The sequence below is a fragment of the Pseudomonas sp. B21128 genome, from assembly GCF_044218865.1.
Classification (GTDB): Bacteria; Pseudomonadota; Gammaproteobacteria; order Pseudomonadales; family Pseudomonadaceae; genus Aquipseudomonas; species Aquipseudomonas iridis.
This window is the reverse complement of sequence record NZ_CP162590.1, coordinates 4,084,433-4,142,103: the sequence shown is the minus strand read 5'-3', so window position 1 is coordinate 4,142,103 and position 57,671 is coordinate 4,084,433. Positions and strand designations below refer to the sequence as shown.

The window sequence follows — 57,671 nt, the reverse complement described above, 5'->3', positions numbered from 1 at the left end:
AGAATCTGTATCTGGTCACGCTGGTGCTGATCATCAGCGAAACCGCCTCGGCGCTGTTCCTGATCTGCTCCAAGGCGATCCTCAGCGAGAACCTGCCCATCGGCCAGCGGGTCAAGGCGTTTTCCCTGAACTACACGCTGACCAACATCGGTTACGCCGTCGGCCCGATGATCGGCGTGGTGATCGCAGGTATTCAGCCTGGCGCGCCGTTTATCGTCGCCGGTGCGATCGCCTGCGCCAGTGTGTTCCTGCTGCTCGGCGCCGCCAGGAAGGTGAGCCCGATAACGCCGCTCGGCCAGCCGCAAAGCTTTCTCAATACCCTGATCATCCTGAAAAACGACCGCACGATGGTCCTGTTCACCCTGGGCTGCCTGCTCAGTACGCTGGTGCACGGGCGTTTCACCTTGTACCTGTCGCAGTACCTGCTGGTGACCCACACTCAGCAACAGACGCTGGACACCATGGCCGCCCTGCTCGCCTGCAACGCGATCACAGTGATCCTGCTGCAATATCAGATCGGCCGGTTCCTCAAGCGCGAGCACCTGCGGTACTGGATTGCCGGGGGCACCGCGCTGTTCATCGTCGGGCTGATCGGCTTCAGTGTCGCCGACAGCCTCGTCGGCTGGTGCGTGGCGATGTTCATCTTCACTCTGGGCGAGATGATCATTTACCCGGCGGATTTCCTCTTCGTCGACACCCTGGCCCCGGAAGAACTGCGTGGCAGCTACTACGGCGCACAAAATCTGGCGGCACTGGGCGGTGCTTTAAGCCCGGCAATGTGCGGGTTCCTGCTGATGCACACACCGGCACCGAGCATGTTTTACGCCCTCAGTGGTCTCGCGGCGCTGGGCGGCTATCTGTGTTTTGTCAGTGGACGCAGGGCTGCTTCAGTTCAGAAATAATGCACTCAAACTGCATTAATATGAATTTGTAAGCATCGAGATTGATCGGCACACTGTGCGCGTTCCTCCCCCAATGTTGGAACACTTCGAGGGCTTTCCGGATTTGCCGGACAAGTCCTTTTTTTTGCCCGGATTTTTGCAAGGATCGGTTTTACATGCTCGCTCGCTGGTTACCCGCCGCCATCAACACCCGCCCGACTGAATGGAGCCGCGCCGCTATCGGCATGGCACTGGGCACGCTGTTCAGCGTGTGGTTGTGCGCCCAGGTATTCGGTCATGAAGTGGCCTATCACCTGATCGGCCCGTTGGGCGCGTCGGCGGTGCTGCTCTTCGCCGTATCGTCCGGCGCCCTCGCCCAGCCCTGGTCGATTCTGGGCGGTTATCTGTGCGCCGGCGTCGTCGCCTTGCTGGTCGCCCATGTGCTCGGCCGAACACTCGGCAGCGCGTGTCTGGCGGCGGGCATGGCGTTGATTCTGATGTGCTGGTTGCGTTGCCTGCACCCACCGGCCGGCGCGTTGGCGTTGACGTTGGTGCTGGCCGATCCCGCGACCATCGCCCTGGACTGGAAAGCCATCGAGCCAGTGATGCTGGGGGCTGCGTGCATGTTGGCCAGTGCCTTGGCCTACAACAACCTGACGCGCATTCGTTACCCAAAGCGCCCCGCCGAACCTGCGCCCGTGGTGGCCCCGGTCGACAGCCAGGCGATCACGGCTGAAGACCTGAAACTGGCGCTCGCCGACATGGAGGCGTTCATCGACATCACGCCTGAAGACCTGGAGCAATTGATCCACGCCAGTGAACTGCATGCCAAGCGGCGCAGCATTGGTGAAGTTTTCACCCGCCCGTCCTGAATCCCCACACTTCTGTGTAGGCGCTGCCGAAGGCTCCTACACTGTCATTGCATTCCATCACCTGATGTAAAAACGCACACAGCCCCTGCAGATATCCTCGTTGTACAGGGCAAATTTGCACTGTTACGATCCGTTAACGCTCGCGCGCGAGCTTCTCGAATAAAGACAATAAAAGCAGGGAGTTAGTGATGACTGCTCAGGCTTCATCCCCGCGGACTCTGTCCATGGATGCCACGCAAAACGAAGTGCTGGCCGAGGTTCGCAACCACATCGGTCACCTGACCCTCAACCGCCCTACCGGCCTCAACGCCATTACCCTCGACATGGTTCGCCTGCTGCAACAGCGGCTCGACGCCTGGGCGAGCGACGATGATGTGCACGCCGTTGTCCTGCGCGGTGCCGGTGACAAAGCCTTCTGCGCCGGGGGCGACATACGCTCGCTTTACGACAGTTACCAGCGCGGCGACACGCTGCACGAAGATTTTTTCGTCGAGGAATACGCCCTCGACCTGACGATTCACCATTACCGCAAACCGGTGCTGGCGCTGATGGACGGATTCGTCCTCGGTGGCGGTATGGGACTGGTGCAAGGCGCCGATCTGCGCGTGGTCACCGAGAAGAGCCGTCTGGCGATGCCGGAAGTGGCCATCGGTTATTTCCCGGACGTCGGTGGCAGCTATTTCCTGCCGCGCATTCCCGGCGAGCTGGGGATATACCTGGGCGTCAGTGGCGTGCAGATCCGCGCTGCCGACGCGCTGTATTGCGGGCTCGCCGACTGGTATCTGGACAGCAGCAAACTGGCCATCCTCGATGAAAAACTCGATCAGATGGAATGGCAGGACACACCGCTCAAGTCGCTGCAAAACCTGTTGGCCAAACACGCCGTGCAAACCCTGCCCGATGCGCCACTCGAAGCCTTGCGTCCGGCCATCGACCACTTCTTCGCGCTGCCGGACGTGCCCAGCATGGTCGAGCAACTGCGCGCCGTCACCGTTGCCAACAGCCATGAATGGGCAACCACCACCGCTGATCTGCTGGAAACCCGCTCCCCGCTGGCCATGGCCGTTACGCTGGAAATGCTCCGTCTTGGCCGGCACTTGAGCCTGGAACAGTGCTTCGCCCTCGAGCTGCATCTGGATCGTCAGTGGTTCGCCCGCGGTGACCTGATCGAAGGCGTGCGCGCCCTGCTGATCGACAAAGACAAGACACCGCGCTGGAACCCGCCGAACCTCGCCGCGCTGGACGCTGGGCATGTGGCGAGTTTCTTCCAAGGTTTTGCTGAGAGCGGGAGCTGAGCCATGCACGATCTCGAATTGACTGAAGAACAAGTGATGATCCGCGACATGGCCCGGGACTTTGCCCGCGGCGAAATCGCGCCTCATGCGCAAGCCTGGGAAAAGGCTGGCTGGATCGACGACGCCCTCGTGGCGAAAATGGGCGAGTTGGGTCTGCTGGGCATGGTCGTGCCTGAGGAATGGGGCGGCACCTACGTCGATTACGTCGCCTATGCGCTGGCCGTGGAAGAGATTTCCGCCGGTGACGGCGCGACCGGCGCGTTCATGAGCATCCACAACTCGGTGGGCTGCGGCCCGGTGATGAACTACGGCAGCGACGAGCAGAAACAGACCTGGCTGGCGGATCTGGCCAGTGGCGCGGTGATCGGCTGCTTCTGCCTGACCGAACCGCAGGCCGGTTCCGAAGCGCACAACCTGCGCACTCGCGCCGAGCTGCGCGATGGCCAGTGGGTGATCAACGGCGCCAAGCAATTTGTCAGCAACGGCAAACGGGCAAAACTGGCGATCGTGTTTGCGGTGACTGACCCGGACCTGGGCAAGAAAGGCATTTCGGCGTTTCTGGTGCCCACCGATACAACGGGGTTCATCGTCGATCGCACCGAACACAAAATGGGCATCCGCGCTTCCGACACCTGTGCGGTGACGCTGAACAACTGCAGCATTCCCGAGGCCAATCTGCTTGGCGAGCGCGGCAAAGGTCTGGCGATTGCCCTGTCCAACCTGGAAGGCGGACGCATCGGCATTGCCGCGCAAGCGTTGGGGATTGCCCGCGCGGCGTTCGAAGCGGCGTTGGCCTATTCGCGGGATCGGGTGCAGTTCGGCAAGCCGATCAACGAGCACCAGAGCATCGCCAATCTGCTGGCCGACATGCACATGCAATTGAACGCGGCGCGGCTGATGATTTTGCATGCGGCGCGTTTGCGCACGGCGGGCAAACCGTGTTTGTCAGAGGCCTCACAGGCCAAGTTGTTTGCGTCCGAGATGGCCGAGAAGGTTTGCTCGTCGGCGATTCAGATTCATGGCGGGTATGGGTATCTGGAAGACTATCCGGTCGAGAAGTATTACCGCGATGCGCGGATTACCCAGATTTATGAAGGCTCGAGCGAGATTCAGCGGATGGTGATTGCTCGGGAGTTGAAGAACTACCAGTTGTAGCGTGATGGCCCTCTTTCCCTCACCCCAGCCCTCTCCCAGAGGGAGAGGGGGCCGACCGAGGTGTCTGGCGTTATACATCGACCTGAAAGATCGGGCCGATTAGGGTTTCAACAGTGCACCTTCATCATTCTAGAAAACGATGGGTTACCAGAAGGCGATTTGCAGGCTTCTCAAACCTGAGCTCGCCTTGGTGGCTCAGGTCGATGTATCACGCACAAACAACTCGCTCAGTCCCCTCTCCCTCCGGGAGAGGGTTAGGGTGAGGGGCTCTTTCGCTCTTGACCGAATTACTGACCCTTGAACTCCGGCGCCCGCTTGGCCACAAACGCTGCCATCCCTTCCTTCTGATCCTGCGTCGCAAACGCCGCATGGAACACCCGGCGCTCAAACCGCACACCCTCCGTCAAATTGACCTCAAAGGCGCGGTTTACGCTTTCCTTGATCATCATCGCAATCGGCAATGATTTGCTGGCGATCACTGCGGCGACCTTCAACGCTTCATCGAGCAATTCATCACTCGGCACGATCCTCGCCACGATACCGCAACGCTCTGCTTCAACCGCGTCGATCAAACGCCCGCTCAGGCACATTTCCATGGCTTTGGCTTTGCCCACGGCGCGAGTCAGACGTTGCGTGCCGCCCATGCCCGGCAGCACGCCGAGGTTGATTTCCGGCTGACCGAATTTGGCGTTATCGCCGGCCAGGATAAAGTCGCACATCAACGCCAGCTCACAGCCACCGCCGAGTGCGAAGCCATTAACGGCGGCGATGATCGGCTTGCGGCGGTTGGCCACGCGATCACTGTCGCTGAACAGGTCGTCCATATAAATCTGCGGATAGGTCAGCTCGGCCATTTCCTTGATGTCGGCGCCGGCAGCGAAAGCCCTTTTCGAGCCGGTGATGACGATGCAGCCGATGTTGGCATCCGCTTCCAGCGCATCAAGCGCCTGGTTCACTTCGCTGACCAGTTGCGCGTTCAGCGCGTTCAGCGCCTGTGGCCGGTTGAGAGTGATCAGGCCAACACGGCCGTGGTTTTCCAGCAGAATCGTTTCGTAAGTCATGGATAAAATTCCTGGTCAAAGATTGCGCGAAATAACCATGCGCTGAATATCGCTGGTGCCCTCGTAGATTTGGCAGACGCGCACGTCGCGGTAGATGCGCTCCAGCGGGAAATCGTTGAGATAACCGTAACCGCCGAGCGTCTGCAAGGCCATCGAGCAGACTTTCTCGGCCATCTCCGAGGCGAACAGTTTGGCCATGGACGCTTCGACCAGTGCCGGTTGACCGCTGTCACGCAGCGCCGCTGCGTAATGCACCATTTGCCGGGCGACGGCGATTTGCGTCGCCATGTCGGCGAGGCGAAACGCAACGGCCTGGTGTTCGATGATCGGCTTGCCGAACGTGTCGCGGTCACGGGCGTAATCGCGCGCCGCTTCGAATGCTGCGCGGGCCATGCCCACCGATTGCGAGGCGATACCGACGCGGCCACCTTCGAGGTTGGCCAAGGCGATTTTGTAACCTTCGCCCTCCTCACCCAACCGGTTGGCGACCGGCACTTTGACGTCTTCGAAGAGAATCTGGCAAGTGTCCGAGGCGTGCTGGCCGAGCTTGTCTTCGACGCGGGCAACTTTGTAGCCCGGCGAATCGGTCGGCACGATAAACGCGCTGATCCCGCGTTTGCCGGCGCCTGGATCGGTCACTGCAAAGACGATCACGATCCCGGCGTTTTGCCCGGAGGTGATGAACTGTTTGCAGCCGTTCAGCACGTAATGATCGCCTTCCAGACGTGCCCGGGTCTTCAGGCTGCTGGCGTCGGAACCGGCCTGCGGTTCGGTCAGCGCAAAAGCCCCAAGCATGGCGCCGCTGGCCAATGGCTTGAGAAAACGCTCGCGCTGATCGTCGTTGCCGAACTTGAGGATCGGCACGCAACCGACCGAGTTGTGCACGCTCATGATCGTCGAGCAGGCACCGTCGCCGGCGGCGATTTCTTCCAGCGCCATGGCGTAGGCCAGGTAACCGGTGTCGCAACCGCCCCACTGCTCCGGCACGAGCATGCCGAAAAAGCCCAGCTCGGCCATCTCGCCGATGGCTTCCTTGGGGAAGCGGTGCTCGCGATCCCACTCGGCGGCGAACGGTTTCAGCCGATCCTCGGCAAACTGCCGGGCCATGTCGCGGATCTGTTGTTGGTCTTCGTTGGGGATCATGGTGAGTCCTTAAATCCGGTTTGCTCCGCAAAACCCTGTGGGAGCGGGCTTGCCCGCGATGAGGCCGTGTCAATCAAGATAGCGGCTGTCTGAGCCACCGCCATCGCGGGCAAGACCGCTCCCACAGGGTCAGGTGTCAACTTCAGTAAACGCATTCCACGGCGATGGCCGTTGCTTCACCGCCACCAATGCAGATGGCCGCGATGCCGCGTTTCAGATTGTTCTGGCGCAACGCCGAGAGCAACGTCACCAGAATCCGCGCACCCGACGCACCGATCGGATGGCCCAGCGCGCAAGCGCCGCCGTGGATATTCAGCTTCTCGTGCGGGATATCGAGATGCTTCATCGCCGCCATCGCCACGACGGCAAACGCTTCGTTGACTTCAAACAGGTCGACCTCGGCCAGCGACCAGCCGGTCTTCTTCACCAGTGTGTTGATCGCCCCGATCGGTGCTACCGGGAACAGGCCCGGGGTATCGGCGAACGCCGAGTGACCGTGAATGACCGCCAGCGGTGTCAAACCCAGTTTCTGCGCCTGCGACTGACGCATCAGCACCAGCGCCGCCGCGCCGTCCGAGATTGAACTGGAATTCGCCGCCGTCACCGTACCGCCTTCGCGGAATGCCGGTTTCAGCGAAGCGACCTTGTCCAGTTTGGCTTTCGGCGGCTGTTCGTCATTGCTGATCAGCACCTGCTCTTTGCCGACGGTCACGGTCAGCGGGACGATTTCGTCCTTGAAGCGGCCGTCCTTGATCGCCTGTTGCGCGCGCGTGGTCGAGGCGATGGCGAAGGCGTCCTGCGCTTCACGGCTGAATTCATTGGTGTCGGCGCATTCCTCGGCGAAGGTGCCCATCAGGCGCCCCTTGTCGTAGGCGTCCTCGAGACCGTCGAGGAACATCGAATCCAGCACCCGGCCGTGGCCCATGCGGTAACCGGCGCGGGCACGATCCAGCAGATACGGCGAGTTGGACATGCTTTCCATGCCGCCGGCGATCACCACATCGGCGCTGCCCGCGACCAGCATGTCGTGGGCCAGGATGGTGGTTTCCATGCCCGAGCCGCACATCTTGTTGACGGTGGTGCAACGGGTCGATTTATCCAGCCCGGCGCCCAGCGCTGCTTGCCGCGCAGGGGCCTGGCCGAGGCCCGCAGGCAACACGCAACCGAACAGTACTTCGTCGACCGCATCGCTGGCGACACCGGCGCGTTCGACCGCTGCCTTGATGGCGGCAGCGCCGAGTTGCGGCGCGGTGAGGCTTTTCAATTCGCCCTGAAAGCCGCCCATCGGGGTGCGAACGGCGCTGACGATAACAATCGGATCGTTGGAAATAGTCATGACAAATCCTCCTTACCTGGCGGCCATGCGCAAGGCGCCGTCGAGACGGATCACCTCGCCGTTGAGCATGCTGTTTTCGATGATATGCCGAACCAGCGCGGCGTACTCGGCAGGCTTGCCCAGACGCGGCGGGAACGGTACGCCGGCCGCCAGCGAGTCGCGGACTTCCGGGGTCATGCCGGCCATCATCGGCGTTTCAAAAATGCCCGGTGCGATAGTCATCACGCGGATGCCGAAGCGCGCCAGTTCACGAGCGGCCGGCAGGGTCAGGCTGGCGATGGCGCCTTTTGACGCTGCATACGCGGCCTGACCAATCTGGCCGTCGAACGCCGCTACCGAGGCGGTGTTGATGATCACGCCACGCTCGCCATCGGCATTGGCCTCGCTCTCGGCAATGGCCGCAGCGGCCAGGCGCAGCATGTTGAAGCTGCCGATCAGGTTGACGTTGATCACCTGGGCGAAACTGGACAATGCGTGCGGGCCGTTCTTGCCAAGGATCTTCTCGCCACGGACGATGCCGGCGCAGTTGACCAGACCGTTGAGGCTGCCGAATGCAGTAATGGTCGCTTGTACGGCGGCTTCGGCGGCGGCTTCGTTGCTGATGTCGGCGACAACGCTTTGCGCACCCAGGCGCTTGGCCTGCTCAGCAACCGCTTCGGCGTTCATGTCCACCAACATCACTTTGGCGCCGGCACTCACCAGCAATTCAGCGGTGGCTGCACCCAGGCCAGACGCGCCGCCAGTGACGATAAAAACCTTGTTCTCGATCTGCATGACTGTTTCCTTCGATTCAAGCTGAAACGTTGTGCGCCGCGGCCTCTTGAGCCTTGGCGATTTCCTGGTTGCGCAAGATAAAGCGCTGCAATTTGCCGCTCGGGGTCTTGGGCAATTCGCTGACAAATTCAATTTCACGCGGGTACGAATGCGCGGCCAGACGTTTGCGTACGTGCTGGCGAAGTTCTTCGGCCAGCTCGGGTGCCGCGCGGTATTGCGCACTGAGCACCACGAAGGCTTTGACCAGTTCGGTGCGCTCCGGATCGGGTTTGCCGACCACCGCAGCCTCGACGACGGCCGGATGCTCGATCAACGCGCTTTCGACGTCGAATGGGCCGACGCGGTAGCCAGACGTGGTAATCACGTCGTCGCTGCGGCCGACGAAACTGATGCTGCCATCCGGGTTCAACTCAACTGTGTCGCCACTCAGGTAGTAATCGCCGACGAAGGCCTTGGTCGGTGCGCCTTCATAGCCGCCAAACCAGCACATCGGCGAATTGGCACGGTCGATGGCGAGGATGCCTGGCTGACCGACGCCGAGTTCCTGGTGATGCTCGTCAAGCACCACAATGCGATGGCCCGGCGAAGCGAAACCGGCGGCGCCCACGTGAACGGCATGGTCGAGGCCGTGGTGGTTACACAGCACCATGCCCAGTTCGGTCTGGCCGTAATGGTCGTGGATGACCACATCAAGGTTGTCAGCGAACCAGCGGATCACTTCCGGGTTCAGCGGCTCACCCGCGCTGCTGACGATCCGAAGCTTGCCCTTGATCGACCTGGCGAACTCGTTACCGCCGGCAATCAGCAGACGATAAGCCGTCGGCGAACCGGTGAGGTTGGTGATCCCGTACTTGTTGATCACCCGGCAGGTGCTTTCGAGGGTGAACGGGCCATCGTAGAACGTGATCGGATGCCCCATTGCCAACGGGCCGGTGACGCCGAAATAGATGCCATAGGCCCAACCCGGATCGGCGACGTTCCAGAAGGCATCTTCCGGGCGCAGATCCACCGCATCACGGGTGTAACTCTGGAACGCGACGATCGCCTTGAGCGGTACCGACAACGCTTTCGCCGGGCCGGTGGTGCCCGAGGTAAACATCAGCAGGAACGGGTCTTCGCCGCTCAGCAGCACGGGTTCGCAGACGTTGGAGTAATTGGCCAGTTCCGCCCAGAAACTGAAATCGCCACGGACAATGCCCTGGCCCTTGGCGCCGCCGACGGTGACCAGCGTCGGGCAGTCGGCGACTTCAGCGAGTTTCGGGCGGTTGACGGCGTCGGTCACCACGACCTTGGCGCCGGAGCTGTTCAGTCGATGTTCGAGGGCCTTGGGCCCGAACGCGGTAAAGAGCGGCTGATAGACCGCGCCGATGCGCCAGGTGGCAAAAACGGTGATGAGCAATTCGACATTGCGTGGCAGCAGGCCGGCGACCTTGTCGCCCTTGCGCACGCCTTGGGCGAGAAGGAAATTGGCGAATCGCGCGGCTTTGTCCTGCAAGTCGCTGAAGGTGTACGTCGCGCTGCTGCCATCGCGACCTTCCCAGAACAGCGCGATGCGCCCCGGCAATGCATGGCGGTCGCAGCATTCGACGCAGGCGTTGAGCGCCTCAAGCGAGCCGCTGAGCGCGGCATCCACAGTGTGCTGATAGTTGAACTGTTCGGTGGCAGACAAGTAGTCGCGCATTGCCAGAATCCCTCTGTGTTTTTATTAGGCTGGGAACCGTAAACAACAGAGGGATAGTCGCGCTGTAAGGGGTTTGGGGCAATGGTCAAAGCCATCAAAGTGGCTGACTGGTTTGGCCAGGGTTCAAGAGATGTGCCCCCAGGGTTGCCGCCTTCGCGAGCAAGCTCGCTCCCACAGGGGGAACGCATTTTAAATGTGGGAGCGAGCCTGCTCGCGAAGGGGCCAGATTAGACGGCTTCGTTAAGGATCAACGTCCGGTAATGCCCCGGATTTGACCCCGACCACTTGCGAAACGCCTTGTAGAACGAACTCGCATCGGCGAACCCCAAGCGGCTGGCGATCTCGACAAAGCTGATCGAAGGCTCGGCCAGCCAGACAATCGCCAGTTCCTTGCGCACGCTGTCCTTGAGGCCCTGGTACGTCTGCCCTTCCTCGGCCAGGCGACGGCGCAACGTCGAGGCCGACATGCACAGTTGCTGGGCCAACGCGTCGGTTTCCGGCCACTGCTCGGCAGGCAACTGACGCAAGTCGTGTTTGATCCGGCTGGCCAGGCTCTGCGGGTCGCGATACTTGACCAGAATGTTGGCCGGCGCGTGAGCCAGAAAGCGCTTGAGCTCCTCGGCGGAACGTTTGATCGGCAGATCGAGGCAATCGGCGGAAAAGATCATCCGCGTGCGTGGCCGATCAAAGCGCAGGTTGTCCGAGAACATCACCCGGTAGTCATCGATGAAGTCTGGTGCCGGGCAGCGCAGTTCGATGGCCAGGATCGGAATCCGTCGCCCCGCCAGCCAGCAGGCCACGCCGTGGACGATCATCCAATAGGTGAAGTAGGTAAACGCGCGGCGCGGTTCCGGATCGTCTTCAAGCAGGACAATTTCCGCAAGACTCTGCTGATGCACCAGTTGCGCCGGCAGGCGCTCAAGCATCAACGACAGAAAACTCAGGCCCGTGCTCAAACCGGCCGCCAGCGTCGGTTGTGCCATGGCGCTGCGGCAAAGGAACGCCAGACTGCCGGACTTAAGCTTGCGCGGGTCCATGCCGAAGAACTCGTCATCCCCCCGCCGAGCCAACAGACGCCAGAGCTTTGCATATTGCGATGCCGGCACCCGACCCTCGCCGGTTTCCAGCAAGGCCGGGGCAATGCCGACCTTGCTCAACAGCTCTTCCCTGGCCACGCCCGGGGCACAACTTTGCAGCAGCGCTTCACGCACCAATTGCACGGCGATGGTGTCTTTTTCCGACATGGAACGCGGCAGGCCTTGTTGGTTTTGAGTGACGGGCATCTTACCGCAGCCACCCGCGCGTTGCTGGCCCGAGAACAATGCAGAACCCTGTGGGAGCGAGCTTGCCCGCGATTGCAATGGCACAGCTGGCATTTCTGTTGACTGACAGGACGCCATCGCGGGCAAGCCCGCTCCCACAGGGTTATGTGCTGCACAGAACGTCATTTGTTCAGCTCAGGTTCAGGTTCTTGTCAATGATTGTCATATGGGAATGAGTGTCATTATGTTACAACTTAGCTTCCTATCTAAATCACCGCGGATACCGAATGCTCGTTCCCTTTCTGATCATGCTGCGCGAAGGCATTGAAGCCGCGTTGATCGTTGGCATTATCGCCAGCTACCTGCAACAGACCGGCCGGGGCCAATGGATGCCCGCCGTGTGGATCGGTGTTTTTCTCGCGGCAGCCCTGGCATTGCTGGTCGGCGGTGGCCTGGAACTGGTCAGCGCCGAATTCCCGCAAAAGCAGCAGGAACTGTTCGAAGGCGTGGTCGGGTTGGCAGCCGTGGCGATTCTCAGCTCGATGGTGTTCTGGATGCGCAAGGTCGCGCGGTCGATCAAGCATTCGCTGCACGCCTCGCTGGATCAGGCGCTGACCTCGTCCAGACATCAGGTGATTGCGCTGATCGCCATGGTCTTCTTTGCCGTGGCACGAGAGGGTCTGGAAACCGTGTTCTTCTTGCTCGCGGTGTTCCAGCAGAGCGAAGGCCCGGGCGCGCCCATTGGCGCCCTGCTCGGCCTGATTCTGGCGATTATCGTTGGCTTCCTCATCTACAGCGGCAGCATGCGCCTCAACCTCTCGGCATTTTTCAAGTGGACCGGGTTGTTCATTCTGGTCGTGGCCGCGGGGATTCTCGCCAATTCGGTGCAAGCCCTGCATGAAGCCGGCGTGTGGAATCACCTGCAAACCGTGCTCTTCGATTTCAGCGCGACGCTGCCCATGGATGGCCCGCTGGGCTCGGTGCTGGCCGGCATGTTCGGTTATCAGGATGCGCCGACGGTCAGCACCCTTGGCGCGTACCTGATCTATCTGCTGCTGGCGCTGGTGATGTTCTTCCTGCCCGCGCCCAAGCCTGTCGCGCAATCGTCTTCCGTTTCCAGCCAATAAGGGCACTCATGTCACAGCCTAATACTCCTCAGGCCTCGCCTCCCCGTGCCTTGCGTTGGGCGCTGGCCGGTTCGGTGGTCGTGATGATCGCCGCCGGTGGCCTGTTCTGGTACGCCTCGAAAATGGCCGCGGCCAAGCGTCAGCACAACCACGATGAAGTGGTGGTCAACATTCATCCGGGCAATTGCCAGCCGAACGCCCTGACAGTCCCGGCCGGTCGCGCGAGTTTCCGCATCGTCAACCGTTCCGAACGAGCGGTGGAATGGGAAATCCTCGACGGCGTGCTGGTGGTTGAAGAGCGTGAAAACATCGCCCCGGGCCTGAGTCAGGTGATCAATGCCAACCTGCAACCCGGCGACTACGCCATCACCTGCGGCCTGCTGAGCAACCCGCGCGGCACTCTGCATGTGACCCCGACCGCCGCTTCTGACGCCGCCGCGAAAGCCAAGCCGTCGATGGTGGCCTTTATCGGGCCGCTCTCGGAATTCCGTGTGTATCTGGCCAGTCAGGGCAGCGCGTTGATCAAAACCACCACCGCACTCAATCAGGCGATTGCCAGCGGTGACTTGAGTCAGGCGCAGGCGTTGTACCTGCCGGCGCGGGCGGCGTATCAACGCCTGGCCCCGGCGGCTCAGCGACTGGCGGAACTGGACAACCGCATCAACGCGCGCGCCGATTACTTCGAGAAGCGCGAGCAGGATCCGGCGTTCGTCGGTTTCCACCGCATCGAATACGCCCTGTTCCAGCAACGCCAACTCGATGATCTCGCCGCCGTCGCCCAGCGTCTGATGAGCGACGTCACCACGCTGAAACAGCAACTGCTCGCACAATCGTTGCCGCCGGAGCAACTGGTCAACATCGTCGTGCGCAACCTCAACACTCTCGCCGATGTGCGTGCCGCCAGCGGTGAAGAAGAGCGCTACAGCCACAGCGACCTCAACGGTTTCGCCGCCAATCTGCAAACCGCACACAAAGTCGTCGATTTGCTGCGGCCGATGCTGAGCAAGTCGGCGGCGGATCTGTTGCCGACAATCGAGCAGACGCTGGCCGACTTCGACAACGAAATGAACAGCCACAAGGTCAGGGACGGCTACGCCCGCTACGACGCCATCAGCGGCGCGCAACGCAAGCAGATCGCCGACAAGGCTCAGGCTTTGGCCGACGCACTTGATGGCATCGATCCAGCCCTTGGCCTCTCCGGCCTGTAAGCAGAAGACCCGTACCGATGAAAGATTCAGAACCCCTCAACCTGCAACGCCGCCGTGTACTGATGGGCATGGGCGCTGCCGGTGTCGCACTGGCCGGATCGGCCCTCAGCTGCCCGGCCATGGCTGCCGTACCTGCACAAGTCACCGAAGCACCGAGCAGCGACAAGACCGAAGACCATCACGCTTTCCACGGTGTGCATCAAACCGGCATCGTTACCCCGCGCCCGGCATCGGGCATGTTGGTGGCGTTCGATGTGTTGGCCAGCGATCGCGAAGATCTCGAGCGACTGTTCCGCACGCTCAACGAGCGCATCGCCTTCCTGATGAAGGGCGGAGCGGTCGCGCAGATCGATCCGAAGCTACCGCCGCCAGACTCCGGCATCCTCGGCCCGGTCGTCACCCCGGACAACCTGACCATCACCGTGTCGGTGGGCGAATCGCTGTTCGATGAGCGCTTCGGCCTGGCAGACGCCAAACCCAAGCGTCTGCAACGCATGGTCGGTTTTCCCAACGATGCGCTGGAGGCCGATGGCTGCCACGGCGACTTGAGTCTGCAGTTCTGCGCCAACACCGCCGACACCAACATCCACGCCCTGCGCGACATCGTCAAGAACCTGCCGGACCTGTTGCTGGTGCGCTGGAAGCAGGAAGGCAGCGTGCCGCCGCAAGCCCCGGCCAAGCCCGGTGTGCCGGCGCAATCGGCGCGTAACTTCCTGGGTTTCCGTGACGGCTCGGCCAACCCCGATTCCAACGACGACAAAGCCATGGATCGCCTGGTATGGGTGCAACCGGGCAGCGACGAACCGGCCTGGGCGGCGCACGGCAGTTACCAAGCGGTACGGATCATCCGCAACTTCGTCGAACGCTGGGATCGCACACCGTTGCAGGAGCAGGAAAGCATTTTCGGTCGGACCAAGAACACCGGCGCGCCAATGGGAGGGCACCACGAAAGCGAGGTCCCGGATTACAGCAAAGACCCGGAAGGCAAGCTGACCAGGCTCGACGCGCACATTCGCCTGGCCAACCCGCGCACCGCCGCCAGCCAGGCCAACCTGATCCTGCGTCGACCGTTCAACTATTCCAATGGCGTCAACAGGAACGGCCAGCTCGACATGGGCCTGCTGTTCATCTGTTACCAGGCCGATCTGGAAAAAGGCTTCATTACCGTGCAGACCCGCCTCAACGGCGAACCGCTGGAGGAATACCTCAAACCGGTCGGCGGCGGTTACTTCTTCACCCTGCCGGGTGTGACGGGCGACAAGGACTTTATCGGTCGCTCGTTGCTCAACGCCACACAACCCAAAACAGCTGCATAAAACAACTTCAACACTGGAGCCGCCCCCATGAAAAAGACGCCACTCGCGTTATTGCTGACCCTCGGATTGCTCAACACCCCGCTGTCGGCATTCGCCGCGACAGCACCGCTGGATCTGGTCGGGCCGGTGTCGGACTACAAGATCTACGTCACCGAACAACTCGAAGAACTGGCCAGCCACACCCAGCAATTCACCGATGCCGTGAAGAAAGGCGACCTGGCAGCCGCGCAAAAACTCTACGCACCGACCCGCGTCTTCTACGAGAAGATCGAGCCGATTGCCGAGCTGTTCAGTGACCTCGATGCGTCCATCGATTCTCGCGTCGATGATCACGAGAACGGCGTGAAGGCTGAGGATTTCACCGGTTTCCACCGCATCGAATATTCGCTGTTTTCGGAAAAGAGCACCCAGGGCCTCGATGCACTGGCGGATGGCTTGAACAAAGACGTGCAAGACCTGCAAACCCGCGTGGCCGGCCTGACCTTCCCGCCGGAAAAAGTGCTGGGCGGTGCGGCTGCGCTGCTGGAAGAAGTGGCCGCAACGAAGATCTCTGGCGAGGAAGATCGCTACAGCCACACCGACCTGTATGACTTTCAGGGCAACATCGACGGCGCGAAGAAAATCGTCGATTTGTTCCGTCCGCAGATCGAGCAGCAGGACCAGGCTTTCATAGCGAAAGTCGACAAGAACTTCGCCACCGTCAACAAGGTGCTGGCCCGGTACAAGACCCAGGATGGCGGGTTTGAGACGTATGACAAGGTCAAGGATAACGACCGCAAGGCGCTGGTCGGGCCGGTGAATACCTTGGCGGAAGATCTTTCCACGTTGCGTGGGAAGTTGGGTATTAACTGAGCCATGGAAAGTTGCCCGCGTCTGACGACAGCAAATGAGCCGATGCGGGCACTGTAGGGTTTACGCCATAATTCGCTTCGAAAGGTTTCGAGAGTGGCTCGCGGCTAACAAAATGGACTTTAAACCGCTTTGAAAAAGAAACTCGTCAGCCTGATCGAATTCGTAATCAGTTGGATCGAAGCACCGCTGAGCATCAAGCTCTACAGCCTTGCGATGATGTTCGGGATCATCTTCGTTATTTATGCCTTTGTCGAACCCCTGGAGTCGCTCAATAGCCTCCCCAACCTGATACTTTTAGGGCTGGCAAAGTTCTTTTCCGGGCTGGCGCTGCTGCTCGAAATGTACGCCTGGGCTACTCGCATAAAAACCTGGCAAGACTCGTCATGGGCTTTACGGGGTGTGCTTGCGGGGGTTCTGGCGATGTCGTTAGCTTTTTCGGCGGCTTACGCGTCGACAATAGTCAACGAGGTCACTGGAGCTCCTCCTTCACTTTTTCCTTACACAATCGCATTTCTTACGCCACTTTCAGCATTGGCAATCTTGCTGATGGTCTTGATGCTGGTTTACGTCGTTGTCATCGCCCAGGCCCTTCTGGTCGGGCTTCAATCAATGGTCAAAAGTGTGCTACCGACAGTCATGCCCCGCTTTAAAGGCGGGTCCGCGCTGTGGCTCCACTTAGTGATCTATATGCGCATTCTGGGGGTCGTGACGTTGGTCTCGGGGATTCTTCAGCTCATCCCGTGGTATGAGTCTGGCCTGAAATCGGTAGGTTGGGTATTTGCGGCCAGGTACGAAATGTACGCTCATGACCCTTGCGTAATACCTGGCGCCGAGGAACACATTATCCGCAGGGATGATGATTCCGTACTGGTGGTCAGCAACCGGCAAGCCTTCATGACGCCTTTTGAACGTCGACGTTGCGCGAAAGACCACGGGCTGCCATCGACTGCGGCCAAGTAGATACGCGGGCCGAAGATCCTTCCACGTTGCGTGGGAAGTAAGGTTTGAATTTAGTTTTGCAGGGTTTTCCAGGGACTCATCGCTGGCAAGCCAGCTCCCACAGGGCTTGCAGTGCACACAGATTCTGTGAACACCGGCCAGACCTGTGGAAGCTGGCTTGCCGGCGATGGCGTCAGCAGGCTCGCCGCATCATCCGGTCAGCTTACAAAATCCGGTAAAGCAACCGCTCGATTCTGACCCGGCTCACGCGCTTGAGAAACTTCGCCACCCCGGCCGGGTATTCCGGCAAGGTCTCCAGGTCGTGGAAGCTGGAAATCCGCGAAGTGTGGCGGAAGATCGCCTCCAGCTCCTGCGCTCGCGGGTCCACCCACTCGCCTTTCGGATCATCGATCAACAACGCATTTTCCAGGTCCAGGCGGAACGCCCGTGGATTAAGGTTGTTGCCGGTCAGCAGCGTATAGCGCTGGTCGATCCACATGCCCTTGAGGTGATAGGTGTTGTCGCCGTCACGCCACAGGTGCAGGTTCAACTGACCACTGTCGATGCTGCGCTGATGGCGTTTGGCGAACCGGCGCAGGCTGATCTCGTATAGGTACGGCAGCGCCGAGATCACCCTGAACGGCTCGCTCGGCGGGATGTAGAAGTCGTTGGCGGTCTTGTCGCCAACCACGATGTCGATCTTCACGCCCCGTGCCAGCGCGCGGTTGATCTCACGGATCACCCCCAGCGGCAGGTTGAAGTAAGGCGTGCAAATGGTCAGCTGCTTTTGCGCACTGGCGATCAATTCGAGAATCGCCCGGTTGAGCGGGTTGTTCTTGCCCACGCCCAGCAATGGACTGACCGATAAACCTTCTCTGGCGGTGCTGCCGGCACTGGTGTCGTACGCTGCGTGCTTGAGGCGGCTGCGCAGATCGCCGATGTCGTTACGCAGGCTGCGGGTGGTCGGCAGATTCGGCAGGTCGAGGCGATGCACCGCTTTGGATTCGATCAGGCCGTGCTTGACCAGGTGATGCATCGAGTCCGCCAGCTCAGGGCTCTGCAGAACGTGATAGCGGTCGAAACGGTACTTGTCGAACTTGTGCAGGTAAACGTTGTTTAGGCTGGCGCCGCTGTAGACCACGCAATCGTCGATCACGAAGCCCTTCAAATGCAGCACGCCGAACAGTTCGCGGGTCTGCACCGGTACACCGTAGACCGGCACTTCGCTCTGGTGGGTGCGGGTCATTTCCTGATACCACGCCGAATTGCCCGGTTGCTTGCCGGCACCGATCAGCCCGCGCTGGGCGCGCAGCCAGTCGACCACCACGGCGATTTCCAGCTCGGGACGCGCAAGTTTGGCGGCGTGCAAGGCATCAAGGATTTCCTGACCGGCTTCGTCTTGCTGCAAATACAGCGCGACGACATAGATGCGCTGGGTCGCCGCAGCGATTTTCTCCAGCAGGCAACGGCGGAACTCGGCGGCGCCGGACAAAATGGTCACGGCCTCGGCGGTCAGCGGAAAGCTGCGCAGTTTAGGCAGCAGAGAGCGTTTGAAGAGCAACGGCATAGGGCTCGCAATGGGTCGAATCCGAAGAACCCGAGAGCTTACACCATCAATCCCTGCGGGTCTTGTTAGTGTCTGTAATGGCCTCTTCGCGAGCAAGCTCGCTCCCACAGTGTCTTGGACAATGGCCACCCTCTCCAATACACCGCCAATCCCCTGTGGGAGCGAGCTTGCTCGCGAAAGCTTTTCAACCCGTAAAGAAAATATCAGCTTGACCATGAAGAACGTCCGTTCTACTGTTCGCAACATGAACAAAATCACTGACACTTCAACCCGCGACATCATTCTGGATGTCACCGAAAAGCTGATCTATAAAAGTGGCATCGCCTCCACGGGCATGGATCTCCTGGTGAAAACCGCTGGTGTCTCCAGAAAAAGCATCTACCGCTACTTCACCAATAAAGACGAGTTGGTGACCGCCGCCCTGCAGCGCCGCGACGTGCGCTGGATGCACTGGTACCGGAGCGCTGTCGATCAGGCCGAAACCCCGGCCGATCGCCTGCTCAACCTGTTTACCGTGCTCAAGGGCTGGTTTACCTCGGAAGGTTTCCGCGGCTGCGCTTTTATCAACACCAGTGGGGAGACCGGCGACGCGCAAGATCCGGTGCGTCTGGTCGCCAGGGAACACAAACAGAAGCTGCTCGACTACGTGTGCGAGCTGTGTACCGAACATGGCGCCAAGGACCCGCAGTTGCTGGCCAAACAGCTGCTGATCCTGATTGACGGCGCCATTACCGTAGCGCTTGTGATGGGTGATCACAGTGCCGCCGATAATGCGCAATGCATGGCGCGTAAGTTATTGGACCTGTAACGCCTTAATAAGCCTGACAAGTTGTTAAACGTTGAATCTATCGGGAGACTGATTATGTCTACTGCCGCTCAGGTACGTCCGCCATTGCCACCCTTCAACCTTGAATCGGCCATCGAGAAAGTTCGCCTGGCCGAAGACGGCTGGAATTCCCGTGATCCCGAGAGGGTCTCACTGGCCTACACCCTCGAGACGAAATGGCGCAACCGCGCCGAGTTCGCCAACAACCGGGAAGAGGCCAAAGCCTTTCTCACCCGTAAATGGGCGAAAGAGCTGGATTACCGGCTGATCAAGGAACTCTGGGCCTACTCGGACACGCGCATTGCGGTGCGCTATGCCTATGAGTGGCATGACGATTCGGGCAACTGGTTCCGCTCCTACGGAAACGAGAACTGGGAGTTCGACGACAACGGTCTGATGTTCCAGCGCTATGCCTGCATCAACGACATGCCGATTCAGGAAAGCGAGCGCAAGTTCCACTGGCCGCTGGGCCGCCGGCCGGATGATCATCCGGGGCTGTCGGCGCTTGGTCTGTAATTCAACACCGTTCTACATGCGGGAGTGGGCCTGCTCACTCCTTCAGGTTTTTATTCTCATAAAATCGTCAGCACAAATCCGATCGAACTCATGGCAAACCTGCCGGGTCAACCAGCCATACCCGCCATGAGACTCGGAGACCTACGATGACCGATTATCCAAAACCACCCTTCCCTGCGCAGGCCCAATCCGTCCCCGGTTCGCAACGCAAAATGGAGCCGTACCCTGATTGTGGCGAGCAAAGCTACGTCGGCTCGGGCCGCCTGGCCGGCAAGATCGCCCTGATCACTGGCGGCGACAGCGGCATCGGCCGCGCTGTGGCCATTGCCTTTGCCCGTGAAGGCGCTGACGTTGTCGTCGCTTACCTCGATGAACACGAAGACGCGAAGGAAACCGCACGCTGGGTCGAACAGGCCGGTCGCCAATGCCTGTTGCTGTCGGGTGACCTCGCGCAAAAGTCACATTGCCAGGACCTGGTCGATCAAACCATTGAACGCTTCGGCCGTATCGACGTGCTGGTCAACAATGCCGCGTTCCAGATGACCCACGAAAACTTCGAAGACATCCCCGACGACGAATGGGTGATGACCTTCGACGTCAACATCACGGCGATTTTCCGCCTGTGTCAGGCGGCGATCAAACACATGCGCCCCGGCGCGTCGATCATCAATACCAGCTCAGTCAATTCGGACATGCCGAAGCCGAGCCTGCTGGCTTACGCCACCACCAAAGGGGCGATCGCCAACTTCACCGGAGGTCTGGCGCAGATGCTCGGGCCCAAGGAAATTCGCGTGAACTGCGTGGCGCCGGGGCCGATCTGGACGCCGCTGATCGTCTCGACCATGCCTGATGAAGAAGTGCAGAACTTCGGTGGTAACACCCCGCTGGGGCGCCCCGGACAGCCTGTGGAAGTTGCCCCGATCTACGTTTTGCTGGCATCCGACGAAGCGAGCTACATCACCGGCCAACGCTATGGCGTGACCGGCGGTAAACCGATGCTCTGACCGCTGACCCTGTGGGAGTTCGGCTCCCACAGGGCGGATTAAAAAAAATGAACCCGGCCACTTGCCGCCTCTCAATATTTTTAGGGCCTCGTCGGCTCGCGAGAGATCAGGAGGTCATCATGTCCGCACCTATCATCAAACTGTTCACCCAGCCCAACTTCGCCTGGACCGACATTCGCCGCGAAGAAGAGGCCCACCCCCGCCATTATCTTGCGCATCTGCTTTTACTCGCGCTGATTTCTCCGGTATGCCTGTTCATTGGCACGACCTATGTCGGCTGGAGCCTGGCGGTGGGCGAAACGGTCAAGCTCAGCGCCGCCAGTGCCCTGCAGCTTTGTGTCCTGCTGTACCTGACAATAATCGTTGGCGTGGTACTGATTGGCGCGTTCATCCGCTGGATGTCGCGCACATTTGATGCCCGGCCGACGCTCAATCAATGCATCGGTTTTGCCGCTTACACCGTGACGCCGTTTTTCATCGCCGGTTTTGCCGGGCTCTACCCCAGCCGCTGGCTGGCGATTCTGGTCCTGGGCGCTGCGGGTGTTTATTCGACCTTTTTGCTGTTCGTCGGCCTCCCCACCTTCATGCATGAGCGTAAAGAGCAAGGGTTGTTGTACTCCGCTTGTGTCTGGGCTGTCGGCTTGCTGGTTCTGGTGACGATACTGGTAGAAATGATTCTGGTCTGGTTCAACGTCCTTAGCCCTGAATACCTGCGCGCTCCCGTTGGTTAACGCCGGGCGCGTCGGCGCGATGAATCCGGCCCTTTCGGGTGGGCAATCATGAGTTTTACCGTGTGGGTCGCCGTGCTCGGTGCCGTATTGCTGACCCTGGCACTGACGTCCTCGTACCTGCGCTGGATGCCGGTCACCACCTCCGCCGTGTGTTTGCTGCTGGGCGTATGCATCGGCCCGAGCGGGCTCGACTTGCTGAAACTGTCGCTGGAAGACGCGTCACTGTGGATGGAACACCTGACGGAAGTGGCAGTGCTCTTTTCGTTATTCGTCTGCGGACTGAAGCTGCGACTGCCGTTACGCGATAAACGTTGGCGGATCGCGTTTGGCTTGGCGGGGCCCGTTATGGTGCTCACCATCGCCGGCGTCTGCGCTCTGTTGCACTGGGGTTTGCAGTTGCCGTGGGGGCCTTCTTTGCTGATCGGTGCGATATTGGCGCCGACTGACCCGGTGCTTGCCGCGTTGGTCCAGGTTAACGATGCGCGCGATGTCGACAGTGTGCGCTTCGGTCTGTCCGGCGAGGCTGGACTCAATGATGGTATCGCGTTCCCCTTCGTTATCCTCGGGTTGCTGTTGTTGCAGGGCGATAGCAGTACCGGACTATGGCAGAGCTGGGTTTTGCGCAGTGTGCTATGGGCGGTGCCCGCCGGGTTGCTGACCGGTTATTGGATGGGCCGAGGCATTGGACGCGTAACGCTGTCATTACGTATCCACAACGAAGACAGCACGCTGAGCCCCAACGACTATCTGGCGCTGGCGTTGATCGCGCTGGCCTATGTCGTGGCCGAAACCATCGGTGGCTATGGCTTTCTTTCGGTTTTTGCCGCAGGTCTGGGCCTGCGCCAGGTGGAAGTCAAATCCACCGGTGCCAGCCAGCCGCCTGCCGAGCACCTGGTGCAACCGGTTGTGGGCCATCTGAACGCGGATCCGCAGCACGCGGTGCATGGCGACACCGAACGACTGGAGGACAGCCAGGTGGCTGCCGGAATCATGATGGGCGACATGTTGTCGTTCGGCGGTCTGGTCGAACGTGCGCTGGAAGTGTTTCTGGTCACGCTGCTGGGCGTAGTGCTGGTGACGCATTGGGACTGGCGGGCCTTACTGGTGGGCGCTGTGTTGTTCTGCCTGATTCGCCCGCTTTGTGTTGCGCTGATGCCGTGGGGTTCTTTGTTGGAGAAACGCCAGCGTTTGCTGATCGGCTGGTTCGGCATACGCGGGATCGGCAGCCTGTTCTATCTGTTTTACGCCTTGAATCATGGGCTGAGCGATTCAGTGGCCACGCTGTGTACGGACCTGACACTGTCAGTGGTGGCCCTGAGTATTTTGCTGCACGGATTCAGTACGCAGCCGATCCTTGCGCGATATGAACAGCGCAAAAAGCGTTCCCCGCAATAACCGTCTTGGGACCTTGAAATTCTTGCGAAAAAAATGGATCGCTCAGCAATTGTCAGCGGTCACAACTTTAACCCCCGCCGCACCTTGCGACGGGGCACGGCAGGTTAGGTTCCCCTGCGGCATTGCGCCCCTTGAAAAGGAATCCCGACATACAAGGTTATGGTCATGAAAGAATGCTCGACTCCCGCGCAGATCAAGGCTTGCAGGGCTGTGGCCCTGGAACGCAATCGTCAATTGTTCGAAGAAGCGCAGGCGCTTAATCGAGCGGCGCATCAGTTACTCGAGTCCGGGCAACTGGACGCTGAACTGTTTGAGCACTATCGGGCCTTACGCCGAAAAGCCGATGTGAAGTTTGCCGATGCGATTGAGCATCTGTGCTTGCTGAACGAGGATTTCCCGCCGATTCCGATGTCGGTGCAGAATTCGCAGGGGTTGCGTCGGGAGTTGGAGACGGCGGAGTAGCTGAAAAGCCCCTCACCCTAACCCTCTCCCCGAGGGAGAGGGGACTGACCGCGTTGTTTTTCAGCGTTACGCCGACGTGCAATACCGAGTCGAACTCAGGTGCTGAAAAGCCGGTGCGCAACTTGAATGTCATTTCGAACTCAACTTCTGAACACGACCAAGATCCGCTCCCTCTCCCTCTGGGAGAGAACTGGGGTGAGGGGCTGTTGATCTTCGGCTCTGGTAGCTAAAACCTAGCCTCCAGGATTCGTTACCTGGATAAACACCGCATAACTGCCCAACATCACCCAGAACGTGGCAAAAATCCACGGGGTGCGCACCGAGAACAACAGCGATTTACGGTAGCCCTTGTGGCTCGACTCCATCTCGCTGAACAAGGGTGATTCGTCATACGCCAGGCCCATCAAAGGCTCGCTCTGCAGCAGGTTGCTCTGCTTGAAGTGCCAGTGGTCGATGATGTCGTACGCCGCACGAATCCCGGGCCAGGCGTTGAGCGAGCTGAGCAGCCCCAACAGCGCCAGGAACGGTGGTACTACCAAGGTAAACAACTTGCCCCATTCCGGGTTGAGGTTGGACATGCACGAAGCAAAAGCAATCACCAGGAACGATTGCGCCGCCAGATAGGCATCGGTGCGATTGGCGAGGATGCTGGTTTCGTACTGGATTTCGCGCCGATAGAAGTCCAGACGTTCCTTGGGTGAACCGAACATCTTGGCATCATGTTCGGTCTGGATTTCTTCAGCGGACGGGTGGGTCAATATGCGAGACACGAGACGCGGGCTCCGGGGCAGGTAAAAAACTTAGAAACCCCCTGCCCCACACTAGTTCAGCCGAATATCTGCGAAGCTCATTTCATCGACAGGGCAATGATCTCCACCAGATTCAACTGCGTGAACGGTTTTGGCAGGCGCGGCAACTGCGCGGCAAAGCCTTCAAGGCGCTCGGCGTAACCGGTGGCCAGAACGATCGGCAGATCAGGTTTGAGCACCCGCACCGCGTGGGCCAGTTGCGCGCCGCTCATGTGCGGCATGGCCATGTCGGTAATCATCAGGTCGATGACCTCGCCGCGGTCGAACAACGCCAGCGCCTCAGTGCCGGAGGTTGCGCTGACCACGCGGTGGCCGAGGTCTTCGAGCAACAGACTGGTGCTGGTCAGCACCAACGAGTCGTCGTCCACCACCAACACGCTTAGCCGCGGTACAACAATCGGAGCGGCCGGCGGGAACAATGGCTTCACCGTCGTGCCCTCGCCGGCCACCGGAATCCACAGTTCGGCGGTAGTACCGGTGGCCTTTTCACTTTTGAGGATAAAGCGGCCACCGAGCTGTTCAAGGAAGCCATGCACCATCGACAAACCCAGGCCAGTGCCTTTGCCTACGCCTTTGGTGGTGAAAAACGGGTCGCGGGCCGAAGCGAGCGTCTGTGCGTCCATGCCTTCGCCGGTGTCAGTCATGCTCAGGCAAATGTAACGCCCCGCCGCCAATTCCGCATGACCGAGTTCAAGCACGACTTCGCGTCGCGCGGCAATGGTCACGCTCCCGCCCTCGGGCATGGCGTCGCGCGCGTTGGTAGCCAGGTTGAGCAGCGCCAGTTCGAGTTGGTTGACGTCCGCCAACACCGGTTCCAGCACTTCGGGAAAATCCGTATCGATGCGAATGCCCGGCCCCAGCGAGCTGCGAAGCAAGCCAGTAATGCCTTGCACCAGTTGCGGTATGTCCACCGACTCGGTCTTGAGTTCCTGACGCCGGGCGAATGCGAGCATGCGCTGGGTCAGTGACACGCCGCGCAGAGCGCCTTGAGTGGCGTTCTCCAACAGGCGGATGATTTTCGGGTCGTCGCCAATGCGTTTCTGGACGATCTCCAGATTGCCGAGAATCACCGTCAGCAGGTTGTTGAAGTCATGCGCTATGCCGCCACTGAGCTGACCGATCGCTTGCATCTTCTGCGCCTGGGCCAGCGCCTCGCGGGTCTTTTCCAGCGACTGCTGGGCCTGATGGGCTTCGGTCACGTCGCGGGTGATCTTGGCAAAACCGAGCAACGTGCCGGTTTCACCGCGAATCGCATCGACCACCACGTGCGCCAGAAATTGCGTGCCGTCCTTGCGCACACGCCAGCTGCGATTCTCGAAGCGGCCTGTTTCGGTGGCTATCGCCAGCGCCCGCTGCGGCTCGCCGCGCTCGCGGTCCTCGGGGGTATAGAAAATCGAAAAATGCTGACCGATGATTTCTTCCGGCAGATAACCTTTGATCCGTTGGGCGCCCTGGTTCCAGTTGCTCACCCGACCTTCGGGGCTGAGCATGTAGATCGCATAGTCGGTGACGCCCTGCACCAGCAGACGAAACTGCTGTTCGCTTTGCTTGAGGGTTTCCTCGGCCATCTTGCGGTCGGTGAGGTCACGAGTGATCTTGGCGAAACCCAGCAGCTTGCCATTGGGGTCGATGATCGGGTCGATGACCACATGAGACCAGAAGTTGGTGCCGTCCTTGCGCACGCGCCAGCCTTCGCCTTCGAAGCGCCCTTCGCCGATCGCCGTATCGAGTGCCCGTTGCGGCAAGCCGGCTGCGCGATCATCGGCGGTATAAAAACGCGAAAAGTGCTCACCGATAATTTCCGCTTCTTCATACCCCTTGAAGCGTTTGGCGCCGGAGTTCCAACTGGTGATGATGCCGTCGGGGTCGATCATGTAGATCGCATAGTCGACGACCGCATCGATCAGAAGCCTGAAACGCATCTCCTCAATCGCTGCGGTCCTGTTGTTTTCGCTCATCACACTCACCAGCCGTTGTCATGAACGGAAGTATGCGGCAATCCTGCGAATTGGGAAGCCGGCGCCTCATTTTTGATTGCCCACCAGCGCGGCAACAGTTGTTGAATGCGGCTTTCGGCAAAGCGGTCGTCGATCAGCATCACCACCCCGCGATCTTCGCGGGTGCGAATCACCCGGCCGGCGGCCTGCACCACTTTCTGCACGCCGGGGTAAAGATAGGTGTAGTCGTAGCCGGCGCCAAAGATCGCTGCCATGCGCCGCTTCAGTTGTTCATTGACAGGGTTGAGCTGGGCCAGCCCAAGGGTGGCGATGAATGCGCCGATCAAGCGTGCGCCCGGCAAATCGATGCCTTCACCAAACGCACCGCCCAGCACCGCAAAGCCGACGCCCCGGCTGTCGGCGGTGAACTGATCGAGAAACGCCTGTCGCGCCCCTTCGACCATGCCCCGCGATTGCTGCCACAGGGGAATGTGCGGGTGCCGTTCGGCCAGCAACGTCGCCACTTGTTGCAGGTAATCGAAACTGCTGAAGAACGCCAGGTAGTTGCCCGGCCGTTCGCTGAACTGGCGGGCGATCAGCTCGACGATCGGTTCTAGCGATGCCTGGCGATGGTTGAAGCGCGTCGAGATACGACTGACGATCTGCACCTGCAACTGCTCGGCGCTGAACGGCGATTCGACGTCGATCCACACGGTGTCGGCGGGCGTACCGAGCAAGTCGGCGTAATAGTTGCGGGGGCTCAGGGTCGCGGAAAACAGCACGCTGCTGCGCGCCGCCTTCAGGCGTGGGCCGATGAACGCCGCCGGTACCACATTGCGCAAACACAGCTGCGACAGCGGACGTTTGCGGTCGAGGTCGCGCTTGCTGATGTCGAACAGGTAATGCGCGTCGTACAGCTCCGCCACCCGGCCAAATTGCAGCAAGTCGAAATAGAAGTTTTGCAAACCGCTGTCGAGACCCTGCGGATGGTCATTGAGGTAATCGCCAATCGCTGCGCAACACAGGGAAATCGCCTGCAAGAGCTTTTCCGGGGCTTTGTCGTAGGCCTGATAAGCCGCCAGTTGCGGCGCATGCAGCGCGTTCCATTCGCGATTGACCCGTTGCAGCGAATTTTTCAGTGGTGCGGGCGCGGTTTTGCGCACGCTGCCCAGCGTCGCCTGATCGAGACTGGCGCTGTACATCTGCCGGCCGCGCTCGACCAGGTTGTGCGCCTCGTCTGCCAGCACGGCGACTTTCCACTGATTGAGCTGCGCCAGGCCGAACAGCAATGCGCTGAAATCGAAGTAATAGTTGTAGTCGGCGATCACCACATCCGCCCAGCGCGCCATCTCCTGACTCAGGTAATAGGGACAGACCGTATGCTGCGCGGCGACTTCCCGCATCGCGGCTTGATCGAGCAGGTTGATGCGACTGGCCGCTTCACGGGCAGCGGGCAAGCGGTCATAAAAGCCTTGGGCCAATGGGCAGGATTCGCCGTGGCACGCCTTGTCCGGGTGTTCGCAGGCTTTGTCCCGCGCGACCATCTCCAACACGCGCAACGGCAAGGTTGCCGATTGGTCGAACAACACCTGGCTGGCATCCAGCGCCAGTTTGCGCCCGGGTGTCTTGGCGGTGAGAAAGAACACCTTGTCCAGTTGCTGCGGCGCCAGAGCCTTGAGCATCGGAAACAGCGTGCCGAGGGTTTTGCCGATCCCGGTCGGGGCCTGCGCCATCAGACAGCGACCGGTGCTGATCGCCTTGAACACCGATTCGGCCAGATGGCGCTGACCGGGACGAAAGTCTGCATGGGGAAAGGCCAGTTGCTGCGCGGCCAGATTGCGCGCCTCGCGGTGGGCCATTTCCTGTTCGGCCCAGTACAGAAACAGGCTGCATTGCTGCTCGAAAAAAACCTGCAAGGCCTCGACGCTGAACGCTTCGACCAGACAGGTTTCCTTCTCGCTGACGATGTCGAAATACACCAGCGCGACGTTGATCTGCGCAAGATCAAGCTTGCGGCACATCAGCCAGCCGTAAACCTTCGCCTGCGCCCAGTGCAACTGCCGATGATTGGCCGGTTGCTTGCTCAGGTCGCCCCGGTAGGTTTTGACTTCCTCCAGGCAATTCTGCGCCGGATCGTAGCCATCCGCCCTGCCCTTGACCTTCAATTGGCGGAACGTGCCTTCCAGCGCCACTTCGCTCTGGTAATTGTCACTGCGCCGCGAGGCCACGGTGCGATGGCCGGCAATGCCTTCCAGTGCCGTCGGTGAGGGCGTGAAGCGCAAGTCGAGATCGCCAGTCTTGGCGGTGAACTCGCACAGCGCCCGCACCGCAATGCTGTAGCTCAAGCGCTCTGCTCCGCCCATTGCACGTAACACACGGCCACTGGCATCTGGTGCTCATGGCAGAACTCCAGCCAACGCAGCTGGTTGTCCTGCAAGCGGTCACCCGGGCCTTTGACTTCGATCATCCGGTAGGTTTTGTGCTGCGGCCAGAACTGGATCAGGTCGGGCATCCCGGCGCGGTTGGCCTTGATGTCCAGCAGCAAGCGGCTGAACCAGTGTTTGAGGTGGGCCGCAGGCAAACAGGCCAGCGCTTGCTCCAGCAGCGTTTCATTCAACGCGCCCCAGAACACGAACGGCGACTGCACGCCCCACTTGGCGACGAATCGCTGGCGGATGGTATCGGCATATCGGCCGTCGTCCAGTTCGGTGAGGCAGGCGTGGAACAACTCGGCGCGGCGTTGCTGAAAATCTTCATTGAGCAGATCAACCGGGCCGCGCTGGAATGGGTGAAAGAACGCCCCCGGCAGCGGCGCGAAAATCGCCGGCCAGCACAACAGACCGAACAACGAGTTGATCAGGCTGTTTTCCACATAGTGCACCGGGCCCTCGTCGTCGTGCAGATGCGCCTGCACATGAAACTCCACAGACCGCGCCGGATCGGTGCGCGGCAAATGCAGATCCAGACGCTCCACCGGTCGCGGTGCCAGCCGTTTGAGCGGCGGGCCGCCGAGTTTGCGCCGCAGTCGGGGCAGGATGCGTTGCAGGCCTTGCTGTTCGGTGGCGCTTTGCGGCGCCTGTTCGGCCAGCGTGCCGAGTTCCAGCGCCAAGTCGTATTCGCCACAACGCTCCAAGACCCGGATCATGCGCAATCGCGCACCGGGATAGGCGCACGTCCGGTAAATGTCCAGCGCCAGGGCAAACTCGCTGATGCGCTCGCAATATTGGCCGATCTGAAACAACACCTTGGCGCGTCGGCGCTCCAGCCACGGGTTGGCGAAATGCAAAGCGCTGACCTGCTCAACAATGGCTTCCAGCGGTTCACCCGCCTCGAAGCGCAATTGGCATTGGTGCAGAAACAGGCAGGCATCGACGTCTTCACGGCTGCGCAAACCACGGGAATCGGCGCAGAACTCGACTTTTTCATAGGTGAAGATGCCAAGGTCGGCCAGCACGAACTCCGACCAGTCCTGATACAGGTTGCCAAAGAACAGCAACCGCAAACGGTCGCACAGGTCCATGATGGTCAGGCTGAACAGGCGATCTTGTATGGCCGGCGCCCAGTCACGCAGCGTGCGCGCATCAGTGAACTGCTCGGCCAATGCCGGCAGCCAATCGTCCTTGCGCCCTTTGGGTTGCTCGATGAAAGCGCTGAAGGCTTGCAGGATTTCGGCTTTGAGCAGCACGTCAAACAGCTCTGTGATCTCCAGCGCTGCATGCTCGTCGATCCAGCCCTGCTCCAGCAGCGGATGCGCCGCTTGGCCGATGTCACCGATTTCCGGGTAGTTGAGTTTGCCGGCACGAAAATGCGCACCCTTGCGCATGACCAACCGCACCAGCAAGCCCTGCGAAGCGCGCGGCAACGCCTTGAAGTCACGCATGAATGCATGCTCTGCCTCGCCCATCACATCGGCGTAGCGAAGCTCAAGCCATTCAAGCACTTGCCGGAAGTTGTTGAGGTAATAGAACGGATCGTCGAGTGGATTGGCAGTCACGGAAATTCTGGGCCACGGGGAGCGAATACTGGTTATGCGTACAGATACCAGCTCTGCCCCATCCGGCGCAAACGGAAAAGGATCAATGGCATTTTTTCACCGGTCTATCGAACTTTTTCTGGTTGAATGGCACCAACCGCGTTAGAACACCGACATCGCTCGGAATCACATGGATTAAGGAATTAGAAATGGGTATGAATATCAAGACGCTGGGCATTCCCCTCGCGGTAGCGACCTTGCTGACACTGGCCGGTTGCGCAAGCCCGACCGTGGTCACCCTGCAGAACGGCACCCAGTATTTGACCAAGGACATGCCGAAGACCGAAACCGAGGACGGCTTCTATGAGTTCGAGGATATTTCCGGCGCCAAGGTGAAAGTACGAGCGGCTGAAGTGGCGACCGTGCGCGAAGAAGACTGACTAAACACGACCCGTGCAGGATCTGCCGAAAGCTGCTCCTGCACGGGATTAGCGGTGTTAGTGATCCAGGGTCATGCCGGGGATCGTGTTGTCGCAACGCAAATATTGCCCACCACGCCGGGCCAGTTCGCCCTGTAAACGCTGGCAACGTTCCTGATCCTGCTGCGCCATGCGGTCGATGCTCAGGTTGCCGGTGGTCTGCGGCTGCTTGCCGTCACCCAGGCGAATGGTCACGAAGGGCTGTTCGGGCTGGATCTGAAAGCGGCTTTTCTCTTCGACCGGCTCAACCACTGCGGTTTTCGCCGGGCCCGGCAATTCATCGGTGGTGATGCCGTAACGGCTCAGAATCGAGCTTTGAGGCAGATCGGCCCAGGCATTGGCCGATAACAGCGCCGATCCCACGATCCCGACATACCCTTTGAAACCTTTCACGTTTGAATCTCCTGTGCTCAATGGCGGCTAGCTAAAGAACGTGCGCGCACGTGCTGGCTTTAGGCCGCTTTTGCTGTTTTGCACAGGTTGAGAGTCAGATGATGGCCATCGAGTCACTTCTGATACCGCGTTATCGTTCTTCGCGAGCCAGCTCGCTCCCACCCGGTTGCTGGTCGGCCACATGGTTTGTGTTCAGCGCATATCCACTGCGGGAGCGAGCCTGCTCGCGAAAGCGTCTTTACCGAAGCCCCATCAACATCAGGCGATCACAATGCCATCGCCACTCAGGCTGTTCAGTGACACCCCCACCAACGTCACCGAATCATTACCGAATGACAGCACCGTGTCCTGCCCAACCGCCGAAGCATGAGCACGGAAGTCATCGCTGGGCAAAACACCCTGCACCCCAAGAAACACCAGTTTGTCGTTGGCGGTAAACCCCACCACCCGATCCTGTCCGAACGCGCCGTTGAACAGGAACGTGTCCGCCCCGCCACCCGACGTCATCAGGTCATTGCCCGCGCCCCCGACAAACACATCGTTGCCCGCGCCGCCAATCAGATGATCGTTGCCATCAAGCCCGAATAACCAGTCACCGCTGGCATGCGCCTTTAGCGTATCCGCGCCGTGAGTGCCCTTCACGCTGGATTCGTACGCCGTCACATTGCTGCCAGCCTTCAACCCGCTGGCCGTGACGCTGTGGGTCACATCGTCCTTGAACAGACCCCAGAGAAAGCCGGGCTCCTTGCTGACGATGCTGCCGATGTCGCGGGTGATGCTGATCCCGCCATTGCCATCGCGCAGGTACAGATTGCCCGCGCCGTCATTGGCGAAATCGAAGGTGTTTACCGATTTCTGCAAGTCGAGGGTGTTACTGCCTTGGCCGCCGAGGATGACGTTATAGCCGCCGCCATCACGAAAGGTGTCGTTACCGGCGCGACCTTCGAGATAGTCATGGCCGCTGCCGCCCTGGATCAGGTCGTTGCCGTCGCTGCCGATGATGAACGTGCTGGCCTTGTGGGTTTCGGCGTTGCGGTTGAGGTCCTGCACCCAGGTGTTGGCCCGCGCCGGGTCCGACAGGTTGGCGACGATGATCGTCGAGTCCTTGCTGGTCAGGTCGTAGAACTTCGACTCGATCACCCGGTTCATGCCGTCGCCATACGCCGTCGGCAAGTGCGAGATCCAGGCTGGAATATTCAGGATCGAGTACGGCAGCACATTCCAGGCGTTAGAGGCGTAGTGATCGTTGAAGCTGACGATGTTGTCGGTGGCTGATTCCTTGGGCGCATCGTGTACGCCAATCGACGCGCCGGTGAAGGTCGAGCCGTCGAGCGCGCGGAACACCGGGTCATTTTCGTAGCCAACGTTGAGCACCTTGTCGGTGCTGCTCTGGGTTGGCGAGGCGTAGGCGATGTAGTTGGAGTCACTGAAGAATCCACCCCACTTGCTGCCGCTCAAGTCCGCCATGCTGTTGACGGCCAATCCACCGAGGCTGTGGCCGCTGACCAGCACGTCTTTGCCGCTGAGGCCGTTTGCCGTGGCGAACGCGACCACGTCATTGAGCAGATTGCCGAAGGCTTCACCGACGTAATTCTTCGCGTAGTCCTTGGGACCGAAGGCCGCGAGCAGGTCGTTGATGACGTCGCCGATGGCGTCGAGGATCAGGTTTTCTCGCGGGCCGCTGGTGCCGCGAAAGGCAATGCCCAGTTCAGTGAGATGGCCTTGGGCGTCGTACTTTCCGAGGATTTCCACCTGGGCGCTGGTGTAACCGGCCTTCTCGCCAAAGAAGGTTCCGCGCGCGTCAGTCTTGCCGTCGTAGCCCAATTGCGACGCGGTGATCGGCGTCCAACCGGCCTTTTGCACTGCTTCGAGGGCGAGTTTTTCTGAATCGGGATTCCACGGGATACCGGGGACGACCCCTTGCGAATCGGTGCCGCCAATCAGCGCGGTAACCAGTGTGGCCGGCAGACCGAGGCCGAAACCGTTGTGCTGATAACCGCTGGCAAAGCCGTTATCGAGGTTGTGATAGGAATACAGCGTGATGGCCATGGCGTCACTGAACAACGCCTTGGAATCGGCTGTACCGAAGTTTTTGTAGTCATACACACCCATTGCCATTGCCTCTCTTTTTGTTGGAATTGTCAGAGATAGCTCACAGCCGGGGCGCCCCTCGCGGAACGCCGCGGAGTATTTCAAAACTACTTACTGCTCTCACAGTTGGATCTAGGCGAACACGAAACTTGCGTCCGACAGATTAGCCACTCCCACACCGATCAGCGTCACGGCAAACTCGCCAATCTTCAGCACGGTATCGCCGCCTGCCTGCGACGCATGCTGCTTGTAGTCGTAGCCCTGCCCTGCGCCCTCGACACCCATGAACAGCAGTGTGTCGCTGCCCTGATAGCCATTGATGGCATCGAAACCGAACGCGCCGCTGAACAGGAAGGTATTGTTGCCACCCACCGCGTTCATCACATCGTTACCGCCGCCACCGACGAAGGTCACATGGCCCTTGTCGCTGATCAGCGTGTCGTCGCCACCCAGGCCAAACAACCAGTCACCGTCGGCCGTGGCGTGCAGCGCGTTGCCGTAGCCATCACCGCTAAGGGAATGGTTGTACTGGGTCAGCTCGCTGCCATTGGTCAAACCCTTGGCTGTAACGCCCCAGGTAATCTCCTTGCTGCCCCACCACGACCCCGACTCCTTGCTCACCAGCGCACCCATGTCGCGGGTCATGCTGATGCCGCCGTAGGCATCGCGCACATACAGCGTGCCGTCACCGTCGTTGGCGAAGCTGAAGTTCTGCAACGGCTTCTGCAGCTCGAAGGTGTTGTGGCCCTGGCCGCCGAGCAGGATGTTGAAGCCGCCATCATCGCGAAAACGATCATCACCGCCCAGGCCCTCAAGGAAGTCGTTACCCGCCCCGCCCTTGAGCCAGTCGTTACTCTGTGTGCCGATGATGAAGGTGCTGCCGGTGTGCGCCTCGCCGCTGCGGCCCAGATCCTCGACCCAGGTTTTACCCCGGGACGATGCCTCAAGGTTGGAGACGATGATCGTCGAGTCCTTGTGGGTCAGGCCGTAGAACGTCGAATCCATTACTCGATTCAACCCATCGGCATACCCCAGGGAACCGTGGGCCGACCAGTTCATCGGATTGACGATGCTGAACGGCACCAGGTTCTGCGCGGTCGACGCATAGTTGTCGGTGAAGTTGACGAGGTTGTCGGTGGTCGAATCGTGCGGCTTGTCGTGCTTGCCCATCGATGCGCTGCTGAACGTGGTGCCGTCGAGCACGCGGAACACCGGATCGTTCTCGTACCCGATGTTCAGTACGTTGTTGCCGGTGCTGCTTTGGGTCGGCGAGGCGAAGGCAATGTAGTTGGCGTCCTGGAAGAACCCGCCCCAGTTGCCGGCGCTCAATTCAGCCACGCTGTTGACCCCGAGCCCGCCGAGGCTGTGGCCGCTGATCAACACGTCCTTGGCGCCAATGCCATGGGCGATGGAGAACGCCGCAACAGCCTTGAGCAGATTGTCGAAGGCATTTTTCGCGTATTGACTGGCGTAGTCCGAAGGCCCGACGGCGGCCAGCAGATTGTTTTTCATGTCGCCGAAGGTGTCGCTGTAACCCAGCCCCCCGGTGCCACGAAACGCAATGCCGATGCCGATCAGTTTGCCGGCCGCGTCGTACTTGCCGAGCACTTCGGCCTCGGCGCTGGTGAAGCCATCCTTCTCGCCGAAAAACGTACCTTGCGGCCCGACCTTGCCTTGATAGCCCAGCGCCGTCGCTGTCACCGGTGCCCAGCCCCCGACCGGCAATGGCTTGCCGGTCGGGGTGTAGGCATACAGCGTCAGAGCGATGGCCTCGCTGTACAACGCTTTGCCATCGGCATTTCTGTAATCAAACAGTCCCATGTGTTGTGCTCTCTCTTCCTTGAAATCAGAACTGCCAGTCGAGCGTCAGACCTACGCCGTGGTCCTTCTCGTTCGAGCCGATCAGCCCGTTGTAATCCAGGTTGACCCGCACATCGCGGTTGAGCGCCAGACCGGCGCGCACCCCGACCACCGCCGCATCACGATCCAGCGACACGCTCTGCACGTTGAACGCGCTGTTGCCATTGGCAAACGCCAAATGGTTTTCAGCATCGACGCTGCTCAGGTTGTGCTGCCAGCCCAGGGTTGCGCCCAGTTCCAGCTGATGCTTGTCCGACAGGGCAAACGTGCGTTTGGCACGAACGCCGAGGGTCGACAGCACCGCTTCGCGATTGTCTTCACCGCCCTTCAGCGCGGCGGCGTCACCCTTCTCGGTGAAGCTGTCGCTGTTGAGGTGCACGTAAGCCAGGTTGGCGAACGGCTCCAGGTTCATCGGTTGCAGGCCCAGGTCATACGCCGCTTCGGTGAACAACTGCGCGGTGCTCGCATCGCGTTTGACCTTCTGCTTGCCGCTGACATCAGCGAATTGCAGATCACGTTTCACGTCGATACGGTGCCAGCTATAGGCGCCGCCCACGGTCAGACGCAGTGCGTCGATTTCATGCCCCAGGTACGCGCCCAAGTGGTAGCTGTCGACGGATGCCGACGAATGCGTGCCGCTGCCCATGCTCAGTGAACTGTCGCTATAACCGGTAACGAAACCCAGGCGAGTATCTTCAGCAATCAAGCCGTCGACGCCGGCCAGCAAGCCACCGATGGAGCTGTTGGAATCGGCATTTTCATGCCCGCCATCGCTCTTGCCCCACGCGCCCAGCACCTTGACCCAGGCGTTGCTGCGATCGTCGGTCGGCGCGGCGGCGTCGAACAGATCACGCTCGCGCAGACGTTCACCAACAGCATCGCGCAGGTAACGGCTGTCGTTGATCAGCATCGTGCCGATGGCCGGGTGAATTTCTCCGGACAACTGTTGGAACGCTTGCTGCGCCACGGCGGCAGTCGGTGACACCAGCAGGGTTTCGAACAGCGCATTGCCCGCGCCCAGGCGCTCGGCAGCGGCACCCACGGCGCGCTGGTTCGGCGTCAGACCTACGCTGGCGAACGAAGCGTCGTTACGCCCTACCGCCAGTTGAATGCCGTTCGGCGAGTAAGCGAGCGTCCCGCCAAGAAACGCGTAATCCGGCAACACCTGGCCGAAGCGTCCTTCGATACCGCCCGCCGCTTGCAGGATGTTGTACTGCGTGCCGAGCAGGCTTTGCACTTCGCCAGTGGTCAGCAGTGTCGGGCTGTTTTCCAGCGCCATGGTCACAGTGGCGCCTTCAATCACGGCTTTACCGGTGGCGATGATCTGGTCACTGCGGGTCGGCGACAGTTCCACCGCGTAGGTCGAACCCGACGCGAAGGTCACGTCACCGGCGACATTCATCGTGCCGATCGAATTGCCCGGCGCCACGGTACCGCCACTGTTCACCGCCAACGCGCCGATCCGGCCATTGCCGCCGAGGATGCCGCCGTCATTCACCGTGACCGCCGAGGCCAGCGAGCCGTTGATAGAGAGTCGGCCCTGATTGACCAGGGTCGGGCCGCTGTAGCTGTTGTTGCCGGTCAGCACCAGTGTGCCGATACCCTGCTTAGTCAGGCCGCCATGGCCGGAAATGTCGTTGCGCCAGGTATCGAGGCCACAGGTGATGTCGTTGCACACGCGCTCGGTGGGTTTGCCCTGATCGATGATCGCGCCGATGCCCGGCAAATCCGCGACAAACTGGCCGGAGCCGTAAGCGCCGTCGATGCGGAACTCGCTCGGAATGTCCTGCTCGGTGACGAACATCGCGGGGCCATCAATGCCTTTGCGCAGGTTGATCATGCCCCAGCCATACAACGCGTCGATGCCCGGCGCGCCGAGGTCGGTCGCGGTTGTGCGCAACACGCTGGCGACCTGATCGCCGGACATGTACGGGAAGCGCTCCATCAGCACGGCCATCGAGCCGGCCACATGCGGAGCGGCCATCGAGGTGCCGTTGTAGTTTTTGTAGCTGGTGGTCAGGTTGTCGGCGTTGGTGCCCTCGATGATCGCACTGAAGATCTTCGTGCCGGGCGCCGAAACGCAGAAGCTCGCGGTATAGCCGCAACGCGATGAGAACGTACTCATGATGTACGGATTGGCGCTGGTCACGTCCGGATTCTGCTGTAACGCGGCGACAGTGATCCAGTTCGGCGCGATGTCCGGGACGAAGTAACCGAGGCCGGCGATGGCGTCCGGGTTGTTCAGGTTGTAGTCGTTACCGGCGGCGAAAATCGTCACGATGCCGCTGCGTGCCGCCGCAATTGCACCGTCATAGGCGCCGCCGGGTTTGGTGCCGAGCAGCGTGCGGATTTCGTTGAATTGCACCTGTGCGTCGTTGACGGTGAAGTGGGGATACGCCGGATCGCGGCCGCCGAGGTCGAAGCGATCGGTGATGCCAATGCCCCAGCTGTTGTTGATGATCCGCGCGCCACTGGCGATCAGCGCATCCCAACCAGCCTTGTACACGGCGCCGTCGTTACCGCGGACGATGCCGTCTTCAGGGCCTGGGTCGCCGTTGTCGGCACTGATGATTTGTGCGCCGAACGCGACGCCATGCATCGGCCCGCCGTCACGACTGCCCGCCGCAATGCCGCCGACGTGGGTGCCGTGCGCACCGAGTTTGCCGTCGGAGCCGACTGAGGGCGAACCGTCATAACGGAACGCATCCCCGGCTTTGACAGGGATGTACGGGTCGGTGTATTCGCGGATGCCGCTGGTGACCAGGGTGACGACTTTATTACTGCCGGAAAACTCCGGATGCGCGGCGTACACCGGCTGATCGAAGATCCCCAGTTTTACCCCTTTACCGGTGTAACCAGCGGCGTAGGCATGCTCGGCCCCGATTGCGCCCAGGCCCCAGTCAGCCTTGAATTCGGCACTGCGCCAACTGGCGACATCGCCCGTGCGACCGTTTTCCACATAGGGCGCGGCGTGTGCCGTGCCCCAGGTGGCGAGTGCGCACAATACGGCGCCAGTCAGCGTTTTCAGGGCAAAGCAGCCACCCGTTTGCGCGGGGGTTTTATTGTTTTTCATCCTGCGACCTTCCTTAGTTGTGTTACGAAAAATCCGTCTATGTTCAGCTAGCGCCCCCTGTTTTTGAGGGGCTCGGTCAGAACTGCCAGTCAAGGCTCAGGCCAACGCCATGGCTCTTCTCGCGGCTAGCCAACTGCCCGTTGTAATCAAGGTTCACGCGCACGTCTTTACTCAACGCCAGACTGGCCTGCACACCGACCAACGCGGCGTCGCGCACCAACGCCGAACTCTCGACGCTGTAAGGCGCGCCACCGCTGGCAAAGCGCAGATGCTGTTCGGATTCGATGTCGGTGAGGCTGTGCTGCCAGCCCAGATGGCCGCTCACATCCAGTGTTTGCCGAGTCGACAGATTGAATGTTTTGAGCGCCCGCACGCCGAGGGTGCTCAGCACTGCATCACGCTGATCGCCCGAGCTTTTCAGCGCCGCAGCGTCGCCCTTCTCGGTGAAACCTTCGCTGTCCAGATGCACGTAAGCCAGATTGGCGAACGGCTCCAGCGCCAGCGGTTGCAGGTGCAGTCGATAAGCCGCCTCACCGAACACCTGAGTCGTCGCCGCATCAACCTTGGTTTTCTGTTTGGCGCTGACGTTGCCGTATTGCAGATCGCGTTTCACATCGGCGCGATGCCAGCTGTAAGCCGCGCCGGTGCTCAGACGCCAGGCGCCGATTTCATGCCCGGCGTAAGCACCGAGGTGATAGCTGTCGACCTTGGCCGACGAGTGCGTGCCCGAGCCCATGCTCAGCGAGCTGTCGGTGTAGCCGGTGACCAGACCGATGCGGGTCTGCTCGTCCAGCGCGCCGTCGACACCGGCCAGCAGACCGCCAATCGACGTGTTGTAGCCCGCCGTGTCATGGCTCGAATCGGTGCTGCCCCACGCGCCGAGGGCCTTGATCCAGCCGTTGTTTTGCGTCGCGGAGGCATCGTGCAGGCGCTCACCGACGGCATCGCGCAATTGGCGGCTGTCGTTGATCAGCATCGAACCGAGGGCCGGGTAGATTTCGCCGCTCAGTTGCTGGAAGGCCTGTTGCGCAGACGCGGTGTCTGCCGACAACAGCACGCTTTCGTAAACCGAATTGCCTGCGCCCAGGCCTTCGACAGCCGTGGCCACCGAACGCTGATTCGGGGTTTGGCCGACGCTCGAGAACGCGGTCGCGTTGCGTTCAATATTGAGTTGGATCGTGCTGGCGGCGTAATCGAGGCTGCCGCCAATGAACAAGTAGTTCGGCACCACGGCGCCGAACTGGCCCTGAACACCACCCGCCGCTTGCAGGATGTTGTACTGGCGACCGAGCAGGCTTTGCGCCTCGGAGGCACTGAGCAGGGTCGGGCTGTTTTCCAGTGACAGGCTGACGGTTGCGCCGCTGACCGTGGCCGTGCCGCCAGCAACAATCTGGTCGCTGCGGGTCGGTGACAGTTCCACCGCGTAGGTCGAACCTGGCGCGAAGGTCACGTCACTCGCCACATTCAGCGTGCCGATGGAGTTGCCCGGCGCTACGCGGCCGCCGCTGTTGGCGATCAGCGAGCCGATTCGCCCGGAGCCGCCAAGGGTGCCGCCATCGTTGACGTTCACTGCCGAAGCCAGCGAACCATTGACGCTCAGCAGGCCGCCATTGACGGTGGTCGGGCCGCGATAGGTATTGTCCCCGGTGAGAAACAGGCGTCCGTCTCCGGACTTGATCAGGCTGCCCTGATAAACCCGCGCCGCGGCGGCGGCATCACGGGCCATGCCCACCGCGTAGTCGGTCTGATCCTGCGGGCTGGCACCCGGCGCCACGCCGTTCTGCCAACCCTTGTCTTGCAGGGTTTGCTGCCAGGCACGGTGTTCAGCGAGGTCTTCGCCCTGACGCTGAATCAGCGCCTTGTCGGAGATGTCGTTACTCCAGACATCGCTCTGCCCGGCCGCCAGATTGGCGTCGAACGCCCCGAGTAACTGTCCGGGGCCGCGCATCGCCCGGTCCAGGTTGGCCACGCCCCAGCCGAGCCGCTCGGTCGGCGCATCCGTCACCGAACCATCGAGCTGTGTGGCGGTGGTCAGCAGCACTTCGAGCGCCTGCTGGTTGTTCATGTACGGGTAGCGTTCCATCACCAGCGCCAAGGCGCCGGTGGCGTGCGGTGCTGACATCGACGTTCCGGACTTGATCGCGTAACCACCACCGGGAATGGTGCTGTCGATCTTCGCGCCCGGCGTGGTGATGCACCAGTATTTGGCGATGCCGCACTGGTTGTACTTCTGCTGATTGCTCTGATCGAGACCGGAGACCGCCAGCCAGTGACCTTCGAGATCCGGCTGAAAGTACGGCAGCGCCGAACGCACGCTGGCATTCGGATAACCGCTGTTGCCGGCGCTGAACACGTTGATCACCCCGCGTCGCGAAACGTCGGCAGCGGCGTCGAGCCAAGTGCCTTTGTTCCAATGCTGAGCGTAGGCGGCGTGCAGATCAGCCAGGGTCCGGTAGCTGACATCCGGCGGCTGACTGCCCCAACTGTTGTTGATGGCGCGCACGCCGGCATCGGCCAGGGAGTCGTATACCGCTTTGAAATAACGCGGATCGGGATTCGGGCCGAACAGGAAACTGTCGTTCTTGTTGGTGTTGCCGACGTAGATTTGTGCGTTGTACGCCACACCGTGCATGCCGGTGCCGTCCCGCGAGGCGCCCATGGTGCCGACCACATGGGTGCCGTGGGAATCGTTGTTGGGGTTGAGGGCGCCGTCGACGTTGAACGGCGCGCCGTCGACATAGCTGCCGTTGGCCAGCACCGGGTGGTAACGCTCAGTGGCGAATTCGGGATGGGCGGCGTCGAAACCGGAATCGAGCGCGCCGATCTTCACGCCTTTGCCGGTAATGCCGGCAGCGTAGGCTTGATCGGCTTGCATGCGCGCAAGGCCCCAATCGCGCAAAAACTCGGCGCTGCGCCAACTGGCGGGATCACCGGGTTTGCCGGCCTCCACGTATTGGGCGTGGGCCTGGGAAATAGAAACTGCGAGCAACAGCGTGCCGACCGAAATTGGCTTGATGCGTACGTCCATGTTCACTACTCACTTTTATTGTTGTATGCAGGTTTATTTGCGGTGTTGCCCGCCTCCCCTCACCCCAGCCCTCTCCCAGAGGGAGAGGGGGCTGACCGAGGTGTCTTGCGTTTTACATCGACCTGTAAAAACCAGTCGATTATGGATTCAGCACAGCGCGTTCAATTTGGTATTTCCTGAGCATCCAAAATCGTTGCCCTCACCCCAGCCCTCTCCCCGAGGGAGAGGGGGTTGACCGAGGTGTCTTGCGTTTTATATCGACCTGTAAAAACCAGTCGATTATGGATTCAGCACAGCGCGTTCAAATTTGGTATTTCCTGGGCATCCAAAATCGTTGCCCTCACCCCAGCCCTCTCCCCGAGGGAGAGGGGGCTGACCGAGGTGTCTTGCGTTTTACATCGACCTGAGAAAAACAGTCGATTATGGATTCAGCACAGCGCGTTCACGTCGGTGTACCTCTGAAGCATCCCCCGATCAGTCCCCTCTCCCTGCGGGAGAGGGTTAGGGTGAGGGGCCGCTCTCACGTCATGCACATCAACGTCGGGCCACACCAAACGCCTCATCCACCCGCGCCAGATCCTGCTCGTTCAACGTGCCGGCGTAGTAATGCAATTTGGTCCACGCCATCAAATAGTCATACCGCGCCTGCGCCAGATCGCGGCGGGTGGTGAACAGTTGCTGCTCGGCGTTCAACGCGTCGAGGTTGGTGCGTTCACCGCCGAGGATGCTTTGCTTGGTCGACACCACCAACGCTTCCGCCGAACTCAGCGCCTTTTGATAGGCGCGCAATTTATTCACCCCCGACAGGCAGGCGCTGAACTGGCGACGCAGTTCGATCAGTGTCTCGCGGGTCTTGCCGTCCAGTTCGTACTCGGCCTGTTCCATGGTGCGGCTGGCCTGACGGGTGGAGGCCGACACGCCGCCACCTGCGTACAACGGCACGCTCACTTCGAGACCAATCGTGTTGGTTTCGTAACGCTGGTTGTAGGTGTTGCCGCTTTCCGATTCATTCTGGCGCATCGAGGCGTACGCATTGATTTTCGGCAAGTGCCCGGCGCGGTTGCGTTCGACCTCGTAGCGCGCCACTTCCACAGCCTGGCGTTGCGAGGCCAGGTTCGGGTTATTACTGACCGCCATTTCATGCCAGGTATCGAAATTGGCTGGCTGCAGTACGAAGGTCTGGAAGTTCTGATCCAGCGGCGCCAGATCACCGATATCCACGGCCGGCACGCCGACCAGTGCGCCCAGTTCGCGCAGCGCCGCGTCCTGTTCGTTGCGTGCCTCGATCTCCTCGGCGGTCGCCAGCTCATAACGCGACTCGGCTTCAAGAATGTCGGTGCGCGTGCCTTCACCCTGCTTGAACATGTGTTCGTTTTGCTGGAACTGCTGCTCGTAAGCCTTCTTCTTCGCCTGCGCAATATCGATCTGGTCTTGGGCAAACAAGGCTTTGGTGTAGTTATCCAGCACGCGCACCAGCAATTCCTGGCTCTTGCCGCGAAAGCTTTCGTCGGCAAACAGCGACTGCGCCACGCCCTTGCGATACGCCGCATAGGCTTCGTAATCGAGCAAAGGTTGTTGCAGGGTCAGGGCCGAGCCGTAACTGCTGTAATTGCGGTCATCGGTTTTATTGCGCGCCCGCTCATCAAGGGACGTGGCCTTCGACGAGTTGCGGCCCTTGTTGTAGGTGTAACCGATACGCGGCAGCAGCCCGGCACGGCCAATGGCGCGATTTTCCAGGCCTGCATCTCGCTCCTTGATCGCGCCGAGGAACACCGGGTCATTGCGCAACGCCTGTTCGTAGATCTCAAACGGCCCCATGGCCGCTACGACTGAGTGACTCGCGAACAGCGTCAGTGCAGCCGCGAGCATGCAAATCTTATTCATACAGCTGAACATCCTTATTCTTCGGTCAACGCAGAGTTGGCCCGGTCGAGCAGCGGTTTGAACAGGTAGTTGAGGAGCGAACGCTCCCCGGTGCGCACAAACATTTCTGCCGGCATGCCCGGTTTGATCACCAGGCCGTGAAGTTTTTCCATGGCCTGATCGCTGACGCTGCTGCGCAACACGTAGTACGGCACGCCGGTTTTTTCATCGACCATCTGGTCGGCGGAAATCAGGCTGACTTCACCCGGCACACGCGGGGTTTTGCTCTGGTTGAACGCGGTAAACAGGATATCCACCGGCAGATGCGGCCCGACCTTGTCGATCAGATTGATCGGCAGGTGCCCTTCCACTTCTAGGGTGGTGCCTTGCGGAACGATCTCCAGCAGGGTTTCGCCCTGACGCACCACGGCGCCCTCGGTGTGAACGCCTAGATTGACCGCCACGCCATCGGCGGTGGCGACAATCTCGCTGTGTTGCAGGTCGAAACCGGCGGAGGTCAGTTGCTCCGACAGCGTGACGCTTTTGAGCTGCGCCTCGGCCAGTTGCGTACGGACTTCCTTCTGATATTCCTCGCTGTGCTGCTGCAGTTTCAGGCGCGACTCAAGAATGCCCTGCTCGACACGCCCGCTTTCACCGGTGTTTTCCGCCAGTTGCTGCTGGACCTGCGAGAGTTGGCGCTGATATTCCATCAAGCGGTTGCGCGGGATGTAGCCGTTGTCGGCCAGCGGTTGCAGGTTGCTCAACTGTTGTTGCAGCGAGTCGGCCTGGGCATTGAGGTCGGTGCGCGCGCGGCGCATGCCGGCCAGTTGTGCGGTGGCGCCTTCGATGCTGGCGCGCAAGCCGGCCTGCTCGCGATAGAACGCTTCGCGGCGGCTGCTGAACAACTGGCGCTGACCTTCCAGCACCAACGCCAGGCGCGGGTCCGGGTCATTGCTCAACTCAGCGGGAAAGGTCACTTGCTTGAGGTTGTCGCGCTCGGCCTGCCAACGCGCCAGACTCGCCCATGCCATGCGGTATTGCGCCTGCAACGATTGCACATCGGCAGCGACTTGCGTCTGGTCGAGGCGGAACAGTGGCTGGCCCTGCTTAACGATCTCGCCTTCGCGTACCAGAATCCGGCTGACCACCCCGCTGCTCATCGACTGCACGGCTTTGCGTTTACCCGACACGACCACCGTGCCTTGCACCGGAATGCCTTGATCCAGCGGCGCCAATGCCGCCCAGGTGAAGAAGCTGCCCGCGCCGACAATCGCCAGAATCCAGCCCATGCGTGCGAAGAATTTCGCGTCACGTTCCGGACGTTCAGCGATGTACGCGTGCTCCATGCTCGCTTCGTTTTCAGTGTTCATGTTTGCGCTGCTCATACACCCGAATTCCTTGTCGTGGGCTGATACTGCCGGCTCATGCTGAGCCCGCCCGGTGCTTGTGCAGGTTTCTCGCGTGGTTGTTCATTGGCAGCGCCGGACAGCGCCTTGAGCACGTCCTGACTCGGGCCGAAGGCCTGCAGACGACCTTCGTTGAGCACCAGCAGTTTGTCAGCCTGAACCAGCACCGAAGAGCGGTGTGTCACCAGCACCACTGTGGTGCCCTGGGCCTTGAGTTGCGCAATCGCGCTGGCCAACGCCGCTTCGCCCACGGTGTCGAGGTTGGAGTTGGGCTCATCCAGCACCACCAGGCTTGGTGTCCCGTACATGGCGCGGGCCAAGGCCACGCGCTGTTTCTGGCCGCCAGACAAACCACTGCCGTCCTCACCCAATTGCGTGTCGTAACCTTGCGGCAGGCGCAGGATCATTTCGTGGACGCCAGCCTGCTGCGCGGCTGCCACGACTTTCTGCGCATCAGCCTCGCTGAAGCGCGCAATGTTTTCCGCGATGCTGCCGCTGAACAGTTCGATGTCTTGCGGCAGGTAGCCGATGTAAGGGCCGAGTTGATCGCGATTCCAGCGATGGATGTCCGCACCGTCCAGTCGCACCGTGCCACCGAGGGTCGGCCAGACACCGACCAGCACTCGGGCCAGGGTCGATTTGCCGGAACCGGACGCGCCGAGCACACCCAGCACTTCACCTGCGCCCAGATTGAAATTGACCATGTGCAAGGTCGCAGCGCGTTGCCCCGGTGGGCCGGCACTGACTTGCTCGAAGGTGATCTGGCCTTTCGGCGCTGGCAGGGCCATCGCGTCATCACTTGGCGGGAAGGCTTGCAGCAACGCATCGAGACGACGGTAAGCCAGCTTCGCCCCGCTCCACTGCTTCCAGACGGCGATCAACTGGTCGATCGGACTGAGTACGCGGCCCATCAGAATGGAGCCGGCGATCATCATGCCGGCCGTCATGTCACCTTTGATCACCAGTAACGCGCCGAGCCCCAGCACCAGCGATTGCAGGCACAGACGCAGGGTTTTGCTCAGAGAGCTGATCACCGCGCCGGTGTCGCTGGCCTGATTCTGCAAACCAAGAAAGCGCGAATGCACATGGAACCAGCGTTTACGCAAGGAACCGAGCATGCCCATCGCCTGAATGGTTTCGGCGTTGTGCAGGTGGCTGGTGGCCAACTGGCTGGATTGCTGCGAGAAACCGGCGGCTTCGCCCAGCGGCTTTTTGGTCATGTATTCGTTGAGGCACGCCAAGGCGATCAGCAACAGCGCACCGGCGGTGGCCAGTACGCCGAGCCAGACGTTGAACAGGTAAATCACGAACAGATACACCGGAAACCACGGCGCATCGAAAAAAGCGAACAGCGCCGGGCCAGTGACGAATTGACGAATGTGGGTCAAGTCGCCCAGCGACTGCCCGGCATTGCCCTCGCCCTTGAACAGGTTGCGTTCGAACGCCGCCTGGTACACCCGCAGGTTGAAGCGGCGCTCCAGTTGGCTGCCGATACGGATCACGATGAAACTGCGCACCACTTCCAGCAGGCCGATAAAGACAAAGAAGCCGACAACCATCAGGGACAGCATCGCCAGGGTGGTTTCGTTCTGTGAAGACAGCACCCGGTCATAGACCTGAAGCATATAAATGGAGGGCACCAGCATCAGCACGTTAATCAGTGCCGTAAAGCAACCGACGCTGATCAGGATGCTTTTATAGTCACCCAATGCCTTGAACAAGGGAGCGGTGGCTGGGGCCTTCGCCATCTTCATTGATTATTCCTGAGGTCTAACTCTCGCCAGTCTTTCGGCGAGACTTCAAATTGATTATCCGCGCAACGCGGGAACATATTTCAAGCGGTGCGCTTACAAATTCATAACAACTAACGCTATTTAATACAGTGCAGTTGTCATTCAACATACCGCTTATAACCTGACAGTGACGCCTTATATCAACACTTTGTCTTTCAATAGATCTTTACGACTGTTGCGCTACGCGCTCCAGGGTAATTTTCAATCCTGACTTCAAAGTCGCCAGATAAAGCCCGTCACGTTGTCGGCTAAAAAACTGGATTCTTGAACCCTCCTTGCCCGTGATCGAAATACCGTCCGGTTCGGGAAACCAGCCAATCGGTGCCTCTTCGAGCCATGCCCCCAGGCAGTCGGCGCCTTTACCAATCGTCTGGTTGGATTGCAAGTCGACGGCGCAGGTATTCGACGGTTTGTCCTGCAGTTTTTGCGCTTCAGCGCTGTCATCGCGGGCGCTCAGCGTCGCTTGCCACTGCCCGGCAAATACCGAGGGTTCTTCGAGCCTGAGGCTGCTTGCCATGCTTGTTGCTCCTGAAATCATCATCAGCGTCGCCATCAGCCACGCCACCGTCATGTAGGTAAAAACGTTTCGACTCATAGGAAATTTCACCCCGGTGCGTAGCCTTGCCTACAGGGCAAGACGATGCAAGCGAAGAAAGCGGCGCATCACGCGCCGCCCTCTTGTTTCACATCAAGCCACGATGTCGCTGATGGCCGCCTGGCCAACGGTGCTGACCTGGAAGTCGGCCGCGCCGAACCCGGAGAAGTCCACCGAGAGCAGGCTGTTACCGCCCGACGAGGTCAATACCGCATCGCCCGCCGCACCGGTGAAGGCGCTGACGAAATGCAGGCCCGCGCCCTTGGTGATGCCGGTCAGGTCGATTTTGTCCAGACCACTGACGAAATCGAGGATCTGATCGATCGCACCCGGTTTGGAATCCGAACTGGCCGCGAACACAAACGTGTCCGAACCCGCGCCACCCCACAGCTTGTCGGCACCGCCAGCCCCGTAGAGGATGTCGTTGCCGGCACCGCCCTTGAGCTCGTTGGCCACACTGTTGCCAATCAGCAGGTCGCTGCCCGAACCGCCGATGGCGTTCTCGATGATCGCGCCCTTGGCGATGGACACGTTGCCAACCATACCGCCAACGTCGGAGAACGAGGCACTATTGAGGTTGATCTTCTGGTTTTGGGTGAACCCCGAGAAGTCCAGCGTATCTTTGCCGCCCGCATCCCAGACCGAGAACACCACTTTGTCACTCGACGACGAAGCGCTGAGGAAATCACGACCGGTGTTGGAGTTGAAACCGTAGGTGGTGTCACCGGTACGCGTGGTGGTGTTGGCGCCGTAGAGTTTCTGGATCGCTGCGATGTCATCCATCAGCGGGCCGGAGGCATAGGCTTCCACGCCACCCTTGCTGAAGTTCTGGCTGGTGTTGCTCTCGCTCCAGTAACTCATGATGCTGTAGCCGCGGGTGTCTTGCCCGTAGGAAGCATCGTTATAGGTCGGGTTGCCATTACCGGCGTTGTAGTCGCCAGGGTGGGCCAGACCGAGGCTATGACCGATCTCGTGAGTCAGGGTCTGACGACCGTAGTTGTTCAGATCCGGATTCTTGTTTTGCGTGTAGCCACTGTTGATCAGGTACCACGAAGTGCCGTCGTAACCGGCGCCGGTGCCTGGCAGATAAGCGAACGCTGCAGCGCCATCCTGGCCACCGCTGTAGTTACCGAAGGTCATGTGACCGTCACCACCCGTCGCTTTTTCGGTGAAGGTGACATTGGCCACATCGGCCCAGGATTGCATGGCGAGCTTGGCCTGGTTTTGTTGTTGTGCACTGAACTGACTGAACCCGGAGATCCCGTGCTTGTTCATCGTGCTCGATGAAGCCGAAGTCAGGAACGTGTAGGTGAGTTCGATCTTGCCGCTGCCGTCCTTGTCCTGGTAGGCAGCGCCGTCGCGCAGCAACTGGGTGGCGGCCTGGTCGACGGAGAAGGAGGGTTTGCCGTTGACCGTGAGGTTGCCGCCGCGATCGTATTGATGGCTGAAACTATTGATCTGATTCCAGGCAGAGCTGGATGCTGCGAGTGACTGCACAGCCCCTACAGGTTGGAAAGCCTGTTCGGCGGTATCAATAGCGTTCTTTTTAACTTTCGACATAAACACACTTCCTTGTTAAGCAATGGAACAGTTTTTGTCCGATAGCGACAATCTCTGGCGAGATCGTCCTATCACTCGCCCAATGATGGCGAAAGAAAACTGACACAATTTGAAATCTGACGTAAAGCATTTTTTTGAATTCAAATCGAGCTATTCCGGGAAGCTCCCGTAAACAAAGCATGTGCGGTCGAAAGAATGTTTCAGATGGCTGGTTTCAGCCTAATTGTCTGACGATTTTCTATTTAATTATTAAATAAGGCTAAGTTGTTTTTTGTCGAAGGCGTCTCACTTTTTCCTTGTATTAGTGCAAGTGCCAGTGCATTGATATCACCCAACTTATATCCGCAGAAATCCCTGTGGGAGCGAGCTTGCTCGCGAAGGCGCCGGATCATTCAGCCCATTACTGTCTGAAAGGACGCTTTCGCGAGCAAGCTCGCTCCCACAGGGGTTGTGTGTAAGAAAGTGCCTTAGCTACCGGTTCGAATCTTGTTCCAGATCCGAGTACGAATCCGGTCGATGTTCATCGGCATGGCCTCCAGCGCGAACAACCTGCCCAACATCTCCGGGGTCGGATACACCTTGGTGTCGTTCTTGATTGCCGGGTCGATCAGGCTGTCGGCCTGCTCATTGCCGTTGGCGTAGTGCACCGAGTTGCTGATGTCAGCCATCACGTCCGGGCGCAACAGGTAGTTCATGAAGGCGTAGCCGGCCTTCTCGTCCGGTGCGTCTTTGGGCATCGAGACCATGTCGAACCAGATGGGCGAACCTTCCTTGGGAACCGAATAGCCGATCTCGATGCCGTTCTTCGCCTCTTTGGCGCGGCTCTCGGCTTGCAGGATGTCGCCGGAGAAACCAACCGCCACGCAAATATCACCGTTGGCCAGGTCGCTGGTGTACTTCGAGGAATGGAAATAGCTGACGTACGGCCGCACTTTCATCAGCAGCGCTTCGGCTTTCTTGTAGTCCTCGGGGTTCTTGCTGTGATGCGGCAAGCCCAGGTAATTGAGGGCCGCCGGGAGCAATTCCGGGCCGTTGTCGAGAATCGCGACGCCGCACTTCTGCAGTTTTTCCATGTACTCGGGCTTGAAGATCAGGTCCCAGGAATCGACCGGTGCGTCGTCACCCAACACCGCTTTGATCTTGGCAACGTTGTAACCGATGCCGGTGCTGCCCCACAGATACGGAAAGCCGTGCTCGTTGCCCGGATCGTTGGTCTGCAGGGCCTTGAGCAACACCGGATTGAGGTTTTTCCAGTTCGGCAACTGGCTCTTGTCGAGCTTCTTCAACGCGCCGCCTTGAATCTGTCGGGCCATGAAGTGGTTGGACGGAAACACCACGTCGTAACCGGAGTTGCCGGTCATCAATTTGCCATCGAGGGTTTCGTTGCTGTCGTAGACGTCATAAATGACGTCAATGCCGGTCTCTTTCTGGAAGTTTTTCGTGGTATCCGGCGCGATGTAGCTGGACCAGTTGTAAACCTTGACCGTCTCGGCGGCGTGACTGATGGAGGCAACCAGCAACAGCGGCGCCAGAGTGAGGGTTTTCCGGATCATGGGTCGATTCCTGTAGAGGCTATTGTTGTTTGGCAGGCAATCTCAAGCAATCAGAAAATCAGCACGTAGGTCTTGCGCACGGTTTCCTGGATATCCCAGATACCGAGCGTGTTGGCCGGCAACATCAATGCGTCGCCACCTTGTATGTGCAGGGTTTCGCCACCGTCGTCCGGGGTGAACGTGCAACGCCCGGAAATGAAATGGCAGAACTCCTGCGCGGTGATCTGCCGGCGCCAACGGCCGGGGGTGCACTCCCAAACGCCGGTTTCGACACCATCGTCGCGCTCGACGCTGGTGGTTGAGGCAATGGCTATCGGCTCGCCAAGCGGCACAGCGACCGGGTTGGATTCATCGAGTTGTAACGTGGCGGTGTTTTTGAACTGGGTGATGCTCATGGCGTTACCTGTCTTGTGAATAAACATCTGTCAGTGCATGAAACCTTCCATGAACCCGGCCACCTGGCTGGCGAGTTTGCGCCGCCATGGCGCCGTCGCCGGGTTGGCGAGGGTCTGGTCTTCGTGGACGAAGCTTTTGATGATCGCGTTGTAGCCAAGCCAGCGGCACGGCTCCGGCTCCCAGGCCCGCAGCGCATGAATCCCGCCATCCGGCAGCACCCACGGCTGGTGAACCAGTTCGCTGTCGCGCTCAAGGATCAGATCGGCCAGAGTGCGGCCGCCGAGGTTGCTGGCACCGACGCCCTCCCCGCCATAACCACCGGCCAACGCAATGCCGTTGGCCCGATCGCACAGCATGTGCGGCTTGAAGTGGCGGGACATGCCGAGGTTGCCGCCCCAGGCGTGGGTGATCTGGACATTTTTCAGTTGCGGGAACAGCTCTCCGAACAGATAACGACGCAGCTCGACTTCATCGCGGGTCAGGTCAAAGTTGTGGCGCAGCTTGCCGGCGAATTGATAACCACCGCGGGCGCCGAAAATCAGACGGTTGTCGGCACTGCGCTGGCCATAGGTGACCTGGCGACTGAATTCGCTGAACGCCTGACCGCGACTGAGGCCGATCTCGTCCCACGTAGCGGCGGACAGCGGTTCAGTGGCGACGATCATGCTTTGCACCGGCAATTGGTAGCGACCCAGCGGTGGCAATGTCACCGAATAACCTTCCACCGCCGGCACGGTCCAGCGACTGCGCACACTGGCTTTGGCTGTGCGCAAACTGCCCGACTGCCAATGCGTAACGGGACTGTTCTCGTAAATCTTCACGCCCATGCCTTGCACGGTGCGCGCCAGGCTGCGCACCAGTTTGGCCGGGTGAATGGTCGCGACATGCGGGGCGTAGATGCCACCGTAAGGTTTGGCGACACGAATCTGCTGCGCCAGTTGCTCAGGGCTGAGCCAGCGGTAATTGTCGTCGGTCAGGCCCTGGGCGTGGAGTTTGGCCAGGTAGTCGCGCAGCGTCGCTTCCTGCTCCGGGTAGCGCGCCGCGCAGTACAGCACGCCGCCCTTGCGGTAATCGCAGTCGATCCCTTCACGTTCGAGGACGACTTCGACTTCGTCGGGGATGCTGTGCAGCAGATCAAACGACGCGCGACGCTGCTCGGGGGACAGACCGGCGAGCAAACGCTCCTCCCCCAGCAGATTTCCCATCAGCCAGCCGCCGTTGCGCCCGGATGCGCCAAACCCGGCGGTTTGCGCCTCGATAATCGCGATGTCCAGGCCCGGTGCGTGCTGCTTCAGGTAGTACGCCGTCCACAGCCCCGTGTAACCGGCGCCGATAATCGCGACGTCGACGTCCAGATCCCGCTCAAGCTCGGGCCGCGCGATCAGCGGCTCGTCGAGTTGATCCATCCACAAACTGATAGTGCGCCACGCCGGCATGCAAGACTCCGCCACTGAAAACCTTCGATGGCGTTGATCCTAGTGCGCGACCTCAGGGAATGTCTTGCGCGCGTGTCCGCAAAGAAATTTGTTTAACGTAAGCCTTGGGCGACACACCGGTGTGTTGCCGGAAACAGCTATAAAACGCCGACAACGAATTGAAACCCGCGGCGAACGCCAACTCATCGATGCGCACTGGCGGCACGGCATCGTCCAGTGACTTGAGCAGATGTTGCAGTCGCGCGTGGTTGACGTAGCGATAGAAACTTTGCCCAAGCACCTGATTAAGCAGGTAGGAAATCTGATTGCGGCTGTACCCGCACTCCTTCGCGACCCGTTGCAGGTCGAGCTCTGGATCCAGGTACGGTTGCTGGCGTTCGAAGTATTGCTGCAGATCGTCGGCCATAAAACTCAATTGACGCGGCGACAGGCCCAGGCGACTGACCGCCGGGCGCTGGCTCTGCGCCGTCGTATTGCCAACCTGTGCACGCACCAACGAAGCGTATTCATTGACACGCCAGATCAGCCCGTCCTTGACCGTGATCGCCTCGCTGGAGCGGAACGACACGAGTCCCTCGCCACCGCGCAGAGTCACTTCGTACTGAATGAACGCAGTATTGCCATCAACGCGAATACGGTCGCAATGCTCAAGGGCTTCGTCAGATTCGCGCGGCATGCTCACACGCACGTATTCGCGCAACTCGTCGAGGCCGAGCACGCGGTTCTGGAAAAAATCGCTGTACTGAATGTCCGGGTGATACAGCGCCATGACGCTGTCCAGGTCGCGGTGTTTCCAGCTCAAGTGATAGCGCATGACCGTGGCGGTCGTGGCTTGGGTTTGTGCGGGGCCGTCGTCGTCGGCGTGCATAAAGAACTCGGCGAAAAAAGAACCGAGCTTGCCCAAGTTAGGCACAGGCATCAATGACTAATCGGTAGTGGCATTTTGGCGATGATCGCGTAGGCCGTGACCTACATCAAAAAAAACGAATCAATCGCAAAATGAACTGAAAATTCTCACAGGAATTTCACATTGAGATGCTACTTTTAATGTCAGTCACTGGTTGAGCCAATGAAGGCTCTTCCCACCTAACATGAGCTAAAGGAAGCGCTCGATGAAGAAGGCGGGCAACACATGAATAATGGGTCTAGCAAAGTCACGTTTCCCAACGCCTGCCAGCTGATGCGCTGGCATTTTCATCCCATGGGTTTCGAGGCAACGATGGATGCGCCGGGCAGCATGATTGCCCGATTGTTCGATCGAGCCAGTGGTGAAACGATGATCGCTATCGCTGGCATCCCGTGCGCAACGGTGATGAACGCGGCAGACGTCGAGCGAATTATCGAGGCTGTGGAGGATGAGCTGGACGCTTTCATACCTCCAGAGTCTCTCAGGAATTACGCATAACCTTCTGATTTACAACAAAAAAGCCCGCATTTAAGCGGGCTTTTTTGTGGGTCAAGCGGTGTGCTTTTCTGCTCGATGATCAGCGAAGAATGGCTTGCCCCTCGCCACTCGGTCAGACGCCTTGGGCATGTTAACCGCTTGCGCTTCCTGCGGCTCGACGTACCAATAACAATGGCTGACAGCGCGGGTAATACCGACGTACGCCAGGCGCAAGATCTCGTCCTTTTGCGCGCTGTCATACGGTTCGCTGTCGCCGCTTTTACCCAATCCGGCCATGCGATAGACCTGATTCTTGTAAGGGGAACTGGTCAGGTGCTGACAGTCACCGAGCAGGAACACGGCATCTGCCTGCAGGCCCTTGGCGCTGTGATACGTCAGTTGCTTCAAGCGACGAGCTTCGTACGGCAAGCTCGAATCAACATTAACTACTGACTGAATATGCTTTTCTATCAATAACTTATCGCTGCTTTTTCGATAAAGCATCAAGATTGAATGACCTTGTCGATAATGCTCTGCAAGGCGTTCGCCCAGCGCCTGATCGTCGCGCTCCAGCACATTGACTGGCTGCAATGACTTGGGCTCGCCGCTCGCATTGGCCTTCTTGCCGGGGATCGCCGGCGCGGCACGGACGATGTGTTCCGCCGCATCGATGATGTGTTGATGACTGCGATAGTTGTCACTGAGCATCACTCGCGTGGTGCTCGGCGACGGGAATTCCTTGTTGAATTCCATGAAGTAACTCGGTGAACTGCCGCGCCAGCCGTATATCGATTGCCAGTCATCCCCTACACAGAGCAGCGAGGAGCGCTGCGCGCCTCGCCCGACGTGCATGGCCGGCCCACGGCTGCGAATCTCCGAGAGGCTCGCGCGAATCCACGAAACGATCTGGGGCGAAACGTCCTGAAACTCATCGATCATCAGGTGCGACATGGGGCGCAGCAGTTCATCGCTGAGCAGTTTGAGGTTTTCCGGCGAGTGCTCGCTAAACAGCGCGAACATGCGGTTGTAGGTCATGATCGGCGGCTTCTGGTCGAGCAAGTGATCTTCCAGGGCGCGCCAGAACAGGCTCAACGCCTCGAAGAAAAACCGGTCGGGGTCATCTTTGGCGAAACTCATGCGGCCAACAGCGTCTGGCACGTCCAGCCCCAGGTTCTCGATAAAACCGGCCGCGGCGACAAAACAGTCGAGCAACGGCGCTGAAGTGAGTTCGCCTTTGACCTTGTAATCGAAGCCCGGCCCAGCACTGGCATCGCCTGCCAATGTCGCCAAAACGCGTTTTGACGACTCGTAACTATCTATCCATATCAATGGTTTACGACAGAAAGCTTGAAACAAGGTGCGCTTTACTGCCCATTCTGCACGTATCGAAAGCTTCGCATTGGGTCGACTCAGCTGGGCGTTTTCCCGGGGATCGAAACCGAGCACGACCCACGCGTCGAGGCTCGGAATATAACCATGGCAGTGGAAGTTAGCGCCGTTGATTTCGAAGGTCTGGCGGTTTGGCTCAATGCCTTGGATAGGCCAGGCACCGGCGCCGAACCAAAGATCTTCGATGGCATCGCACAGTTCTTCATCGCGCCTGGCCGCCAGCTCGGTGACGGCCATACGCTTCTGTACATCAGGGTGATCACGCTCCAGGTCCTTGAGCTGCAAGCCGGCCTTTGCCATCGGCTGAATCAGTTGGCGGAAACGCTCGTCCTGCGTGAACAACCGGTGATAGCAGGCATTGAGCTGCTGGCGCTGCGCGTCGTTGATACGCAGGTCGAACGGATTGCTGTCGACCTCCTCGTCTGCGCCGGGCGCTCGATGACTGAGGTTCTCGAAGGCCTGCAACCGCTCGAAACCCGCCAGGCTGCGCACCATCGGCAGGATTCGCGAGTGGAAGGTTCGCACCAGTTCCCGCGCCTGCTTCAGGCTCAGCGCCCGCCCCCACAGCGCAAACAGCTCGATCAGCTTGTTGATGAAGTCCTTGCGCGATTCGCGGGTGAAGGTCACTACAGTCATTGAATCGAGTTCGAAGCCCAGATAGTGAGTCAACAGCAGAATGCGCAGGACCAGCGTGGTCGACTTGCCCGCACCGGCGCCAGCCACCACGGAAGTCGAAGGCGTATCGCTGAAAATCATCTTCCACTGCGCAGTGCTCGGCTGAGCGTGTGCGGGAAGTAAACGCGTTACATCGGCCTTCATGCGCTTCTTCAGCTCAGCCGTGAGCGGCAGGCGCCAGTCGTCGAACAGGTGATTGTCCACGCTTGGCGGACGATGCTCGGGGTTGCGGCTGTCGCGGATCAGCAACACTTGCCGACCTTCTTCAAACCCCTCGAGCTTGCCCTCTTTATACCCGTACTCGACACCCGCGGTGTGACCGCTACGAAAGCCATCCGCCTGACCATGCAGCCACGACGCACGGTGTTGCGCGCGCAAACGCGTCAAACCGTGGCCGAAAAAACGTGCGGCCATACGTTTGAACCACGGCATCTCGGCCAATGGGCGAAGTTCGGGAGGGAGATCGGGGGTGTGTTGCGCCACGCTGACGGGCTCCAGTAAGTAGGCTATTGAGGCTATGGTGTCTTTATTTAACGCTGGGTTCTAGCGAAATGCTTACGCTTCATTGGTTTAGGCGATGAACTGAAGGTGGGATGAGACATTTTCGAGCCTATTTGGATCGACTTATTCGATCTTAATGCCGCATTTTTTACGCTTTTTATCGATACGTGGCTGATAGATGATCGCCGTCATAAACCACCGGTCTTGGGCCGGGCGCGGCTACTGCGCCGCGTCATTAACCTTTGAGGAGACGATCATGCTGGAACTCAGACCTTTCAACACACTGGGCGCCGCCCATCATGGCTGGTTGGATGCCCATCACCATTTTTCGTTCGCCGAGTACTACGACCCACATCGCATGAGCTGGGGCAATCTGCGGGTGTGGAACGATGACGTCATCGCCGCCGGCAGCGGTTTCCCGCAGCACCCGCACCGCGACATGGAGATCATCACCTACGTGCGCGAAGGTGCGATTACCCATCAGGACAACCTGGGCAACAAGGGCCGAACCGAGGCAGGCGACGTGCAAGTCATGAGTGCCGGCACGGGCATCGCGCACAGTGAATACAACCTGGAAGCCGAGGACGCCAAAATCTTCCAGATCTGGATCCTGCCCACCGAAACCGGCGCCCCGCCGTCCTGGGGTGCGAAACCCTTTCCCAAAGGCCAGCGTGAAGGGTTTGTGACCCTTGCCAGCGGCAAGGATGGCGATGATCAGAGCCTGCGTATCCGGGGCGATGCACGCTTGGTGGCAGCGAACATCAAGGCTGGGGAAACGGCGGAATATCGTCTCGACGAAGGACGCCGCGCTTATCTGGTGCCGGCTACGGGTGTGATTGAAGTCAATGGGTTGCGTGCACACGCTAGAGACGGTGTGGCGGTTGCGCATGAGCAGGTGCTGACCGTTACCGCGATTGAAGACAGTGAGATTGTGCTGGTAGATCTGGCTTGATCGCCTGAGTGCAGGCAAAAAAAGGGGCAACCGCAATGGTTGCCCTTTTTTTGGCTCGGTAGCCCTGACTTCAGCTTATTTGCTGGAAATGGCGCCATCCACCAGCGTTTGCGCTTCAACCACCAATTGCTTGAGGTGCTCGTCGCTGATGAAGCTCTCCGCGTAGATCTTGTAGATGTCTTCGGTGCCTGACGGACGTGCCGCGAACCAGCCGTTCTCGGTCATTACCTTCAAGCCGCCGATCGCCTGATCATTGCCCGGTGCGTGACTGAGAATGCTTTGAATCTTCTCGCCCGCCAATTCGGTCGAAGTGACTTGCTCCGGTGACAGCTTGCTCAGCAGGGCTTTCTGTTCCGGGTTGGCCTTGGCGTCTACGCGTATCGAGAACGGCTCCCCGAGTTCATCGGTCAGCGCGTTATAGGCCTGGCTAGGGTCGCGACCGGTGCGAGCGGTCATTTCTGCCGCGAGCAGTGCCGGGATCAGACCATCCTTGTCGGTGCTCCATACACCGCCGTCCTTGCGCAGGAACGATGCACCGGCGCTCTCCTCGCCGCCAAAACCCAGCGAACCGTCGAACAAGCCGTCCGCAAACCATTTGAAACCGACCGGCACTTCGTAGAGACGACGCCCCAGACGCTTGGCCACACGATCGATCAGACCGCTACTGACCACGGTTTTACCCACGCCAGCATCGGCACGCCACTGCGGACGGTTCTGGAACAGATAATCGATGGACACCGCCAGATAGTTGTTCGGCGCGAGCAAGCCACCGGAAGGGGTCACGATGCCGTGGCGATCGTGATCCGGGTCGCAGGCAAACGCCACGTCGAAACGCTCCTTCAGACCGATCAAGCCTTGCATCGCATGACTCGATGATGGGTCCATGCGAATCTGGCCGTCCCAATCGACGGTCATGAAACGGAAGGTTGGATCAACTTGCTTGTTCACCACGTCCAGATCCAGACGGTAATGCTCGGCAATCGCCGACCAGTAGCGCACCCCAGCACCGCCCAGCGGATCGACACCCAAATGCAGTTTGGCATCACGGATGGCATCGAAATCGATCACGTTGATCAGATCGGCAACGTAGGTATTCACGTAGTCGTGACGATGGGTGGTGCT

The 57,671-nt window shown here is 59.9% G+C and carries 45 protein-coding genes (2 of these 45 running past the window's edge); 18 read left to right on the top strand and 27 right to left on the bottom strand.

From position 1 onward, the window contains the following. The 4 genes from AB4P91_RS18465 to AB4P91_RS18450 all read left to right on the top strand — a co-directional run. A protein-coding gene (locus AB4P91_RS18465; RefSeq protein ID WP_150596400.1) for an MFS transporter crosses the window boundary here: on the top strand, positions 1-902 show its 3' portion. The gene continues 277 nt to the left of window position 1, outside the view; only the last 902 of its 1,179 coding nucleotides appear in the window; its start codon lies off the left edge, out of view; it ends in the stop codon at positions 900-902. A 155-nt stretch (positions 903-1,057) separates the two neighbouring features. Further along, positions 1,058-1,753: an HPP family protein gene (locus AB4P91_RS18460; RefSeq protein ID WP_395603382.1), complete on the top strand. Its 696-nt coding sequence runs from the start codon at positions 1,058-1,060 to the stop codon at positions 1,751-1,753. 188 nt (positions 1,754-1,941) lie between these two features. Further along, positions 1,942-3,048, top strand: a complete 1,107-nt coding sequence (locus AB4P91_RS18455) for an enoyl-CoA hydratase/isomerase family protein (RefSeq protein ID WP_395603381.1) — start codon at positions 1,942-1,944, stop codon at positions 3,046-3,048. Positions 3,049-3,051: 3 nt separating this feature from the next. Next, on the top strand, positions 3,052-4,203 hold the full coding sequence (locus AB4P91_RS18450; RefSeq protein WP_150591881.1) for an acyl-CoA dehydrogenase family protein: 1,152 nt from the start codon (positions 3,052-3,054) through the stop codon (positions 4,201-4,203). 287 nt (positions 4,204-4,490) lie between these two features. Here AB4P91_RS18450 and AB4P91_RS18445 read toward each other — a convergent pair whose 3' ends face one another. The 6 genes from AB4P91_RS18445 to AB4P91_RS18420 all read right to left on the bottom strand — a co-directional run bounded on the left by AB4P91_RS18445 (position 4,491) and on the right by AB4P91_RS18420 (position 11,442). Then, positions 4,491-5,264 (bottom strand): enoyl-CoA hydratase, encoded by a 774-nt coding sequence (locus AB4P91_RS18445; RefSeq protein WP_395603380.1) that lies wholly within the window; start codon positions 5,262-5,264, stop codon positions 4,491-4,493. Positions 5,265-5,279: 15 nt separating this feature from the next. Further along, positions 5,280-6,407, bottom strand: a complete 1,128-nt coding sequence (locus AB4P91_RS18440; RefSeq protein WP_395603379.1) for an acyl-CoA dehydrogenase — start codon at positions 6,405-6,407, stop codon at positions 5,280-5,282. A gap of 142 nt (positions 6,408-6,549) precedes the next feature. Beyond that, complete coding sequence (locus tag AB4P91_RS18435) at positions 6,550-7,743, bottom strand: acetyl-CoA C-acyltransferase (RefSeq protein ID WP_395603378.1); 1,194 nt, start codon at positions 7,741-7,743, stop codon at positions 6,550-6,552. Between the two features lie 12 nt (positions 7,744-7,755). After that, positions 7,756-8,517 (bottom strand): SDR family NAD(P)-dependent oxidoreductase, encoded by a 762-nt coding sequence (locus AB4P91_RS18430; RefSeq protein ID WP_150591885.1) that lies wholly within the window; start codon positions 8,515-8,517, stop codon positions 7,756-7,758. A 16-nt stretch (positions 8,518-8,533) separates the two neighbouring features. After that, on the bottom strand, positions 8,534-10,198 hold the full coding sequence (locus AB4P91_RS18425; protein ID WP_395603377.1) for an AMP-binding protein: 1,665 nt from the start codon (positions 10,196-10,198) through the stop codon (positions 8,534-8,536). Positions 10,199-10,425: 227 nt separating this feature from the next. Next, complete coding sequence (locus AB4P91_RS18420; RefSeq protein WP_395604978.1) at positions 10,426-11,442, bottom strand: AraC family transcriptional regulator; 1,017 nt, start codon at positions 11,440-11,442, stop codon at positions 10,426-10,428. 305 nt (positions 11,443-11,747) lie between these two features. Here AB4P91_RS18420 and efeU point away from each other — a divergent pair, with 305 nt between their 5' ends. From efeU to AB4P91_RS18395, 5 genes are all read left to right on the top strand, one after another. After that, positions 11,748-12,587: an iron uptake transporter permease EfeU gene (efeU, locus tag AB4P91_RS18415; protein WP_150591887.1), complete on the top strand. Its 840-nt coding sequence runs from the start codon at positions 11,748-11,750 to the stop codon at positions 12,585-12,587. 8 nt (positions 12,588-12,595) lie between these two features. Next, entirely contained in the window at positions 12,596-13,795 is a 1,200-nt protein-coding gene (gene efeO / locus AB4P91_RS18410; RefSeq protein WP_395603376.1) for an iron uptake system protein EfeO, read from the top strand. Between the two features lie 17 nt (positions 13,796-13,812). After that, entirely contained in the window at positions 13,813-15,111 is a 1,299-nt protein-coding gene (gene efeB / locus AB4P91_RS18405) for an iron uptake transporter deferrochelatase/peroxidase subunit (protein WP_395603375.1), read from the top strand. 27 nt (positions 15,112-15,138) lie between these two features. After that, the gene (gene efeO, locus AB4P91_RS18400) at positions 15,139-15,963 is read left to right on the top strand and encodes an iron uptake system protein EfeO (protein WP_395603374.1); all 825 of its coding nucleotides are present in this window, start codon (positions 15,139-15,141) and stop codon (positions 15,961-15,963) included. Between the two features lie 129 nt (positions 15,964-16,092). Beyond that, positions 16,093-16,923, top strand: a complete 831-nt coding sequence (locus tag AB4P91_RS18395; RefSeq protein ID WP_150596409.1) for a hypothetical protein — start codon at positions 16,093-16,095, stop codon at positions 16,921-16,923. A gap of 202 nt (positions 16,924-17,125) precedes the next feature. On the opposite strand, the gene pssA is transcribed toward AB4P91_RS18395, so the two are convergent. Then, positions 17,126-18,469, bottom strand: a complete 1,344-nt coding sequence (pssA, locus tag AB4P91_RS18390) for a CDP-diacylglycerol--serine O-phosphatidyltransferase (RefSeq protein WP_150687280.1) — start codon at positions 18,467-18,469, stop codon at positions 17,126-17,128. 244 nt (positions 18,470-18,713) lie between these two features. Here pssA and AB4P91_RS18385 point away from each other — a divergent pair, with 244 nt between their 5' ends. The 6 genes from AB4P91_RS18385 to AB4P91_RS18360 all read left to right on the top strand — a co-directional run bounded on the left by AB4P91_RS18385 (position 18,714) and on the right by AB4P91_RS18360 (position 23,403). Beyond that, positions 18,714-19,277 (top strand): TetR/AcrR family transcriptional regulator, encoded by a 564-nt coding sequence (locus tag AB4P91_RS18385; protein ID WP_395604977.1) that lies wholly within the window; start codon positions 18,714-18,716, stop codon positions 19,275-19,277. 54 nt (positions 19,278-19,331) lie between these two features. After that, positions 19,332-19,811 (top strand): DUF1348 family protein, encoded by a 480-nt coding sequence (locus AB4P91_RS18380; protein WP_395603373.1) that lies wholly within the window; start codon positions 19,332-19,334, stop codon positions 19,809-19,811. 146 nt (positions 19,812-19,957) lie between these two features. Then, complete coding sequence (locus tag AB4P91_RS18375; protein WP_150591894.1) at positions 19,958-20,815, top strand: SDR family oxidoreductase; 858 nt, start codon at positions 19,958-19,960, stop codon at positions 20,813-20,815. A gap of 119 nt (positions 20,816-20,934) precedes the next feature. Next, on the top strand, positions 20,935-21,546 hold the full coding sequence (locus AB4P91_RS18370) for a Yip1 family protein (protein WP_395603372.1): 612 nt from the start codon (positions 20,935-20,937) through the stop codon (positions 21,544-21,546). A gap of 48 nt (positions 21,547-21,594) precedes the next feature. Continuing rightward, positions 21,595-22,941: a cation:proton antiporter gene (locus AB4P91_RS18365; protein WP_395603371.1), complete on the top strand. Its 1,347-nt coding sequence runs from the start codon at positions 21,595-21,597 to the stop codon at positions 22,939-22,941. Between the two features lie 165 nt (positions 22,942-23,106). After that, complete coding sequence (locus AB4P91_RS18360) at positions 23,107-23,403, top strand: hypothetical protein (protein ID WP_150596414.1); 297 nt, start codon at positions 23,107-23,109, stop codon at positions 23,401-23,403. A gap of 233 nt (positions 23,404-23,636) precedes the next feature. Here AB4P91_RS18360 and AB4P91_RS18355 read toward each other — a convergent pair whose 3' ends face one another. The 4 genes from AB4P91_RS18355 to AB4P91_RS18340 all read right to left on the bottom strand — a co-directional run bounded on the left by AB4P91_RS18355 (position 23,637) and on the right by AB4P91_RS18340 (position 30,143). After that, the gene (locus AB4P91_RS18355) at positions 23,637-24,173 is read right to left on the bottom strand and encodes a hypothetical protein (protein WP_150591898.1); all 537 of its coding nucleotides are present in this window, start codon (positions 24,171-24,173) and stop codon (positions 23,637-23,639) included. A 77-nt stretch (positions 24,174-24,250) separates the two neighbouring features. After that, a complete protein-coding gene (locus AB4P91_RS18350) occupies positions 24,251-26,170 on the bottom strand; it encodes a PAS domain S-box protein (protein ID WP_395603370.1) in 1,920 nt (639 codons plus the stop codon). A 5-nt stretch (positions 26,171-26,175) separates the two neighbouring features. Beyond that, entirely contained in the window at positions 26,176-28,494 is a 2,319-nt protein-coding gene (locus AB4P91_RS18345; RefSeq protein WP_395603369.1) for an ATP-dependent DNA helicase, read from the bottom strand. Beyond that, a complete protein-coding gene (locus tag AB4P91_RS18340; protein WP_395603368.1) occupies positions 28,491-30,143 on the bottom strand; it encodes a VRR-NUC domain-containing protein in 1,653 nt (550 codons plus the stop codon). The genes AB4P91_RS18345 and AB4P91_RS18340 overlap by 4 nt, the downstream gene beginning before the upstream one ends. 194 nt (positions 30,144-30,337) lie before the next feature. Here AB4P91_RS18340 and AB4P91_RS18335 point away from each other — a divergent pair, with 194 nt between their 5' ends. Continuing rightward, positions 30,338-30,562 carry a YgdI/YgdR family lipoprotein gene (locus AB4P91_RS18335; protein ID WP_150592566.1) on the top strand — a complete coding sequence of 75 codons (225 nt, stop codon included), beginning with the start codon at positions 30,338-30,340 and terminating at the stop codon, positions 30,560-30,562. 57 nt (positions 30,563-30,619) lie between these two features. Here the strand turns inward: AB4P91_RS18335 and AB4P91_RS18330 are convergent, their stop codons facing one another. The 14 genes from AB4P91_RS18330 to AB4P91_RS18265 form a co-directional block, all read right to left on the bottom strand. After that, a complete protein-coding gene (locus AB4P91_RS18330; protein ID WP_395603367.1) occupies positions 30,620-30,994 on the bottom strand; it encodes a hypothetical protein in 375 nt (124 codons plus the stop codon). A gap of 258 nt (positions 30,995-31,252) precedes the next feature. After that, complete coding sequence (locus AB4P91_RS18325; protein WP_395604976.1) at positions 31,253-33,106, bottom strand: polyurethanase; 1,854 nt, start codon at positions 33,104-33,106, stop codon at positions 31,253-31,255. Positions 33,107-33,217: 111 nt separating this feature from the next. Then, positions 33,218-34,906 (bottom strand): polyurethanase, encoded by a 1,689-nt coding sequence (locus tag AB4P91_RS18320; protein ID WP_395603366.1) that lies wholly within the window; start codon positions 34,904-34,906, stop codon positions 33,218-33,220. Positions 34,907-34,931: 25 nt separating this feature from the next. Beyond that, positions 34,932-38,018 carry an autotransporter domain-containing protein gene (locus AB4P91_RS18315; RefSeq protein ID WP_395603365.1) on the bottom strand — a complete coding sequence of 1,029 codons (3,087 nt, stop codon included), beginning with the start codon at positions 38,016-38,018 and terminating at the stop codon, positions 34,932-34,934. Positions 38,019-38,094: 76 nt separating this feature from the next. Beyond that, positions 38,095-41,046 carry an autotransporter domain-containing protein gene (locus AB4P91_RS18310; protein ID WP_395603364.1) on the bottom strand — a complete coding sequence of 984 codons (2,952 nt, stop codon included), beginning with the start codon at positions 41,044-41,046 and terminating at the stop codon, positions 38,095-38,097. 534 nt (positions 41,047-41,580) lie between these two features. Further along, a complete protein-coding gene (locus tag AB4P91_RS18305; RefSeq protein ID WP_150591906.1) occupies positions 41,581-42,942 on the bottom strand; it encodes a TolC family outer membrane protein in 1,362 nt (453 codons plus the stop codon). 2 nt (positions 42,943-42,944) lie between these two features. Continuing rightward, positions 42,945-44,294 (bottom strand): HlyD family type I secretion periplasmic adaptor subunit, encoded by a 1,350-nt coding sequence (locus AB4P91_RS18300; RefSeq protein ID WP_150591907.1) that lies wholly within the window; start codon positions 44,292-44,294, stop codon positions 42,945-42,947. Then, complete coding sequence (locus AB4P91_RS18295) at positions 44,291-46,069, bottom strand: type I secretion system permease/ATPase (RefSeq protein ID WP_395603363.1); 1,779 nt, start codon at positions 46,067-46,069, stop codon at positions 44,291-44,293. The genes AB4P91_RS18300 and AB4P91_RS18295 overlap by 4 nt, the downstream gene beginning before the upstream one ends. 205 nt (positions 46,070-46,274) lie before the next feature. After that, positions 46,275-46,703, bottom strand: coding sequence for an AprI/Inh family metalloprotease inhibitor (locus AB4P91_RS18290; protein ID WP_395603362.1), 429 nt, complete (start codon positions 46,701-46,703; stop codon positions 46,275-46,277). Positions 46,704-46,796: 93 nt separating this feature from the next. Beyond that, the gene (locus AB4P91_RS18285) at positions 46,797-48,263 is read right to left on the bottom strand and encodes a serralysin family metalloprotease (RefSeq protein ID WP_150596423.1); all 1,467 of its coding nucleotides are present in this window, start codon (positions 48,261-48,263) and stop codon (positions 46,797-46,799) included. A 467-nt stretch (positions 48,264-48,730) separates the two neighbouring features. Next, entirely contained in the window at positions 48,731-49,816 is a 1,086-nt protein-coding gene (locus AB4P91_RS18280) for a polyamine ABC transporter substrate-binding protein (protein ID WP_150591910.1), read from the bottom strand. A gap of 50 nt (positions 49,817-49,866) precedes the next feature. Next, positions 49,867-50,211 (bottom strand): cupin domain-containing protein, encoded by a 345-nt coding sequence (locus AB4P91_RS18275; protein ID WP_115148108.1) that lies wholly within the window; start codon positions 50,209-50,211, stop codon positions 49,867-49,869. A 30-nt stretch (positions 50,212-50,241) separates the two neighbouring features. Beyond that, on the bottom strand, positions 50,242-51,648 hold the full coding sequence (locus AB4P91_RS18270; protein WP_395603361.1) for an NAD(P)/FAD-dependent oxidoreductase: 1,407 nt from the start codon (positions 51,646-51,648) through the stop codon (positions 50,242-50,244). 52 nt (positions 51,649-51,700) lie between these two features. Then, positions 51,701-52,516: an AraC family transcriptional regulator gene (locus tag AB4P91_RS18265; protein WP_150592569.1), complete on the bottom strand. Its 816-nt coding sequence runs from the start codon at positions 52,514-52,516 to the stop codon at positions 51,701-51,703. A 264-nt stretch (positions 52,517-52,780) separates the two neighbouring features. On the opposite strand from AB4P91_RS18265, the gene AB4P91_RS18260 reads away from it, so the two are divergent. Beyond that, on the top strand, positions 52,781-53,053 hold the full coding sequence (locus AB4P91_RS18260; RefSeq protein WP_042559264.1) for a DUF1652 domain-containing protein: 273 nt from the start codon (positions 52,781-52,783) through the stop codon (positions 53,051-53,053). A gap of 51 nt (positions 53,054-53,104) precedes the next feature. Here AB4P91_RS18260 and AB4P91_RS18255 read toward each other — a convergent pair whose 3' ends face one another. Beyond that, a complete protein-coding gene (locus tag AB4P91_RS18255) occupies positions 53,105-55,579 on the bottom strand; it encodes a UvrD-helicase domain-containing protein (RefSeq protein ID WP_395603360.1) in 2,475 nt (824 codons plus the stop codon). A gap of 274 nt (positions 55,580-55,853) precedes the next feature. On the opposite strand from AB4P91_RS18255, the gene AB4P91_RS18250 reads away from it, so the two are divergent. Next, a complete protein-coding gene (locus AB4P91_RS18250) occupies positions 55,854-56,549 on the top strand; it encodes a pirin family protein (RefSeq protein ID WP_150687265.1) in 696 nt (231 codons plus the stop codon). 75 nt (positions 56,550-56,624) lie between these two features. Here the strand turns inward: AB4P91_RS18250 and pgm are convergent, their stop codons facing one another. Continuing rightward, positions 56,625-57,671, bottom strand: the 3' portion of a protein-coding gene (gene pgm, locus AB4P91_RS18245; protein WP_150687264.1) for a phosphoglucomutase (alpha-D-glucose-1,6-bisphosphate-dependent). It continues 600 nt past the right edge of the window; the window shows 1,047 of its 1,647 coding nt (coding positions 601-1,647); the start codon falls outside the window, past its right edge; its stop codon occupies positions 56,625-56,627.

What these genes read in the sequence shown, in the direction of transcription:
- AB4P91_RS18460 (WP_395603382.1), top strand. Translation starts at nt 1,058, where the DNA reads ATGCTCGCTCGCTGGTTACCCGCCGCCATCAACACCCGCCCGACTGAA.
- AB4P91_RS18455 (WP_395603381.1), top strand. Translation starts at nt 1,942, where the DNA reads ATGACTGCTCAGGCTTCATCCCCGCGGACTCTGTCCATGGATGCCACG.
- AB4P91_RS18450 (WP_150591881.1), top strand. Translation starts at nt 3,052, where the DNA reads ATGCACGATCTCGAATTGACTGAAGAACAAGTGATGATCCGCGACATG.
- AB4P91_RS18445 (WP_395603380.1), bottom strand. Translation starts at nt 5,264, where the DNA reads ATGACTTACGAAACGATTCTGCTGGAAAACCACGGCCGTGTTGGCCTG.
- AB4P91_RS18440 (WP_395603379.1), bottom strand. Translation starts at nt 6,407, where the DNA reads ATGATCCCCAACGAAGACCAACAACAGATCCGCGACATGGCCCGGCAG.
- AB4P91_RS18435 (WP_395603378.1), bottom strand. Translation starts at nt 7,743, where the DNA reads ATGACTATTTCCAACGATCCGATTGTTATCGTCAGCGCCGTTCGCACC.
- AB4P91_RS18430 (WP_150591885.1), bottom strand. Translation starts at nt 8,517, where the DNA reads ATGCAGATCGAGAACAAGGTTTTTATCGTCACTGGCGGCGCGTCTGGC.
- AB4P91_RS18425 (WP_395603377.1), bottom strand. Translation starts at nt 10,198, where the DNA reads ATGCGCGACTACTTGTCTGCCACCGAACAGTTCAACTATCAGCACACT.
- AB4P91_RS18420 (WP_395604978.1), bottom strand. Translation starts at nt 11,442, where the DNA reads ATGTCGGAAAAAGACACCATCGCCGTGCAATTGGTGCGTGAAGCGCTG.
- efeU (WP_150591887.1), top strand. Translation starts at nt 11,748, where the DNA reads ATGCTCGTTCCCTTTCTGATCATGCTGCGCGAAGGCATTGAAGCCGCG.
- efeO (WP_395603376.1), top strand. Translation starts at nt 12,596, where the DNA reads ATGTCACAGCCTAATACTCCTCAGGCCTCGCCTCCCCGTGCCTTGCGT.
- efeB (WP_395603375.1), top strand. Translation starts at nt 13,813, where the DNA reads ATGAAAGATTCAGAACCCCTCAACCTGCAACGCCGCCGTGTACTGATG.
- efeO (WP_395603374.1), top strand. Translation starts at nt 15,139, where the DNA reads ATGAAAAAGACGCCACTCGCGTTATTGCTGACCCTCGGATTGCTCAAC.
- pssA (WP_150687280.1), bottom strand. Translation starts at nt 18,469, where the DNA reads ATGCCGTTGCTCTTCAAACGCTCTCTGCTGCCTAAACTGCGCAGCTTT.
- AB4P91_RS18385 (WP_395604977.1), top strand. Translation starts at nt 18,714, where the DNA reads ATGAACAAAATCACTGACACTTCAACCCGCGACATCATTCTGGATGTC.
- AB4P91_RS18380 (WP_395603373.1), top strand. Translation starts at nt 19,332, where the DNA reads ATGTCTACTGCCGCTCAGGTACGTCCGCCATTGCCACCCTTCAACCTT.
- AB4P91_RS18375 (WP_150591894.1), top strand. Translation starts at nt 19,958, where the DNA reads ATGACCGATTATCCAAAACCACCCTTCCCTGCGCAGGCCCAATCCGTC.
- AB4P91_RS18370 (WP_395603372.1), top strand. Translation starts at nt 20,935, where the DNA reads ATGTCCGCACCTATCATCAAACTGTTCACCCAGCCCAACTTCGCCTGG.
- AB4P91_RS18365 (WP_395603371.1), top strand. Translation starts at nt 21,595, where the DNA reads ATGAGTTTTACCGTGTGGGTCGCCGTGCTCGGTGCCGTATTGCTGACC.
- AB4P91_RS18360 (WP_150596414.1), top strand. Translation starts at nt 23,107, where the DNA reads ATGAAAGAATGCTCGACTCCCGCGCAGATCAAGGCTTGCAGGGCTGTG.
- AB4P91_RS18350 (WP_395603370.1), bottom strand. Translation starts at nt 26,170, where the DNA reads ATGAGCGAAAACAACAGGACCGCAGCGATTGAGGAGATGCGTTTCAGG.
- AB4P91_RS18335 (WP_150592566.1), top strand. Translation starts at nt 30,338, where the DNA reads ATGAATATCAAGACGCTGGGCATTCCCCTCGCGGTAGCGACCTTGCTG.
- AB4P91_RS18325 (WP_395604976.1), bottom strand. Translation starts at nt 33,106, where the DNA reads ATGGGTGTGTATGACTACAAAAACTTCGGTACAGCCGATTCCAAGGCG.
- AB4P91_RS18320 (WP_395603366.1), bottom strand. Translation starts at nt 34,906, where the DNA reads ATGGGACTGTTTGATTACAGAAATGCCGATGGCAAAGCGTTGTACAGC.
- AB4P91_RS18315 (WP_395603365.1), bottom strand. Translation starts at nt 38,018, where the DNA reads ATGAAAAACAATAAAACCCCCGCGCAAACGGGTGGCTGCTTTGCCCTG.
- AB4P91_RS18310 (WP_395603364.1), bottom strand. Translation starts at nt 41,046, where the DNA reads ATGGACGTACGCATCAAGCCAATTTCGGTCGGCACGCTGTTGCTCGCA.
- AB4P91_RS18305 (WP_150591906.1), bottom strand. Translation starts at nt 42,942, where the DNA reads ATGTTCAGCTGTATGAATAAGATTTGCATGCTCGCGGCTGCACTGACG.
- AB4P91_RS18300 (WP_150591907.1), bottom strand. Translation starts at nt 44,294, where the DNA reads ATGAGCAGCGCAAACATGAACACTGAAAACGAAGCGAGCATGGAGCAC.
- AB4P91_RS18295 (WP_395603363.1), bottom strand. Translation starts at nt 46,069, where the DNA reads ATGAAGATGGCGAAGGCCCCAGCCACCGCTCCCTTGTTCAAGGCATTG.
- AB4P91_RS18290 (WP_395603362.1), bottom strand. Translation starts at nt 46,703, where the DNA reads ATGAGTCGAAACGTTTTTACCTACATGACGGTGGCGTGGCTGATGGCG.
- AB4P91_RS18285 (WP_150596423.1), bottom strand. Translation starts at nt 48,263, where the DNA reads ATGTCGAAAGTTAAAAAGAACGCTATTGATACCGCCGAACAGGCTTTC.
- AB4P91_RS18280 (WP_150591910.1), bottom strand. Translation starts at nt 49,816, where the DNA reads ATGATCCGGAAAACCCTCACTCTGGCGCCGCTGTTGCTGGTTGCCTCC.
- AB4P91_RS18275 (WP_115148108.1), bottom strand. Translation starts at nt 50,211, where the DNA reads ATGAGCATCACCCAGTTCAAAAACACCGCCACGTTACAACTCGATGAA.
- AB4P91_RS18270 (WP_395603361.1), bottom strand. Translation starts at nt 51,648, where the DNA reads ATGCCGGCGTGGCGCACTATCAGTTTGTGGATGGATCAACTCGACGAG.
- AB4P91_RS18265 (WP_150592569.1), bottom strand. Translation starts at nt 52,516, where the DNA reads ATGCACGCCGACGACGACGGCCCCGCACAAACCCAAGCCACGACCGCC.
- AB4P91_RS18260 (WP_042559264.1), top strand. Translation starts at nt 52,781, where the DNA reads ATGAATAATGGGTCTAGCAAAGTCACGTTTCCCAACGCCTGCCAGCTG.
- AB4P91_RS18250 (WP_150687265.1), top strand. Translation starts at nt 55,854, where the DNA reads ATGCTGGAACTCAGACCTTTCAACACACTGGGCGCCGCCCATCATGGC.